The sequence below is a fragment of the Mesorhizobium sp. WSM4813 genome (assembly GCF_055811555.1).
On sequence record NZ_JBVVQU010000045.1, the window covers coordinates 1 to 56204 of the forward strand.

The following is a 56204-nucleotide window of genomic DNA, read 5'->3' on the forward strand; positions in this document are numbered from 1 at the left end:
ACCATGGCAAACAGCTTGACTTCCAAGACAGTCGCTCTGCCCTGCCGGGCATCTCCCCCACGAGGGGGGAGATTGGCAGCGCCGACGGCGCCGCTCCTTTCTGTAACGTCGAGCGTCGCGGACCACCTTCGCACATCACTCCGGCGCGCCGGCGAAAAGCACCACGCCGTCTCCGCCGCCGGCAGGCCAGTCCCTGATGGTGCGGTCGTAGCCGCCGGTCAGCACTGTGCCGTCGGCGGCGAACGCCACCGCGTAGACCGGTCCGGACCGGCTGTCGAACAGGGCGGTCTCGTTGCCGGTTTCCATGTCCCACAGCCGCGCCGTGCCGTCGAGCGATCCGGACAGCAGCCGCTTGCCGTCGGCCGACAGCGCCAGCGCATAAACCGTGCCCGAATGGCCCTCGAGGCGGCGGACTTCGCGGCCGGTGTCGAGATCCCAGAGCTTGATCGTATAGTCGCCGCTGCCGGTGATCAGATGGCGCCCGTCGGCCATGAACACCACGCCATAGGGGCCGCGCTCATGCCCATGCCAGCTGCGCAGCTGCTTGCCGGTGCCGATGTCCCATAGCTTTAGCGTGCCCTCGATACTGCCGCTGATCGCGCGTGTGCCGTCGGGCGAGACGGCGACCCCGCTGATCGACCAGTCGTGCCCCGGCATCACATGCAGCACCGAGCCTTTCTCGATATCCCAGACGATGACCCTGCCGGTGTCGTGCCCGCTGACGGCGCGTTTGCCGTCCGGGCTGATCGCGAGCTTGTTAACGCCGCCGTTTTGGCCTGACGAGAACACATGCAGCACAGCGCCATCGGAGAGCTGGCGCAGCACGATCTCGCCATCGTCGCCCGCCGTCAGCGCCCGCGCTCCATCGGGCAGGAAAAGCGCTGTCCGCACCATGTCCTTGTGGTTGCCGAGGGTGCGGATCAGGCGCTTGCCGTCGATATCCCAGAGCTTGATCGTGCGATCGGTGCTGGCGCTCAGGATCGAGTGACCGTCGGGCGCCACCGCCAGCCAGACGACCGGCTCGCGGTGGCCATCAGGCTGCGTCGGCTGCGGCGGCGGAGCCTGCGGCAGCGGCGCGACGGTCTTCGGTGGCGCAGCCGGGACTGGAGTAGGGTCCGGCGGTGAACCAGAGGGGGCAAGCGCGACCTCGGCTGGCGAGGCAGGAGCCAGCGGCTGTGCCGGTTCCGGTTCCGGAGCCGGTGCGCTGGTGACGTCTTGGCCTTGCGGCGCGCTCGGCACGGCTTGCTCGGCGATCACGCTTTTGCCGGCGTCCTGTGGCTGCCGCGACCAGGGGCCGAGCTGGTCGGCCACCAGAGCGAGCACGGCGAGGAACGGAACGACGGCAAAGAGCCGCCGCAGGCGTGGTCGTCCGCCGGGTTGCGTTTCGGCGCCCCTGCCGAACAGCGGCACCTTCGGAGCGAGCGTCGACCGGCCCGGCAACAGGCCGGCCCAGAACAGCAGGGCTGCAAGAGCTGAGACAACGCCCGCCGCTGCGAAAAAAGCCAGGCTCACGGACGCGAAGCCTTCGCCGGCGCCCTCGCCGCCCAGCGCGAAATACACACGTGTGAAGCAGAGCATGCCGATCGCCAGCAGCAGCATTGCGAGCAGCCTGTCGACAAACCTGTTCATGGGCTCCCCTCGGGCCACTATCCGCTTCGCCCGCAATGATGCCGGTCAGCGCCGGGCTTGTCGATGTCCTTCTGATAGGAGCCAATCTCCCCACAGGGAGATTGACTCTCCGCCCTCACCGCAATTCCACCCACACCGGCGCATGGTCGCTGGCGCCGGTCTCGCCGCGGACGTCGCGGTCGATGCCTGCCGCGGCCAGCCGGCGCGCCAGCTTCTTCGAGAGCAATATATGATCGAGCCGCAGGCCGGCGTCGCGCTGCCAGCGGTTGCGGCGATAATCCCAGAATGTGTAGAGCGTCTCCTTCGGATGCTTCTTGCGCAGCGCATCGGTCCAGCCCTGTTCGAGCAGTGCTGCGAAGGCGGCCCGGCTTTCCGGCTGCACCAGCGCATTGTCGTCATAGGAGCGGGTCGGATAGATGTCGCGCGGCTCGGGCACGATGTTGTAGTCGCCGGCCAGCACCACCGGCAGCCCGGTGTCGAACAGTTCCGCCGCATGCGCGTTCAGGCGTTGGTGCCAGGCAAGTTTGTACTGGAATTTCGGACCGGGCTGCGGGTTGCCGTTCGGCGCATAGAGACAAGCGATGACGATGCCGCTGACCGCGGCCTCGATGTAGCGGGCCTGGTTGTCGCTGTCGTCGCCGGGCAGCGCCTCACGGATCAGAACGGGTTCTGAACCCCGCCCGAGTATGGCGACGCCGTTCCAGGTCGGCTGTCCCACCCACACCGCGCCATAGCCGGCCGCGGCGAGTGCTGTACGCGGAAACTGCGTCTCCCTCGCCTTCAGTTCCTGCAGGCAGACGATATCGGGCTTGGCGATGGTCAGCCAAGCCAGCAGGTTCTGCAGCCGGCTGTTGATGTTGTTGACGTTGAAGGTGGCGATCTTCATCGGACAGAAGTCAGAGCCTGTCCACCCACGCCTTCACCGCATCAGTCATCGTCTTCAGATGATCGGCGGCAGAGAAACCGGAGATGCTCTTGCGCGGCTTGAGATCGTGGTCGCCGTCTTCCAGCCAGAGGATTTCGATGCGGTCGGACAGTGCGTAGGCCGCGACCTCTTCCCTGGTTCCGAATTCGTCGCGTGTGCCCTGGAAGATCAATGTTGGCGTCTTGAGCTCGGCGAGGTGTTTTGTCCGAAGCTGCGTCGGTTTCCCCGGCGGATGGAAGGGATAGCCCAGACAAAGCAGCCCTGAAATCTCACCCTTCGAAAACATCTCGTCTGCGATCATCGAGGCGACGCGCCCGCCCATCGACTTGCCGCCGATGATAAGCGGCCCCTTCACGCCCTTCGCCCGGAGGTCAGCGATCGCCTTGATGTACTCGGGATTCACCGTCTCGGCCCGCGGCGGCGGCTTGCGGTGGCCGTAGCGGCGGGCCGCCATGTAGTGGAATTCGAAGCGCGCAACGCGAAAGCCGGCCTCGGCCAGCGCCTTTGCCGTGGCGGTCATCGAGGCCGAGTCCATCGGCGCCCCGGCTCCATGGGCGAGCAGAATGGTGATGGGGGCGGTGTCGGGGCCGTCGAAGAGGAAAGCGGTCATTGGGCGGCCCATTTTAGGAGGCCGCGTTCCGTCCCACCCCCCTCTGTCCTGCCCTCTTTGCCACCACTTGGCATCTCCCCCGCAAGCGGGGAGATCGGCAGTTCGGGCGCCCCGTTCACTCTTGCAACGTTTGAGAATGACGAATGCGGCTGAGCGCTTAATCTCCACCCTTGAGGGGGAGATGTCCGGCAGGACAGAGGGGGGTGTTCAAGCGCAGACATTGAACTACCTCACCCCGCCGACATCCGCGCCAGCTGCAAATCGACGAACTGAATACCCTTGGTCGCCATGCGCGCCCATTCGGAATTGGCGTCGAGTTCGAGGTAGCGCGCCCAGTGGCGGCGCGCCTCGGCAAGATTGCCGGCGTCGAACTCCAGCCGTGCCAGGTTGAACACCGCGTCGGCATAATTGGGATCGAGCGCGATCGCCCTTTGCAAATGTCGTCGTGCCGAGGCATCGCGGCCCTGCTCGCTCATCAGCCCGGCCAGGTTGAACCAGGCCTCGACAAAGCCGGGGTCACACTTGATGGCGCGGGCATAGTCGTGCGCCGCCTCGACCGCGCGGCCGGAGGCGCGCAGGCAGTTGGCGCGGTTGAAGGCGGCAATCGCATCGCTCGGATCGATAGCGAGGCAGCGCTGGTAGAGTGCCGCAGCCCGCTCGTGGTCTTCAGCCTCTTCCGCGGCTTCAGCGTCGGCGAACAGTTCTTCCAGCGTGTCGTCATCCGGCGACCCCAGGTCGAACAGCAATTGCCCGTCGAGTTCGCTCTGGCCGCCTTCGAGGTAGATCTGATCCGCGCGCCCATGCTGCGAGCCGACATTGAGCGACTTGGCGGTGAGCGAGGCGACCGGGCCGGAGCGGTGCACGGAGCGCGCAATTGCGCCCCACGAGGCGCCGCCGGCGACCAGCCCGGCATATTTGCGGGCCAAGATCAGGTCGCGAAACGAATAGGGCTCGCAATCATGCTCGAAAGCATCGAAAAGACTCAGAAGGTCGAGATCGGCGGCGGCCAACTGCGATTGATCGAGAAGCGACTGCCGCGACAGGGTCGAAGCCTCCGGCGCCTTCATCAGCCCCAGCAGGCGCAGAAATCCGTTCTCGCTGATCAGCTTTCGGCCGGCCGCGCGCTCGGCCGCGATACGGCGTTCGATCTCGGCATCCCCAGCCTTGGCCAGATACAAGCGGCCGAACACGACATGGGTGGTGCGCCTGTTGACGCCGCGCCGCAACTGGCCCTGCTGGCGCTCAACCTCGCGCGCGGCCAGCCGAAATGGAAACGCCGCCAGCGCCCCGACGATGCCGAAGCCGATGCCGGCGAGCGCTGTCACCCTTTGCTCTTGCCGACGGCCTTGAGAAGGTTGGCCTTGAGCGGATTTTCCTTGGCCGCTGCGGCCCCACCCTTGACAGAACTGCCCTTGGCCGCCGGTTTCGCCCCTTCATCGGCTTTGCTCTTGCTCTTGGCCGGCGGCTTGGCCGACTGCGACAGGCTGGCCTTCAGCGCATCCATCAGGTTGATCACATTGCCGCGCTCGGGAGCGGCTGCGATGATCGGCTTGTGGCCCTTGAGCTTCTCGCGGATCATCGCCATCAGCGCAATCTCGTAGCGATCCTCATAGTTCTTCGGATCGAAGGTGGTTTCCTTCTGCTTGATCAACGCCTCGGCAAGCTCGAGCATTTCCGGGTCAGGATTGCCGGCCGGAATGTTGCCGAAATATTCAGCCGTGCCACGCACTTCGTTCGGGTTTCTCAAGGTACAGACGAACATGCCGTTCTCGCGCGCGCCGATCGTCACTACCCGTTCACGGCTGGACAGCACCAGGCGGGCGATCGCCAGCTTGCCGGACTTGCGCATCGCTTCGCGCAGCACCGCGAAGGTTTCCTCCGCCATCGCGCCGTCCGGCGCCAAGTAGTACGGCGCGTCCTGATAGATGACGTCGACCGAATGCTCGTCGACAAAGGCCTCGATGTTCATCGTGTGGTTGGATTCGATCTTCACCGCCTCGAGGTCAGCATCGTCGATGATGATGTACTGCTTATCCTCGTATTCGTAGCCTTTGACCAAGTCCGAGCGCTCGACCAGCCCGAGCTCGGGATCGACCGGCTTCATGTTGATGCGGTTGTGGGTGTCCTTGTGCAGCTGATTGAAGCTGATCCGCTCGCTGGCGCTCGTCGCCGGATACAGCCGGACCGGACAGCTGACGAGACTGAGCTTGAGGTAACCTTTCCAACTTGCCCTGGGCGCCATGAAACTCTCCTACGCGGCCGTGCACTGTCGAACTGTTCGCAGCGCTTCGTCCGAAGGACGAACGACGCTGCGCAAAACCTACATGACCCTCACAATACCGGCAAATCCCTAGCGAAATCTTCCATGTCGGCCCAGGGATCGCCGGAGGTGGCCAGAAGGCCCGGCAGCGAAGAATAATTCAAATCTTCCGGAGCGTCGATGGATTCCAGATCGGACCAGCTCACCGGCGTCGAGGCCGGCAGGTTGGTGCGGGCGCGCAGCGAGTAAGGTGCGGCCGAGGTGTGGCCGCGCGCATTGCGGTGGTAATCGATGAAGATGCGCCGCTTGCGGTTGTCCTTGCCCATGGTGGTGGTGAACGTGTCGGGCGCGGTGGCGGCCAACGCCGAGGAGATGGCGCTGGTCGCCTGGTGCAGTTTCTTCCAGTTCTGTTTTTGCGTCACCGGCACTGATATGTGGATGCCCTTGCCGCCTGAGGTTTTGGCGAACGGCACCAGCCTCATCGCCTCCAGCTCGCCGCGGATATGCACCGCCGCTTCGACCACCTCGCGCCAGGCAATGCCCTCGCCGGGATCGAGGTCGAAGACGATCAAGTCGGGCTTGTCAAGCCGCGTGCGATCGGTGCCCCAGGTGTGGAACTCGACGACGCCGAACTGCGCCAGCGCCAGGTAGCCCTTGGCATCTTCGACCGACAGATAGGATTTGGTCTCGCCCTCGGAATTGGTCGCCTCGAAGGTCGCCACCGATGAAGGCATGCCGGTGAAGGCATGGCGCTGGAAGAAACAGTCCTGCGGCTTGCCGGTCGGGCAGCGCACCAGCGACACCGGGCGGCCGAGAATGTGCGGCAACATGAAATCGCCAACCAGCGCGTAGTAGACGGCGATATCAAGCTTGGTCGGTCCGGTCTTGCCGAACAGCCGCCGCGTCGGGTTGGTCACCCAGATCGTGGCGAGGTCGGCCTCGGCGATCAGCCGCTTGCGCTTGGCCGAAACCGGCGTCGACAGGCCGACATCCCTGCGCCCGCGGAACACCGCATGGCGCAGGGCATTGTCCGCCGTCCGGTTGGCATAATGGATATGGGCCGACAGCAGCGGCCGCACCCAGTTCATCTCGCGCATGATCTCTCGCGGAACCCCTTCGGGCGCAGACGCGCCGGCGCGCAACGGCTCCAGCCGGGCCAGCAACTCGGCGGCGGTGGCGGCATCGAAGCCGGTGCCGACCTTGCCGCGATAGTGCAATTCGCCGTCCTCGAATTCACCGAGGCCAAGCGCCGCCAGCCCTTCCGCCGCATCGGAGATGGTGTAGCCGGCGATGACGAAGTCGCCGGTTTTCAGCGCCTTCATCTTGGTCCAGGTCTTGGTGCGGCCGCTCTGGTAGATCGCCGTGACCCGTTTGGAGACGATGCCTTCGAGGCCCATCTCGGAGGCCTGGTCATAAAGCGCCTGGCCGTCGCCTTCGACATGGTCGCTGAGCTGGATGGCGGAGTTGGCGCCCAAGCCGGACAGCAGTTGCGACAGCAGCGCCTTGCGCCGGCCGAGCGGCACTTTTCTCAAGTCCCAGCCGTCGAGATGCAAGACATCGAAGGCGTAGAAGTGGAGCTTGTTGCCGGCGCCTTGCGCCAGTGCGTCCTGCAGCAACGCAAAGCGGCTAATGCCCTTCGCGTCGAGCGCGACGACCTCGCCGTCGATGATTGCATCGCGGCAGGACAGCTTGGCAAAGGCGAGCGGCAGGTCGCCATAGCGTTTCGTCCAGTCGAGACCGGCGCGTGTGATCAGCCGCACCTCGCCCTCAGCCAGATGCGCCATGGTGCGATAGCCGTCGAACTTGATTTCGTGCAGCCAGGTTTCGCTCGTTTTTTCCGCGGGGCCTTTGCCGCCCGGCGGCTTCGAAACCTGCGTCGCCAGCTGCGGCCCGATCCGGGAAGGCGGCGGCGCCTTGACGGCGCCCGGCAAAGCGCCGGGCTTCAGCACGACCGGTTTCGCAGGTTTGGGAACTGGCTTCGGCGCTTCGACCAGTTCCTCGATGCGGCGGCCGGATTTGACGCTTTCCGGCCGGACTTCCAGTATATCGAGCTTGGCGTCGGCGGCGAGATCGCGCTCCTTGAACAGCAGCCAGTTCTTCTTCTCGTCGTCGCCGGGCTTGGCCTTTAGCCTGGTCAGCATCCAGCCGCCATTCAGCTTCTCGCCGGCGAGGCGGAATTTGAAGGAACCGGTGCGCAAGCTCTTTTCGACGTCGTCCATCGGCGCCCACACGCCTGTGTCCCAGACGATCATCGGCCCGCCGCCATATTCGCCCGCGGGAATGACGCCCTCGAAGTCGATATATTCAAGCGGATGGTCCTCGGTCTCAACCGCCAGCCGCTTGTCGGCCGGGTTGAGCGACGGGCCGCGAGGCACCGCCCAGCTCTTCAGCACGTCGCCGACTTGCAGGCGTAAATCATAGTGGTCTGATGTGGCATGGTGTTTGTGCAAGACGAAGCGATTGCCTTCTCCGGCAACCAGCCCGCCAACGGGTTCCGGCGTCTTGCTGAATTCGCGCTTGGCGCGATAGGCCTTGAGTTTCGGCGTCATGTCCGCATGCCGGGCCGGATGCGGCGGCTGCGCAAAAACAAGGACTTGACCCGCATCGCTTGAATCATTTTGTCAGCATGCGGCAGGCCGATGTCGTGCCTCACACAGCTCAATCGTCGGTGGCCGGCGTTAGTTCGAGCTCGGCCGGCGACAGACCCTGCTGGAGCTGGCTCAGTCGGAATTCGTCGACCCAATAGGCCTCGCCGTCAACGAGGACACGCGCTTTGTAGGCGCCGGCGGAAAAGCTCTGAGCGGTGATATAGACCTTGTGGCGGTCGAGCGCCTTGCGCACCGCGGCACGCTTGGAATTCTGGCTTATGACGGAACTGGCCATGGACTGCTCATACACACGCCGCCGCAGGAGAAGGCGGCTGGCATAAGGATGGCCGAGACCGGGTGTTCTGTCAATTTCCGGGCATGAACCAAGCTACCTTTCACCCAGTCAGCCGGCGCGTCAGCTTTCGACTGCGCCTGTCGTCGAAATCCGGCACCTCGCGCTCAGCCCCGGTGCCGGTCGCCTGACACTCATCGTCGCCATCGCCGTCCCATGGTGTAATCCATCCGGCTTAATTGCCTCCCGCTTCTCCCGCGCCTAGCGTGTCTGCAATCGGACGGGTGGTGCAATGGCGTCTGGATCAACAAGCCGCAAATCCGAGCGCATGGGCTCGCTGGATTTGTTGCGGCTGGTCGCGGCTTTGGCTGTTCTATTCTTCCACTATTTCTTCCACGGATCACACCTGCCGCCACTGCTGGTGCACGGCTACCCTGAAGCCGGCTCCCTCGCCATCTACGGCTATATGGGCGTCAATCTATTTTTTCTGATCAGCGGTTTCGTCATCGCCTGGTCGGCCGAAGGCAGGAACTGGACGGAATTCGCCGCGGCAAGGTTCGCGCGGCTTTATCCTGGCTTCCTTGTCTGCATGACCGCCAGCTTCGTCGTGCAGACGTTGGCGGCCAATCCGACCCTTCCATATGACCCAAGCACGTGGGCCGCCAATCTCTTTATCGTCGCCCCGGCCTTCAACAGATCCTTCGTGGACGGTGTCTACTGGTCGATCGTACTTGAGATCGTCTTCTATGGCTGGGTCGCGATCGCTCTGTTTTTCGGCGTCTTCTCGCGCTGGAAGCTGCAGCTCGTGGCGGCATGGCTGCTGATGTCCGTCCTCAACGAGTCGGTCGTCCACAGCACAGCCCTGCAGATGGTGTTCATCACGCAATACGCGCCGTATTTCGCCGGCGGCATCATCGCCCAGCACATCGTCGCCAAAGGTTCGTCCACCGAGGCGCTGCTGCTGTTTGCCGCGGCGTTCCTGCTGTCATGCAAGGAAGTGACCGCCGGCGCCGATTGGATGCAGGCTCATTTCGGATTCTCTCCGCCGCTTTCAAATCTGCTTGCCGCCAATGTCGTCGTCTATGCCCTGTTCGGCGGCGCTCTCCTGTTGCGTCACCGCATCGCACCGACGCCACTGGTGCTTATTTTGGGCGGGCTCACCTACCCACTCTACCTCCTGCATCAGGAGATCGGCACGCTCTGGCTCAACGCGCTGTCACCGGCGGTCGGCCGGTGGGTCGCCCTTGCAATTGTGCTGACGGCGTTGCTGTCGGCGTCCTTCGTGGTTTCGTTCTTCATCGAAAAGCCAATACGCAAGCCTTTGATATCGTTGCTGCTTCCCCGGTTGAACATGATGGCAAGCAAACTCAGGCTTGATCGGCCGGCATAGATCGGGCGAGCCGCACCGATTCCTGCATTCGCTCCCGCGCTGCATCACTTGCAGGCTGACGTCGATTGCCACCGTTTTCAAGCGCCTCCTTGAAATCGAAGGCGGCGGTGAGGTCGTCAGCCGACGCAAAGAAGACCCGGCCTTCGACGACGTAGGTCCGCGCCCTACCGTCCTGAGACAGCGTGGATGTGACCCGGAAGATTGGCCGGCCGGCATAGCTTCGAAGAGCGGCAGGAACGGGTCATCTTCCTCTTAACCTCACGCGATCGTGCGGCCGGCTCGGAGCCCGAGCGACTGTGGAAACTGAGCGGGAGCTCTATATGGTCCTGACGTAATAGTCCCGACGCTCGCGAACCCTGACATTATCCGGAGATCTCATCCATGACCTTGAGCACACGCAAGCTGGGCAGCCAGGGGCTGCAGGTTTCGGTGATCGGCCTCGGCTGCATGGGCATGAGCCAGTCCTACGGCCCGGCCGACGAGGCGGAATCGATTGCCACGCTGCACCGCGCCATCGAGCTCGGCTGCACCTTCCTCGACACGGCGGAGGTTTATGGCCCGCACACCAATGAGGAACTGCTCGGCCGCGCGCTGAAGGGCCGGCGCGACGAGGTGACGATCGCCACCAAATTCGGCTTCCGTATCGAAAACGGCAAGCAAATCGGCACCGACCGCAACAGCCGGCCCGAGCATATCCGTGAGGCGGTGGACGGCTCGCTCAGCCGGCTCGCCACCGACCATATCGACCTGCTCTACCAGCATCGCGTCGACCCGGCGGTGCCGATCGAGGATGTGGCGGGTGCTGTTGGCAAATTAATCACTGAAGGCAAGGTGCGCTTCTTTGGCCTGTCGGAGGCCGGCGCCACCAACATCCGCCGCGCGCATGCCGTGCACCCGGTCTCGGCGGTGCAGAGCGAATATTCGCTGTGGGAACGCAATCTGGAGCCGGAGATCATCCCGCTGCTCAGCGAGCTCGGCATTGGCCTGGTGCCGTTCGCGCCGCTTGGCCGCGGCTTTCTCACCGGTGACGTCAAGCGCGCCGAAGACTATCCGGAAGGTGACTTCCGGCGCGGCGACCCGCGCTACCAGGGTGCCAACTACGACATCAATGTGCAGGCCGCCGGGATTGTCCGTGACATCGCGGCGGCCAAGGGCGTCAAGCCAGGCCAGATCGCACTGGCTTGGCTGCTGCACAAGGGCAGCGATTTCGGGCTCGACATCGTGCCGATCCCCGGCACTAAGCGCAGAAAGTACCTCGAGGAGAATGTCGCCGCCGCCGCGATCAAGCTCGACGCTGCCGCACTGCAGGCGCTCGACGACGCGCTGGCGCCGGGCAAGGTCGCCGGCGAGCGCTACAACGAACGCGTCATGGTGACGATCGACCGTTAGTCTGCAGCAGCTTCGCTAGCTTGGACCGCTGCGGCTCCGTTCGATTTCAGCACAATATCAGCATCCGTTCAGGACGCGGATGCCGTGTCGCGGCGATGCTCTCGGGAGACAAACCCGATGAGCGGCCATGACAATCGCCCTGACAGAAGACCTCCTCGCCAGGATCGATCGCAAGATCGAAGACGGCGACCCGGCGCCTGGACTGCAATCTGGCGGATCGCGACTATGCCGAGATTCGCAAGCAACTGCTTGCGGGACGCCCGCGTGACGTTTGAGTTTTCGCCTATGGCTCCCTGCTGTGGAACCCATGCTTCGAATTCGTCGAGGAGCGACCGGCAACCGTCCATGGCTGGCATCGGCGATTTTCGCTATGGCTGACCGCTGGCGCGGCACGCGCGAGCGGCCCGGGCTGATGCTTGCGCTCGACCGCGGCGGCAGCTGCCGCGGTGTCGTCTATCGCCTCCCCGACCTTGACATTGACGCGGCAATCGAGCTGCGCCGGGAGATGAGCGCCAATCCGCCAACCAATGTTCCGCGCTGGGTCTCGGTTCGAGGTGCAGGTGGGAATTTGCGAGCCATCGCCTTCGTCGCCGACCGGAGTGGCCCCTGGTGCTGCTGGACCAGGCGATTCAACTCAATCCGATGCATCCCGCCTGGTATTATTATGACCGGGGTGAGGCCCTGCTTGTCGTTGGCCGCTACCCGGAAGCGGTGGCGTCTTTTTCCGCCTTCCGCGAAAGAGTGCCTGGCAATGGTCGCGGCTGGCGGCTTGTCACGCGCTTGACGGCAATATCGACAAGGCAAGGGCCGGCCCCAGGGAGGCCGTAGTCTAAACCCCGGCCTGACCGTGCAGGGTATCATGGCGGACCTTCACATGATGCGCTCGCAAGATCGGGAGCGGATACGGTCCGGTCTCGAGTTGGCCGGATGGGATGACGCGCAAATGCCGGATGTGCAAATGCCGACAACGCCATGAGCAGCACCCGGCCCTGGGCACATGACGCGGCCCCCGAGTCGAATACGCCCGTTCTTGCGCAAACCTCCGGCCTTGGCTAGCATCCGTCCGCAGGCACCGAGCGGAGGAGAACGTCGCGGTGGACCGGCTGGAGCGCCGTTGCGTCCCTTGGGCGCTCAAAGGACACTCCATTTCTAGATCGACGCATGAACCTGCCAGAGACCCATTCCGGTTTCGGAGTCATGCGCTCATATGGAGGAGACTAAATTGATGAACAGACGTGAATTCCTGCTGTCGTCCGTGGCGATGGGCACATTGGCTCTGGCCGCTCCGCAACCGGCTTTCGCCCAGGATAAGGTGACCATCCTGGGTTCGGTGCCGAGCCTCGGCTTTCCGTTCTTCGTTCACATGCTGAACCAGATCAAGGCGGAGGCGCAGGCGCAAGGCGTCAACCTTGTCGAAAGCGACGGCCAGAATTCGGCGCCCAAGCAGACCGCCGATATCGAGGCGGCACTGGTGCAGAAGGTCGACGCTATCGTCATCTCGCCACTCGACGTCAACGCTCTGGCCCCGGCCATAGAGCAGGCGGTCCAGGCCGGCATTCCCGTCGTCACCATCGACCGCCGCGTCGACGGCGTCGAAGGTATCCTCGCCCATGTCGGCGCCGACAATGTCAAGGGCGGCGAGGCCGAGGCGCAGGCCATGGTGGCGGCGTTCCCGAACGGCGCCAAGATCTTCCATCTGCAGGGTCAGCCAGGTGCTGGGCCCGCGATCGACCGCAACAAGGGCGTGCACAACGTTCTCGATCCGCTGAAGGACAAATATCAGATCATCTTCGAGCAGACCGCCAACTTCGCCCGCGCCGAGGCGCTGTCCGTCACCGAGGCCGGCCTTGCCGCCAACGGCAAGCCCGACGCGATCATCTGCGCCAATGACGACATGGCGCTTGGCGCGGTCGAGGCCTGCGCGGCGCGCAACTTCACCGACGTCAAGATCTACGGCTTCGATGCGCTCCCCGAAGCGCTGGTCGCCGTGCGCGAGGGCAAGCTGGCCGGCACCGTCGAACAATTCCCCGGCGAGCAGTCGCGCACCGCGGTGCAGATCGCCGTCGCCTATGCCAAGGACAAGACCGAACCGAAGGAAAAGCTCGTGCTGCTGACGCCGATCGTCATCGGCAAGGACAATCTCGACAAGGCGGAAAGGCTGGGCGAGACGAAGTAGCGCGCAGCAGCAAAAGTAGCGTTCTGTCGCGCCCCCCTCTGCCCTGCCGGGCATCTCCCCCACTTGGGGGGAGATCGGCAGCTTCGCCGATAGCGCCTTTTTTGCAACGCAGGAGATTGGCGAAAGTCAAGGTGACATCCAATCTCCCCCCTTGTGGGGGAGATGTCCGGCAGGACAGAGGGGGGCGCTGTCCCGCCGGCCTGCGTGTGAATCGGAATTCAGGGAGAAACCTTTGCCCACAACTGAAGCCGTCTCGCCAGCGCCCGCCCTCCTCGCCGTCGAGGGCGTGACCAAGCGCTTTGCCGGTGTGACTGCGCTCAGCGACGTCTCGCTCGAGGTTCGGCCCGGCGAAATCCTCGGCCTGCTGGGTGAGAACGGCGCCGGCAAGTCGACGCTGCTCAAGATCCTGTCCGGCGTGATGCCGCCCACCAGCGGGCGCATCGTCTTCGACGGCGTCGAATTCAATCCGCACAATCCGCAGGATGCCAAGCGCCTCGGCATCGTCACCATCTACCAGGAACTGAGCCTGATCCCCACACTGACGGTGGCGGAGAACATCTTCATCGGCCGCGCGCCGCTCGGGCCGCTCGGGCTTGTCAGCTGGCGGCGCATGGAAGACGACTCCCGCGGCATCATCGCCCGCGTCGGTCTGGATCTCGACCCGGCGACGCCGGTGTCGGCACTGTCGGTGGCCGAGCAGCAGTTGGTCGAGATCGCCCGCGCGCTGTCGCTGAAGAGCCGCCTTATCATCATGGACGAGCCGACCTCGGCGCTGACCGAAACCGAAGTGCAAAAGCTGATGTCGATCATGGACCGGCTGCGCAAGGACGGCGTCGCCATCATGTTCGTCACCCACCGGCTGGAAGAGGCCTCTGCCATCTGCGACCGCATGACGGTGCTGCGCGACGGCAGGCTGGCCGGCCATCTCGATCGCGAGGGCGGGCCAATCAAGCTGCCGAAAATCATCGAGAAGATGGTCGGCCGCGCCGCATCCGAGCTTTATGCCAGGCCGACACTGCGCGACGTCGCCGGCGACGTCAGGCTTTCCGTGCGCGGCCTGCGCACGGTGCGCGATCCGCAGGCGCCGCACGCCATCGTGCTCGAAGGCGTCGACCTCGACCTCAAGGCGGGCGAGATTCTCGGTGTCGCCGGCCTCGTCGGCTCCGGCCGCACCGAGCTTGCCCGCGCCATCTTCGGCGCCGACCGCATTGCCGCAGGCACCATCACGCTCGACGGCAAGCCGATCGCGCCTGAAACACCCGCCGACGCCATCGCGCTCGGCATCGGCCTGGTGCCGGAAGATCGCAAGCATCAGGCGATCTTCGCCGCGCTCGGCATCCTGACCAACTTTTCCGTCGCCGCGCTCGGCCGCTACTCCAACGGTCTCGGCTTCATGGCCGAGCGCCGCGAGCGCGAAGCGCTGGCGAGCTACAGGAAGACGCTGTCGATCCGCATGGCCTCGCCCGAGCAGCCCATCGAGGGGCTGTCCGGCGGCAACCAGCAGAAGGTCATCCTCGCCCGCTGGCTGGCGCGCGACCCCAAGGTGCTGATCGTCGATGAACCGACACGCGGCGTCGATGTCGGCGCCAAGGCCGAGGTGCACCAGATCCTGGTGCAGCTTGCGGCGCGCGGCATCGCCATCATGATGATCTCTTCGGAATTGCCCGAAGTGCTTGCGGTGTCGGACAGGATCGTCACCATGCGGCGCGGCCGCATCACCGGCGAGATGCCCGGCATCGAGGCGACCGAGGAAAAACTGATGGAACTGATGGCGCTCGATCAAACGCAGGAAGCGACGCAATGACCAGCACGACCGAACAGACCCAGCGTAGCGGCATCAATGTCGCGCGCCTGCTGATGAGCTTCGGCCCGCTGATGTTCCTGGCGCTGCTGATCGTCGTTTTCACCGTCCTGAAGCCGAGCTTCATCGACCCCATCAACATCTTCAACATCATGCGGCAGATCTCGATCACCGGGCTGATCGCGCTCGGCATGACCTTCGTCATCCTCACTGCCGGCATCGACCTGTCGGTCGGTTCGCTGCTGGCCTTTTGCGGCATGGTCGCGGCGGTGGTGGCCAAGGGCGGCACCGCCAACACGCTGTCGCTGTCAACGTCCGGCACGCAAGGCTATGGCTGGTTCGCAGCGCTTCTGGCCGCCGTCGTCGTCGGGGCCATGGCCGGCGGCGTCCAGGGCTTTGCCATCACCAGGCTGAAGGTGCCGCCCTTCGTCGTCACGCTCGGCGGCCTCACCGTCTTTCGCGGCCTGACGCTGACGATCTCGAACGGCGGCCCGATCTCCGGCTTCGACGCCTCGATGCGCTGGTTCGGCACCGGGTTGATCGGCCCGGTGCCGGTGCCGGCGATCATCTTCGCGGCCGCCGCGATCCTCTGCCACATCGTGCTGCGCTACACGCGCTACGGCCGCGCGGTTTACGCCGTCGGCGGCAATGCAGAGGCGGCGCGGCTGTCGGGCCTGCGCGTCGACCGCATTTTAATCTCGGTTTATGTCATCGTCGGCTTCTTCGCCGGCCTTGCCGCCTTCGTGCTGTCGGCGAGGCTCAATTCCTCGGAAGCCGTCGCCGGCATCGGCTACGAGCTGACGGTGATCTCGGCGGTCGTCATCGGCGGCACCTCGCTGTTCGGCGGCATCGGCTCGGTCGGCGGCACAGTAGTGGGCGCAGCACTGATCGGCGTGCTGCAGAACGGGCTGCAGTTCAACAACGTCTCGTCCTACACGCAAAGCATCGTCATCGGCCTGATCCTGATCCTCGCCGTGGCCTTCGACCGCTGGCTGAAATCGCGGGTGAGGCGGTGAGGGTTGGGGCAGTACAGACCTAGATCGGCGGAGGTCGGCGGGACAGTACCCCCCTCTGTCCTCCCGGACATCTCCCCCTCAAGGGGGGAGATTGGCTGTCACCGCGGCTTTCGCCAATCTCCGGATGAAGAGCGCCGTCGGCGAAGCTGTCAATCTCCCCCCTAGAGGGGGAGATGTCCGGCAGGACAGAGGGGGGTCCTCGACCGTAGGACGGAGAGATCAAAGGCAGTGAACCACTATCCCGTACCTCCCCGTAACCGCAGCAACGCGCGCAAGATGCGCAAAGCCATGACGGACGCCGAGCTGAAGCTCTGGAATGAGATCAGGGCGCACCGTCTCATGGGATTGTCGTTTCGGCGACAGATGCCGATAGCCGGCTACATTGTCGATTTTGCCTGTCCGGACAAAAAGCTGATCGTCGAACTCGACGGCTCCCAGCGCGCTCAGGCCGAAGCCTCGGCATCGGATGCTTACAGAAGTTCGAGGCTTGAAGCGATTGGCTGGACCATCCTGCGTTTCTGGAACGACGACGTCATTCGCGACATCGACAATGTCTGCCAGCACATCGTGATCGTAGCCGGCCTGGCAGGCGCGGACACGTGTTGAGTGTTTGTCTCGCGGACCTGTATCGCGCAAAGCTGGCAAGACAGTTCCCCTCTGCCCTGCCCCTCTTTGCCGCGTTCACGCTGGTGCGTTCACACGCTGCGAATGCGTCGCCCAATCCGCGACCGTTCCACCCGCAACCGTAGAGCTCGTCTGCGGCGCGAGAAGATCGTTGCGGCGGGCAAACGCCACGAAGGTCGCCCGCGCCGTCTCGGAGTCGATCTCTCCCTCCATCGCGGCTCGGCAGGCTTTGGCGGCGATGTCATGAGCGGCCGTCCGGCTCGCCGACGGCCAGTCGGCAAGCAGCGCATAGGCCTCAGCCGCGCTTTCTATCTTGGTCGGGCTACCGCGGCCTGTGAGGATGGTGACCGGCTTTGCAAAAGAAGAACGATCCATGACACTCTCCTTTGGAAGCTCAACTCGCTCCTTTCGGGGCTCAACTGTCCGGCCGCTGCGATCCTCAAGAGCGGCCTGCGGGATGACAGCTATCAGCGAATGCAACGCGGCCGGCTGCGGCGGCATGCCCGGCCGTGACAGCAGCCGGTGCACCTTGGCCAGCGTCTCCAGCCAGGCAATTACGACAAGGGGCGGATGTTCACGCCCGTAAAGCCAGGCCTTTGCCTTAGCGACCGGATAGCCCGCCTCTTCGGCGAAATCGGTTTCCGACCACCGCAGCAGGCGCAGGCACTCACGCATCCGCGCTGCAATCATTTACGCTCCTTCTTGCCGGCTCCTAATCGCTAAGCCGACAGGAACATCAGCGTGTAGGCCGCCTTGCGACGGTCCCAGCCGGCCGATTCGACCGCGTCCAGCAATCCGTCGACAAGCGGCGCCAGCGCCGTCTTGCACTCCGTTTCATAGTTGAAATCGGTCCTGGGAAGGGTCGGCGCGGCGATCTTTCCAAAACTGTTCATCATGTCCATGGCAACACCTGCATCTGTTCCGAGCAAGGCCGTGCCCGCCGTCGCGTCGGCGGGCACGGTCGTTTGTCCTCAGAAGCCTGGCGTCAGTAATCCATGCCGGCACCAGCGGGCATTGCCGGGCCGGTCGCTTCCTTCTTCGGCTTCTCGGCCACCATCGCCTCGGTGGTCACCAGCAGGCCGGCCACCGACGCCGCGTCCTGGAGAGCGGCGCGCACCACCTTGGCCGGGTCGATCACGCCCTGCGCGTAGAGGTCCCCGAATTCGTTGGTCTGGGCGTTCCAGCCATAGCCGAATTCGGTCTTTTCGCGCAGCTTGCCGACGATGATCGAACCCTCGGCGCCGGCATTCTCGGCGATCTGGCGCACCGGCTGCTCGATGGCCCGACGCACGATCTCGACGCCGGTCTTCTGGTCGGGATTGTCGACGGGGACATTGTCGAGCGCCTTCGCCGCCCTGAGCAGCGCCACGCCGCCGCCAGGCAGTATGCCTTCCTCGACCGCAGCGCGGGTGGCGTGCATGGCGTCGTCGACGCGGTCCTTGCGCTCCTTGACCTCGACCTCGGTTGAGCCACCGACGCGAATGACGGCGACGCCGCCGGCGAGCTTGGCCAGCCGCTCCTGCAGCTTCTCGCGGTCATAGTCGGAGGTGGTCTCCTCGATCTGCGCCTTGATCTGGCTGATGCGCGCCTGGATCTCGTCCTTGCGGCCGGCGCCGTCGACGATGGTGGTGTTCTCCTTCTCGATCAGCACCTTCTTGGCGCGGCCGAGCATCTCCAGCGTGACGTTCTCGAGCTTGATGCCGAGATCCTCGCTGATTGCTGTACCGCCGGTCAGGATGGCAATGTCTTCCAGCATCGCCTTGCGGCGGTCACCGAAGCCCGGCGCCTTGACGGCTGCAACCTTCAGGCCGCCGCGCAACTTGTTGACGACTAGCGTCGCCAGCGCCTCACCTTCGACGTCCTCGGCGATGATCAGCAGCGGCTTGCCCGATTGCACGGCGGCTTCGAGCACGGGAAGCATGGCCTGCAGGTTAGAGAGCTTCTTCTCGTGGATCAGCACATAGGGCTCTTCGAGCTCGACGCGCATCTTGTCCTGGTTGGTGATGAAATAAGGCGAGAGATAGCCGCGGTCGAACTGCATGCCTTCGACCACCTCCAACTCGGTCTCGGCGGTCTTGGCTTCCTCGACCGTGATGACGCCCTCATTGCCGACCTTTTCCATCGCCTCGGCGAGGAAGCGGCCGATCTCGGCATCGCCATTGGCCGAGATGGCGCCGACCTGGGCAATCTCGTCGTTCCTGGTCACCTTGCGGGCATTGGCTTTGAGTTCGGCGACGATGGCGTCGACCGCTTTGTCGATGCCGCGCTTCAGGTCCATCGGGTTCATGCCGGCGGCAACCGCCTTGGCGCCTTCCTGGACGATCGACTGAGCCAGAACGGTCGCGGTCGTGGTGCCGTCGCCGGCGACGTCGCTTGTCTTCGACGCCACCTCGCGCACCATCTGCGCGCCCATGTTCTCGAACTTGTCCTCAAGCTCGATTTCCTTGGCGACGGTGACGCCGTCCTTGGTGATGCGCGGGGCGCCGAATGACTTGTCGAGGACCACGTTTCGGCCCTTGGGACCGAGCGTCACCTTCACCGCGTCGGCGAGGATGTTGACGCCGCGCAACATCTTCTCGCGGGCTTCGGTATGGAATTTCACATCCTTGGCAGCCATTGGATAACTCCTTCAAATAGGCAGCTTTTCGTTGACTGATTGCTTGTCCGGGCCCCGCTCAGGCGGCCTTCTGCATTTTGTCGGTCAATTCGATCACGCCCAGCACGTCGCTTTCCTTCATGATGAGCAGGTCCTCGCCGTTGAGCTTGATCTCGGTGCCCGACCATTTACCGAACAGGATACGGTCGCCGACCTTGACGTCGAGCGGCTGCAACTGGCCGCTATCGTCGCGCGCCCCGGGACCGGCGGCGATGACCTCGCCTTCCTGCGGCTTTTCCTTGGCGGTGTCGGGAATGATGATGCCGCCCGCGGTCTTCTCGTCGACCTCGATGCGGCGGACCAGGATACGGTCATGCAATGGACGGAACGCCATGTCGTTCTCCTCATAGGACAAACAGATTTTCTTGGACCTCCCTTCGCAGCCGACCGGTACAACGGCCGACGCGACGGTGCGCGACCCCTGTTCAGGCATCGCTCGCGCATATCGAATTAGTTTGGCGTTCGTGGCTTTCAAGAGGACGTCGAAAAAATTTTAGCACTCGCCGTGGTCGAGTGCCAACGCACTGTAATGATGGCCCTATTCCAGGAATTGACACGTCGGATGCGGCTTGAAATCGCGGCGCAACCTTTCGACATCGTTGTCGATCCCGGCACCGCCTGCCGGCGGCCGGAACCGAAGAGGAAGCGGCGGCGTTTTTGCATGCACAGGATGGGCGCCGATCGTTCGAAAAGGAGACGTGCATGGTCAGCAACGAGTTCCAGCTCCAGATGCAGGGCTTTGGCCTGACGACGGCAGAGATCCATTATCGTCTTCCCGACTATCGCGACCTGCTGCAGCTCTTCATCTGGCAGGAATACGACATCGCTCCGGATTTCCCGACGCTGAAGCATTTCCTCGACTATTGGGAACGTGAGATCGAAGGCCCGCTGCATTCCGTGCGCGTCGCCCATCATCGTCTGATCCAACCCTCCGAATGGCGGGCGGTGGACGGTGTTATTACGCTGCAGTGAGACAGGGGTACGCGTCGCTCGGAGCGCGGCCGTTCAGGTGGGTTTACGTCCCTTGACAAGCAGTCCGGCCGTGCGAGCCGCCTTGACGAAGGCGGTGCGGGCCTCGCGGGCAGTGCACCAGCCGTCAAGCGCGTCGCGGCAGGCGCGATAGGCTGCGCGCCAGCTCCGGCCGCGCGCCCGGTCCGGCCATTGCTGCATGCATTCGATGGCTTCCCAGCTGCTGGCGACCTTGCGCTCCCCGACGGATTGGAGCTTGAGCGTGATCGGCTCAGAAAATGGGACGTCGTTCATCACTTCCTCCTTCTTTCTGTTTTTTAGAGCAAGATCCTCGAATAACCCAGGAGGGCTGCCCGATCGGCGCCGATGGACGAGATGGTTCGTCTGCCTGCGCGCTTCAAGACCTCCCCGTCTCCAGCCCTGCTTGCCCCAAACCCCGCCCCTGCCCAGACACAACAGCCGGCTATATGTCGTCGTCCGGCGGTTCGAGAAGCCCGATCAGCGTCGCCACCCTTGCCGACGGCAGGGGGCGGCCCTCGTTCACCAGCGCTTCATCGGCGCCGACCCAGGCAAGGGCCTCGCGCAACTCCTCGATCGTCGCGCCGGTCGAGGCGATGTCGGCGACAACGGCGTCGTCGACCGGGCCCAGCACCGAAATGATGTCGTCGCGTGTCATGGTCATGATATCCTCCATGCGTGCCGGCGCGACCCACAAATGAAGGTTGAAACCGGCATTCCCAGCTACAATCTGGCAACAAAAAATCTGGCAGCGGGACAAAATCTGGGTCTTGATTTCGGGCTGACAATAACCAAATCGAAATTGCCGGTTGCCGAATGGGGCCGGCAAAACCCAGGGAGCGCCAAGCTCTTTGGCGTCCCTCGTACTATATTGCTCAATGGAGGATGTAGCTATGAGAACCGCGTTCGACTTTTCCCCGCTCTACCGGTCGAGCATCGGTTTCGACCGTATCTTCAACTTGCTGGAAAACGCGCCTCAGGCAGTCGAAACCTGGCCGCCTTATGACATCGAGCGAAGCGACGAGAACACCTATCGCGTGAGGATCGCTGTCGCCGGCTTTTCCGAAGACGATCTGGACATCAGCCACGAGCCGAACCTTCTAATCGTCTCGGGCGAGCGCAAGGAGCAGGACGAGGTGGAATATCTCCATCGTGGCCTTCCGGTGCGACCGTTCACACGGCGCTTCGAGCTTGCCGATCACATGACGGTCACCGGCGCCTCGCTCAACAACGGCCTGCTGACGATCGACCTCGTGCGCAAAGTGCCCGAGGAAATGAAGCCGCGTCGCATCACGATCGCCAAGGACGACGGCGCGCGGAAGGCCGGGCAGGTCGAGAAGCCGAAGCAGGCCGCCTGAGCAAAGGCGATCTCTGGCGTTCGCCTTTGGCACAACCAGCTGAGAAAGGAGAACATCAATGGCTATTCGTGATCTCATTCCCTGGGCCCGGGAGAACAGCCCGGTTCCCAGCTTCTATCGTGACGATGACCGAGACCCGTTCATGGCGTTGCATCGCGAGATGAACCGCCTGATCGACGACGCGTTCCGCGGTTTCGAAACGCGCATGCCGTCGTTCAGCGGACTTTCGTCGGCGCGCGGCAGCTGGCCGAGCGTCGAAATCTCCGATGGCGAGAAGGAGATCCGCGTGACCGCGGAAATTCCCGGCATGGACGAGAAGGACATCGAGGTGATGCTCGATGACGGCGTGCTGACGCTGCGTGGCGAGAAGCGCTCCGAGACCGAGGACAAGGACAGGCAGTTCTCCGAGCGGTTCTACGGCCGCTTCGAGCGCCGCATCCCGCTTGGCTACGAGGTCGAGCAGGACAAGGTGAACGCCGCCTTCCACAACGGCGTGCTCACCGTGACGTTGCCGAAGACCGAGCGCGCGCAGGCGAAGGCCAAGCGCATCGCGATCAGTGGCAGCGCCGCCAGCCCCGGCAAGAGCAAGCACTGACAACATCGGCAGCCGGACGCGCAAGCCGCGCCCGGCTGCGTCGGATACCTTAGAGCAACAAGCCCTATCAGCATCAACTTCCTGCGGCAGGCTTTGCCTTAACGTTCTCCAGGGCGGTCAATAGATAGTCCGGCATCGTCGCCTGAAGGTCTGTTGTGGCGGCGCGGACCGCCGCCATCGGTCCTTCGCCGCCGCTTCGTCGAAGGGCGAAGCCTGCTCTGCCGCCGCCCGATTGGCCCGCGCCATGCGCAGTTCGCGCAGTGCCGCCAAGGAGCGCGGACGATTTGCGAGGCGGATGCTGCGAAATTCCTTCCTCACCTCGGGCGAAAACCGTGTTGCTGTCCGGGCCGGTGAAACTGGGGCCGAGCGCCACGGAAACGACCGAGACGCAGGAAGGACCCTGCCCATACGCGCGCCGGCGAAAAGTTCTCACCGGCAGCCGGTTCGGTGCTTGTCTAATGCATGTCGCGCAAAAGTGTGCAGCGGTTTTGCGATAACGACATGCATAAAAACAACAACGCTAAAGCGCGTCGCATGAGGCCGGTCAAACGCGACGCGCTTTAGTCAAGCAAACTCACTATTTGCAGGATCAGGACCAACAGCACAAAGCCAAGGACACACGCAAAGACCGCGACCAAAAAGACGGTGCGCTGCTGTCTGCCCACGGCTTTCTCCCTGAAAGCGTACCCCCATCCACCAATACGAACGTTTGTCTCAAAAGTTTGCTTGAGGCCGGCGGAGAGGGAGCAAACATGACTCAGGCAAAAGAATCTCCTGACAAGGTGTTCGTTTGCGAGGGCGGTTACATCATTCATCCGGACGATGCAGAAAAATTAGTAATTTCTAATAATTGTTCCTGAGCAGCGGAACCTCCGGGTTCCTGCTGCGGATTGGGTTGCAACCCGATCGAGCCCGCGCTCTCCGCCAGAGGCGCGGGCTTCATTTGTTCAGCCGATGCGCCAGACGGCGCGGAGGCCGCATATTGAATATCTACGGGAGCATTTAGTAGCAGAAGTGGCTACCGTGGCATCCAGGCAACGGAGCCCGTCATCCGAAAGGGTGGCGGGCTTTCCTTTCCATTGTCGAACTGCTGAAGCACGCCTACAGAACGGGAGTCAATTCCAGCACCACGAAAGCGGTGACACCCAGCACGACGAGGGCATAGGCCGCATAGAGAACAAGCAGCAAAACCTCAAAGTCGCGGAAAGAGGTCGTGGTGGTCCTGATCTGTTGAGGCTCTGTTTTCTCGATAAGGTCGGTTTGGGGTGGCTCTGCTGTCGCGACGACGTAGACAATCCGGTCGTGCTCGGCTGCCTGCAATATCCGTTCCGCGATATCGAGAGCTATCACTGGATCATCGGCCAGCTGATCTCCAGCTATTCGGTATTCAGTAACAGTCTGGACCTCACGTTTTCCCATGCACGATAATAGCGTCATTTAAATTAGGTTCCACTAAAGTACAGAGGTTTGCGGCCCGGTCGTCATGTGACCAGGCGTGAACAATCCTGGGCCGCGATCCCCTGTCCCGCGTCCTCCAATTAAATGGCGCAGGCCTTCTATCGCCTATGACGGGCGCCATTGCTGGTAGGTCACGATGCTAAAGTCGCATGTAGACCCCGAAACAGGAGCCAGAGAGGGCATTCCCCGCGTGGGCAACGCATCTTGCGCGTGCCGCTGGCGGGGGGCGCGCCCCTTCTCCGCCCCCCTTCTCAGTGCCCCGTTTCAGATCGCCTCGCGCTCCGTTCCGGAGTGGCGACCAGCAAGGCCGCGGCGGCGTTGGCGGCGGCGAGGGCGGCCTCGACCTGATGTCCGCGGGCAAGGCCCGCCGCGAACGCGCCAACGAACTCGTCACCGGCGCCATGGGTGCTGACGACCTTCACCGGAATGGCCGCCAGCGCGAAGGCCTGACCGTTGCGGTCGCAATAGGCAACGCCTTCTCCGCCGGCGGTGACGATCGCAGCCGGGTAGAAATCGACCAGCATGCGTGCCGCCTCGGCAGCACCCTTGAGCGTGTCGACGACCGGAATGCCGGCCAGAAATTCCGCCTCGATGGCGTTGACGATGACGATGTCGGTTAGTGCGATCAATTCGTCGGACAGTTTTCGGGCGGGTGCGGCATTGAGCACAACGCGGCCGCCATGCGCCTTCACCGCCCGCGCCGCGGCGGTGTTGGCGGCTTCCGGTACCTCGTTCTGCAGCAGCAGCACCGACGTTTGCGCAACCATATCGGAGGCCGTCGCGATGTCCGCTTCGCCCAAGGTGAGATTGCTGCCTGAGACGATCACCGCGCCATAGTCGCCGCCGTCGTCGAAGATCGCCACGCTCATGCCCGAGCCGGCGCCAGGCGCGACCCGCACGAAGCGGCTGTCGACGCCGCAACGGCCGAGATTATCGAGAAGCGCGCGGCCGAAATCGTCATCGCCGACGGCGCCGATCATTACCGAGCGCACACCGGCCCGCGCGGCCGACACCGCCTGATTGCCGCCCTTGCCGCCGCATTTCGGCTGCCAGGCATGGCCGGTCACGGTTTCGCCCTTGCGCGGGCGATCGAGTGCTTCGACCATGATGTCGTAATGCATGCTGCCGAACACGGTGACCAGCGGCGAGGAAGCCGTCATGTTCGCCTGTCCCGGCGTTTCGACGTCACCGCCGACATGGTGCGGCCGAGATTGCGCTCCGCCGCCTGGTAATCCCGCTGCGCCACCGCCACGAACAGCGCGTCGAGAATGTTGAGCTGGGCGATGCGTGCCGCCGCGTTCTCCCCCATCAAGGGCGAACCCTGCGCGGTCGAGCACAGCACGATGTCGGCGACGGCGGCCAGCGGGGAGTTGTCGTAATTGGTGATCGCCAGCGTCCGCGCCCCGCTCTTGCGGGCGAGATGGATGGCATCGATGACGGCGCTGGTGTTGCCGGAATGCGAGAAGCCGACGGCGATGTCGTCGGCGCCAAGCAGCGATGCCGACATCAGCATCATGTGCGAATCGTCGTAGACGGATGCGCGGATGCCGATGCGCAGGAATTTGTGCGAGACGTCGCGCGCGATCTGCGCCGAACCGCCGACGCCATAGAAATCGCGGTTCCTGGCGCGATAGAGAAGATCGGCGGCACGGTCGAAATCGTCCATGTCGAGGATCGCCAGCGTTTCCTCCAGCGCCTGGATGGAGGTGCGGAACACTTTTTGGACGATCTCGGCCGAACTGTCGTCGACCGACACTTCCTGATGCATTTCGGCGGTCGGCAGGCGGCTGTATTCATAGACCGCGGTGCGAAAGTCGCGATAGCCGGAAAAGCCCAGCTTCTTGGCGATCTTGACCACCATCGCCTCCGACACACCGGCTTCTTCGGCAATCTGCTTGAGCGGAATGGTCTCGTCGAAGCCACGCCGCCCGAAGACGGTTTCCACCACCTTCGCCTCGAGCGGCGTCAGATGCGGCATCATCATGCGGATCCGCGGTCCTACTGCTTTCAGATCCAGGCTGGTCAAAGTCATCCACGTCCCCTCGTCACGCGATCGATAAGCATCGCGGCGAGGATTATAAGACCAGTTGCCAGGAGCTGATAGAAGGACTGGACATTCATCAGCGTCAGGCCATTGCGCATGGTGCCGAGGATGACGGCGCCCAGAATGGTGCCGACCACGCTGCCCTTGCCGCCCATCAGCGAGGCGCCGCCGATGGCCGCCGCGGCGATGGCATCGAGCTCCCAAAGATTGCCGAGGATGGGCTCGGCGGCACCCAGCCGGCCAATCAGGATCTGCGCGGCAAGGGCCGCCAGCAGGCCCGAGATCATGTAGGCGGCGATCTTGGTGCGGGCGATCGGCACGCCGGCTATGTAGGCGGCCTCCTCATTGCCGCCGACAGCGAGCAGATATTCGCCGAACGGCGTTTTCTTCAGGATGATCCAGGCGATCAGCGCGACCACGGCCACGATGATGACCGCCAATGGCAATCCGAACAGCGAGCCGTTGAAGATGGCGCGGAACCCGGCAGGCAGGCCGAGCACCGGATTGCCGCCGGTATAGATCAGCGCGAGCGCCCGGTAGGTGCTGAGCGTTCCCAGCGTGACGATGAAAGGCTGCAGCCCGACATAGGCGACCAGCACGCCGTTGAGCAGGCCGCAGACGAGGCCGATGGCGAAGCCGGCGGCGATGGCCAGCGGAAACGGCACGCCGGCAACCAGCATCGAGGCCGAGATGACGGCCGAAAGGGCTGCCGTCGGTCCGACGGATAGATCGATGCCGCCCGAGATGATCACCAGCGTCATACCCAACGCCAGGCACGCGTTGATGCTCGACTGCTGCAGGATGTTGATCAAATTGCGCTCGGCGAAGAAGCCGGGGACCAGCGCGCCGAAGACGGCGAGGATCACGACCAGGCCGATCAGCGTGCCGGCATCGCGCAGGGAAAACCGGTGCAGGAATTCAGCCCCGGGGCGCGCTGCTGTGTGTTCGGTTACGTCAGTCATCCGCTGGTCCTGTCCGTTATGCACCGGCCCGATGGCATTGCGACTTGCCGGCCTGAGTCTCCGATTGGGGTATGGCGTGCGCCGCGATCGCCTGTTCGTTGAGATCGGCTCGGTGGAGTTCGGCGGCGACCGTGCCGTCGCGCATGACCAGCACGCGGTCGGCGAGCCGGATCACCTCGGGAAGCTCGGACGACACGACGATTACCGAATGACCTTCGGCGGCGAGTTCCTCGATCAAATGATAGATCTCCGCCTTGGCGCCGACATCGATGCCGCGCGTCGGCTCGTCGAACAAAAGGATGCGCGTTCCCGCCGCCAGCCAGCGGCCGATGATCGCCTTCTGCTGGTTGCCGCCGCTGAACAGCCGGATCGGCCGGTCGAGCAGGAACGGCCTGAGATTGACCCGCTTCATCTTCTCGGCCGCGACCCGTTTCAGCCTGGTGTGATCGATGATGCCGCGCGGCGCGAACACGCCCATGGACGCCAGCGCCATATTGCTAGAGATCGACCGCAACGGCACGATGCCTTCGCGTTTGCGCTCCTCCGGCAGTAGGCCGATGCCGGCCGCGATGGCGTCGCGCGGACCGGAAAGTTTTATGGCCTTGCCGTCGATCTCGATTGTGCCTGATGAAGCGCGGTCGGCGCCGGCCAGCAGCCGCAGCAGTTCGGTGCGGCCGGACCCGACCAGGCCGGCAATGCCCAACACCTCGCCGCGATGCAGCTCGAACGAGACGTCATGGACCTTGGTTATCGAGGCGAGGCCACGCACGCTCAGCCTGACCTCGCTGGAGGCGTGCGAGCGGTGCTGTTCCTGGGCAAGCTCGCGGCCGACCATCATCGAAACGACGGCCTTTTCCGACACCTGCGCGAGATCAACGGATCCGACCACGACGCCATCGCGCATGATGGTGGCACGCTGGCAGATGCCGAACACCTCATCCAATTTGTGCGAGACATAGACGACCGCGACACCGTCGCGCGCCAATCCGGCAACGACTTCGGCCAGGCGCTCGAACTCGCTCGGCGTCAGACTCGATGTCGGTTCGTCCATTGCCACGATGCGCGCCCGGTCGAGCAACGCCCGGGCGATCTCGACGATCTGCCGCTGCGCGACCTTCAGGCTGCCGAGCGGGGCTGCCGGATCGATGGTAGGGTCGATGGCGGCGAGGGCTTCCGCAGCGCGGCGTTCCTGCTCGCGCCGTGCGACGAAGATGCCGCCGCGCGTCAGCGAATGGCCGAGGAACATGTTCTGGGCGACGCTGAGGTGCGGCACCTGCTGCAATTCCTGGTGGATCATGGCGACGCCCGCCGCGCGCGCGGCGACCGGATTGTTCAGCGTCACCGGACTGCCGTCGATCAGCACGCTTCCGGCCGTCGGCCTGTAGACCCCCGACAGGATGCGCAGCAGCGTCGATTTGCCGGCGCCGTTTTCACCGAGCAGGCCATGGATTTCGCCGCCGCCGACCGAAAAGGAGACATCGCTCAGCGCCCGCACGGCAGGAAACACCTTGGAAATGCCTTCGAATTGCAGCCGCGGGACAGACATTGGTTCTATTCTCCAGGCAGAGGGCGCCAGCCGAAGGGCCGGCGCCCGCCTTGTGTCCTCAGTTGCCCGCGGCCGCGTCCTCGAGCAGCGCCTTGCGCACGGCGTCGCCGGCGCCGGAATAACGGTCGGCATTGTCCTTGGTGATCAGCGCCTGCGGCGTGGCGACGACGCGCGGCAGCTTCTGCCCGGCCACGAGTCGCAGCGCCGATTCCAGCGCCACTTCGCCGGTCAGCACCGGGAAACTATCGACGGTTCCGGTCAGCTCGCCGGCGCGGATCGAAGCGTAGGCGTCGGAGATGCCGTCGGTGCCGAAGACGGCGACCTTGTCCTGCAGGCCGGCGGCCTTGACCGCCTCGACGATGCCCAGCGCCATGCCGTCATTGTTGGCATAAAAGCCGATCAGGTCCGGGTGCTGCTGCAGGATGTTGGTGGCTGCGTCGTAGGAGGTCTGGCGGTCCCAGTTGCCCGGCACGCTGGCGACGACCTCGAACTTGCCGCCTTCGGTGATCGTGGTCTTGAAGCCGTCGGTGCGCTGCACGGCGGCATAAACGCCGGCCTGGCCTTCGACGATGGCGACCTTGCCGCCATCCGGCCGGTTCTTGATGAACCATTTGGCGACGCGCACGCCATTGTCGCGCTGGACATTGCCGACATAATGCTCGGCCTGCGGGATGACTGCATCATTGACGTTGACCACCGGCACGTTGGCGGCCTTGGCCTGTTCCATGATCGGCTGCAGGTTGGAGTCGGTCTGCGGCGAGACGAGAAGCACGTTGTAGCCCTGTGTGACCAGGCCTTCGGCGATGGTGAGTTGGCCGAGTTGGTCGCCCTCGCTCTGCGCCGCCTGATAGACGACCGGAACGGCGACGCGGTCGCCAAACGACTTGTAGCCCTCACCCAGCGAGCGCCAGTATTCGTTGGTCAGCGTCTTGGAGACCGCGCCCGCCTTGGTGCCCTCGGGCAGCTTGGGGAACGCACCGAACTTGGCCTCGAGCTGCGACCAGTCGATACGATCCTTCTCGGTGTCGGAATTGAGTGGCGCGAGGTCTGCGGAAAAGGCCGAGCCGATGGACAGCGCCATCAGGGCAGCGACAGTGGTGGCAAGCAGAAATTTCATGGTCTTTCCTCCCTTGTTGAAAACGGCGCCGGCCTCAGCTGTCCGGCCCGAGCATGGCTTCCTGGACGATGGCCTGCGACGCGACCGCGTCCTGACGGTCGACGGCGGTGGACAGGCGGTTGTCCTTTTCCAGCCGCTCGACGACGCGCAGCATCCGCTTGACGGTGGCGATGTTGACTTCGCATTCGTGGACCGGATCGAGCCCGGTCATGTCCGGGAACGTGTCGAAGTAGATGGCGCCGGCGTAGCCGTCGCGGCGGATCTGGTGGAGCAACTCGATCGTCTGCAGCGTATGCACCGCGCCGACCATCAGGCCGTCGTCGCGCTTGGCGTAGCCATCGTTGAGATGCACGCCCAAGAGCTTGCTGTGGCGCGCGACGAGTGCTGCGGCAAGGGCCGGCTGCTCGTCGGCATAGAGCACATGGGCGAAATCAATCGTCACGCCGAGATTGGGCAGTCCGATCTCGCGGATCGCCAGCAATGTCGTCGCCGCGTCAGGCATCAGGCTGTAGGAGCGCGGCTCGTTGGGCTTGTATTCCAGGCTGATCTGGCAGTCGGCATCATGCGCCGCAACTTCACGAATTCCATCGATCTCGTGTTGCCAGAGCGCAGTATAATCGGCCTGGAAGGCATAGTCGAAGCCATCCTGCCCGAGCCACAGCGTCATCAGATTGGCGCCCGCTCCTCGCGCGGCGTCGATGCCGGCTTTGGTCAGGTCGATGGCTTCGCGGCGAACTGCGGGATCAGGATTGGTGAAGGCGCCGAGCTTGAAGGCCGGATTGGAGTAGTAGCGCATGGCAAAACCATTGATGGAAAGCCCGAGATCGCCAAGTTTTCGCGCCATTTCTGCCGGTTTTTTATCAACATGGTCGGGAAAGTTGAGGTCGAGGTCAGTCAGCCCCGCAACTTTCGCCGCACGCGTCGCCATCTGCAGCATGGACGGCTTGCCGGCAAGATCCGGCCATTCGGCCTGGGGCCGCGAGGCAAAGGAATTGAGGCGAGTGGCGAAACGATTGGCTGTCATGGAGGACCCTTTGGTGGACATAACTTCACATATATACAAAAATTTGTAAAGTCCTTATTTGAAAGATGCGCCATGCAGCTGCGACCTAACGTAGGCGCTGTTTCGATCCGGCATGATGGCGGCTGCCAATAAACTGGTTTCGGCCCGCGTCCACGCAGCTTTAAGCGGAGTTGTTACCGCTTTCGCGAAATCGATAACAACGTACCGCAGCGGATTCCCCGCACATGCCAGGCGCTCTATCCCGAGCTTGCACAGCGGTCGCGTGATGCTTCGTCCGGCGCCGCCGATCGTAACCATGTCCGCCCTTGCATCTCACGCGCCAATTGACCATCCTCGCCGACGTTAGTTGCACCGCGGCCGGGGGGTTCGCACATGCCGACGCTCTATGCGCTCAAACCAGCCTTCCAGGCGAAGCTGCGGCCGCTTGCCGACCGGCTGGCCGGGGCCGGCGTCACCGCCAACCAGATCACGCTGCTGGCCGCAGCCCTGTCGGTCGCCACCGGCGTTGTGGTCGCGGCCCTTGCCGGCCACCGCACGGTCTTCCTGCTGATGCCGGTGGTGCTGTTTGCGCGTATGGCACTCAACGCCATCGACGGCATGCTTGCGCGGGAGCATGGTCAGGCCTCGAAGCTCGGCATGTACCTCAACGAACTCTGCGACGTCGTCTCGGACCTCGCTTTGATCCTGGCCTTTGCCGCCATCTTTCCAGCCTGGGGCGTCGTCGCCTTTGCCATCACGGCAGTGCTTGTGGAATTCGCCGGTGTGCTTGGCATCGTGGCGGGCACGGGGCGCAATTATGCCGGGCCGTTCGGCAAGAGCGATCGGGCGCTGGCGCTCGGCATCATCGGCTTCCTCATCGCCTGCGGCCTATGGGTGGAAGCGATCACGCCGTTTGTGTTTCCGGCAATGGCTACAGTCTCGCTGGTGACCGCCATCAACCGGATACGCAGCGGGCTTAAAGGGAGCGGCGACTGAAATTCGGGTTCGCATCCGCCAGGGGAACAAAATGCTTCATGAACCAACGATTGCCGCTTCCGCAAGTGAGCAGCGGGTGGCGCAGGAGCGCACCTTCCGCACCCATGACGGCACCGATATCTTCTACCGTTATTGGCCGGCTGCCAGGCAACCCGCCAAGGGCGCGGTTCTGCTGTTCCACCGCGGCCACGAGCATGGCGGCCGCATGGCGCATTTGGTCGATGAACTCGCCATGCCCGACCATGCCTTCTACGCCTGGGACGCACGCGGCAATGGCCGCTCGGCCGGCGAGCGCGGCTATGCGCCGTCCTTTGCAGCACTTGTGCGCGACATCGACTGTTTCGTGCGCGAGATCGGCCGAGACGGGTTCGGCCAGCGCGACATCGCGCTGATCGCGCAATCCTTCGGCGCCGTGCTCACCGCCGCCTGGGTGCATGATTATGCACCGCAAATTCGCGCTTTGGTGCTGGCCTCGCCGGCCTTCTCGGTCAAGCTCTACGTGCCCTTCGCCAAGCAAGGCATTGCGCTGTGGCAGAAGATCAAGGGCCGCTTCTTCGTCAACTCCTACGTCAAGGCCAAGTTCCTGACGCATGACCCCGAGCGCATCACCTCCTTCGAGGCCGATCCGCTGATCACGCGGCCGATCGCCTCCAACATCCTGGTCGAGCTCTACGACCACGCCGCGCGCATCGTCGCCGACGCCCGCGCCATCACCGTGCCCACGCAGTTGCTGATCTCCGGCAGCGACTGGGTGGTGCGGCATGGACCGCAGAACGAATTCTTCGTCAATCTCGCCAGCCCGGCCAAGGAGCGGCATGTGCTGCCCGGCTTCTTCCACGACACGCTGGGCGAGCGCGACCGCCGCAAGGCACTCGACCTGATCAAGCCGTTCCTCGAAACGCAGTTCACGACGCCGGAGAAGCCGGTCGACCTGACCGCGGCCGACCGCGCCGGCTACACACGCGACGAGGCCGACCGGCTGGCCTCGCCGCTCGCTTTGCTGTCGCCGAAAGGCCTCTACTGGGCAATGAGCCGCGCCTCGATCCGCATGGGCGCCTGGCTGTCGTCAGGCATGAAGACGGGGATTGTCACCGGCTTCGATTCTGGCTCGACGCTCGACTATGTCTATGAGAACGAGGCGCGAGGCACCGGTCCGCTCGGCCGAATGATCGATCGCACCTTTCTCGACGCCATCGGCTGGCGCGGCATCCGCCAGCGCAAGCTGCATCTGGAAGAGCTGATCGGCCGCGCCACTCAGACGCTGAAGGCCGCCGGCCGCCCGGTCCATATCGTCGATATCGCTGCCGGGCACGGCCGCTACGTGCTCGACGCCGTCGCCAAATGCACCGAGCCGCCGGCAAGCGTGCGGCTGCAGGACTTCTCCGACCTCAACGTTTCGCTCGGCTGCAAGCTGATCGCCGAGCGGCACTTGCCGACCAGCATTTCGTTCCACCAGGCCGACGCTTTCGACGCCCAAATGCTTGCCGGGCTCGATCCGGCGCCGGACCTCGCCATCGTCTCCGGGCTTTACGAATTGTTTGCCGCCAACGCCATGATCGCCCGCTCACTCGGCGGGCTGGCCAAGGCGATGCAGCCCGGCAGCCTGCTTCTCTACACCAACCAGCCCTGGCATCCGCAGCTCGAAATGATCGCGCGCAGCCTGACCTCGCATCGCGGCGGCCAGGCCTGGGTGATGCGCCGGCGTACGCAATGCGAGATGGACCAGCTGGTGGCGGCGGCCGGCTTCGAGAAGCTCGACCAGCGCATCGACCAGTGGGGCATCTTCACCGTCTCGATCGCGCGGCGCGTCTGAGCATGGTCTTGCCTGCCGTTGCCGCTGCCCCTGCCCTTTCTGCCTCCGCGCGCGAGCCGTACGCCGGCATCGTGCTGCGTTCGGCGTTGTGGCTGGCGTTTCTGGCGCCGTTCTTCTACGCGACCTACGGCTTCGCCAACTGGCTGGCATCGCAGCGCTCCGATGTCGGCAGCATCGTCTTTGCCTGGGAGCGCGGCATCCCGTTCATCGCCTGGACGATCGTGCCCTATTGGTCGATCAACCTATTCTACGGCCTGTCGCTGCTGTTGAACGATACGAAGCGCGGCGTCGACCGTCTTGCCGGCCGCTATCTCACGGCGCAAATCATCGCCGTCGCCTGCTTTATCCTGTTCCCTTTGACGGCGACCTTCATGCGGCCGCAAACATCAGGCCTGCCAGGCTTCATGTTCGCGGTGCTCGGCGGCTTCGACAAGCCGTTCAACCAGGCGCCGTCGCTGCACATCGCGCTGCTTGTCATCATCTGGGATCATTGGCGCTGTCGGCTCAAAGGCATGGCCGCCATCGTCTGGCACGCCTGGTGTTTCCTGATCGGCGCCTCGGTGCTGACGACGTGGCAGCACCATGTCATCGATATCCCGACCGGCGCTTTGCTCGGCTTTTTTGCCCTGTGGCTGTTCCCGCGCAACGGCGAATTGCCGTTCGCCGGCTTTCGGCTGACTGCCGATGCCAGGGCCAGGCGGCTGGCGCTGCTTTACGCGCTTTGCGCAGCGCTGGCGCTGGCCGGGGCCATTGCCGGCGCCTTCGTCTCGGCGCTGTGGCTCATCCTGCTGTGGCCGGCGCTGGCGCTTGCCATCGTCGCCTTTGCCTATGCCGGGGCCGGTGCCAAAGTGTTCCAGAAAGCCGCCGACGGCAGCGTCTCGCTGGCCAGCCGTGTTTTGCTGCTGCCTTACCGGCTTGGCGCCAGGATCAATGTGTGGGCGTGGACGCGCAAGCTGCCGCCGCATGTCGCGATCGCCGACGGCGTCTTCCTCGGCCGCTTTCCCACCGCCGCCGAGGCCGACGCCTTCGGCACGGTGATCGACCTTGCCGGCGAGTTGGAAAGCCCGCGCGGCGTCACCTGCCGCTGGACGGCTGTCGCCATGGTCGATCTTTTGCCGCCCTCGCAAGCGGCGCAAGCGCAAGCGGTGGCGGCGATCGAGGCGGCCCGCGGCCACGGCACCGTGCTGGTCTGCTGCGCGCTCGGCTTCCAGCGCAGCGCCGGCGTCGTCGCCGAATGGTTGGTCGCCACCGGCCGCTCGCCAACGCCGGCGCAGGCGCACCAGCGGCTAGCGGCATCGGGCCGTCCGGTGCATCTTCGGATCGCGGCGGACGAGCCGGCATGAGTACCCATCGAGACAAAGCCGAAGCATTCGCCGCCGGGCTGATGACGCAGGCGGTGTGGCCGCTGCTGCTGGTGCTGGCCACGTTGGTGGCCGCGCCGGTCATCGCCGTGGCAGCGCAGCCGCAGACGACGACGCTGGCGGTGGCGGTCTGGCTGGTCGCGGCAGCGAGCGGCGTGGTCACCCTTGCCGTCTCGGCCCTGCTTGTCTTTGACGCGCTGCTGTTCTGGCTGATGGCGAGCCACATCAGCGAGGCCGCCGGCGGTGCCTCGGTCGACGACGTGCTGGCGCGCATGCGCGTCAAACCGGCCGCCGCCGGCATCCGCTCGCTCGACCGGCGCATCGCGGGCACACAGCGCCTGCTGATGAAGCAGCGCATCGCGCTCGGCCTGTTCGTGGCGGCATCCGCTGTCGCCTTGTCTTTCTGAGCCGGACGATGAGCAAGCTCGGCACAAGGACCTTCACCCTGCTGCAGACCGTGACCTCGGTCGGCCTGTCGGCGCTGGCCTGGGCGGTGACCGGGGTGCGGCCGATCTGGAACGGCAGCCAGCCGTCGGACCGGCAGCGCATCTACTTCGCCAACCATGCCAGCCACGGCGATTTCATCCTGCTGTCGGCCTGCCTCAGCGAGAAGGAGCGCGCCCGCACCCATGCCGTCGCTGCAGCCGACTATTGGGGGAAATCGCGGCTGCGCCGTTTCATCGCGCAGGACATGCTGTCCTCCGTACTCATCCACCGGCAGTGGACGGACGAGGCGCAGAATCCGATCTCGATCATGCTGTCGGTGCTCGACGAGGGCCATTCGCTGATCATCTTTCCCGAAGGCACGCGCAACATGACCGACGAGCCGCTGCTGCCGTTCCGCTCCGGCCTCTACAATCTGTCGATGGCGCGGCCCGACGTCGAACTCATTCCCTGCTGGATCGAGAACATGTCGCGGGTGCTGCCCAAGGGCCAGTTCGTGCCGGTGCCGCTGCTCTGCCGTGTCGTCTTCGGCGCGCCGATCGCCATTGCGCCCGGCGAGGAACGCCGCGCCTTTCTCGACCGCGCCCGCCAAACACTGCTTGCGCTGAACCCCCGCCCGCCAACGCATGATGCGGAAAAGTGCAATCCAGTTTTCCGGAATACATCATGCGACCAAAAGAGCTTAGAGCATCGTACAGGATCCGACATCCGGCACGACGCTCTAAGAGGCGACTAGAACAACATGCCAATGCACGAAACCCTCATTCTGGTTGTCGGCCTCGCTGCGGTGCTGACCACGGCAAGCCTAGTTGCCGGCATCCTGTCGTGCCGCGCGCCAAAGCCGCTGTCCTCGACGCTGGTCAACCTCAACCAGCGCATCAACGCCTGGTGGGTGATGGTCGTGGCGATCACCGTCGCCTTCTTCTTCGGCCGCTCAGGCATGACCATCCTGTTCGCGCTGATCTCGTTTGCCGCCTTGCGCGAATTCGTGACGCTGACGCACAGCCGCCGCAGCGACCATTGGGTGCTGCTCGGCATGTTCGGCATCATCATCCCATTCCAGTACTGGCTGGTGTGGACCGCCTGGTACGGCCTCTTCACCATCTTCATCCCGATCTACTGCTTCCTGCTGATGCCGGCGATCACCGCTCTGCACGGCGACACCGAGCGCTTTCTTGAGCGCGTCTCGGCGCAGCAATGGGCCGTGATGATCTCGGTCTACTGCGTCAGCCACGTGCCGGCGCTGCTGACGCTCGAGGTGCCCGGCTTCGAAGGCCGCAATCTGCTGCTGATCGCTTTCCTGATCATCACCGTGCAAGGCAGCGACGTGCTGCAATACATCTTCGGCAAGCTGTTCGGCAGGCACCTGATGTCACCGAAGGTTTCGCCGTCCAAGACCTGGGAGGGTCTGGTCGGCGGGCTGGCGACGTCGAGCCTGCTTGGCGCGCTGCTGTCGTTCCTGACGCCGTTTTCGCCGCTCCAGGCAGCGGGCGTCGCCTTCATCGCCTGCCTGATGGGCTTTCTGGGCGGACTCGTCGCCTCCGCCATCAAGCGCGACCAGGGGGTGAAGGACTGGGGCCATCTGATCGAGGGCCATGGCGGCATGATGGACCGCGCCGACAGCCTGGTCTTCGCCGCCCCGGTTTTCTTCCACACCGTGCGCTATTTCTGGACGTGAGAACGAGCAACGGTCGGCGCTTGGCAGCGACCTTCAGCGCAACCGGCGGATCGCTCAACAACGCTACCCCTTCGAGTCTTGCCGCAGGTCGTGAGAGATGTTTCCCGCGGCCCTGCTTGGACCAACAGGACCGCCGATGAAACAGTTATGGCGCAGCCAGAACGCCTCGGCGGATGGCAAGCGCAACATCGGCGGAGAACGGCGGCACATCAAGCTTCAGCCAGCCGTCCGCATTCGCTTGCCATTCCGCCGTTTGCCTGCCGGCCGCGGTATCCCAGGCGACGACGCGATAGGTGCCGCGAGCCAACCCGGGCAGCTCCAAGGCGGCCGGAACCGGCGCAGCGCCGGCGCGAAGCATACCGTTCCGCCCGATCGTGTCGCGGCGAACCAGCCAAACCACTGCCTGGGAATCGTCACCGCAGGCAACAGCCGCGGCGTCGGGACCGCAAACCCGCACCTTGTTGCCGAGATGGGCACGCCGGAACGAAACCCAGTCGATCAGAGGGAGGAAATCGGCCAGCGAACGCTGCGCCCGCCGCATGCCGGGGGTGAGCACGTGCGGGGTGCGGTTTGGCCACCGCATGCCGCCACCCGCGCCCCCCGCTGCCAGGTGAGCCCATTGCAAATGGCGGAAATATTCATCATCGAAAGGTTCCGGAAGCGTGATCTTCTTGTCCTTGAACGAGTGGATCGGGCCGTGCTCGGAATCGAGAAAAGGGCGGCCGTCATGGATTTCGCCGAGCGCCTCTCCGACGATCCGCGCCATTCCGAGCGCCGGCGCCACCGTGTCACTGGGGTCATCGATCGTGCCCTCCTCGTAGAGATGAAGGGAGGCGAAGTCGAGGTCTGGGTGGCGGAAGATCGGCCCGGGCAGCGGCATGTGGGGCCGCCAGCGAAGCTCAGGTCCGAACAGCGAGACGGTCTGCGGGTGAGAGCGGCCGTAAAGTGACGTTTCCAGCCGGCGCACAAAATCGCTGAGATCATGGATGAAGGCGCCAAAGCCATCCGCGCTGCCCTGAGCCTGCTCGGGATGGATCTCGTTCCAGAGGTCCCATGCGAAGAAGGCTCCGCTGCCGCTCCATCTGCGAACCACGAATTCCAGCCTTGCCTTGATCGCGCGGCGCGTCTCGGCGCAGACCAGGAATCGCGACGGGTGGTCCAGCACGCCTCCGTTGTTGCGGTTGTAGGGGTGGTGGCGCCAGTGGAGCCACTGCCAGAACGTATCAAAGGGGGTGAGCAGGATTCTTAAGCCCTGTTTTTCGCAAAGACGAAAGAGGTCGTCCCACAATTGCACCATCGCCGGCACGAAGCGGCCCTGCGGCTTCTCGAAGTAGCGGTGGCGAACCTGGGCATATTCCAGCATCAGCCTGAGGCAGGTGACGCCGCTTTCCCTCAGCCAACGAAGATGATTTTCTACGCTGGCCATATCGGCGCGCCGGAACAGGCCATTGAGTTCGGGCCAGCTTACCGCATCATTCTGCCCGATCGGCGTCCATGCCTCGCCGTCCTCGGTGGCGAAATAGGAACCGGCTGACTTGATCCAAGGCGGGCCGGCAGCCGATCTCGGCGCAGAGTCCTCCACTTCCCCGACCAGCGGTATCGCCAATCTAATATCGTTCAAAGGCATGCCCCGAATTTCGTCCCCGGAGCGGTATAACTGCCGCGGTGGCAAAATGTTTCGCCGGGCTTGGCAGGCCAATGAACTCTCATATATTGCGGTGCAAGGATGCGCTGCCCCTAGTCGGAGCGAAGCAACATCTCCTTTTCCAAGCGACGGCCTCGAAGGCCTGACGCACCTCCGGTGGGGTCACCCGTCCCAAACCCATCTATGCAGGAACTGGATGGCTTTCTTCCGCTCACGCCCTTCTTGGGCAGTCATGAGTGCTAAGGCTCCCTCGACGTGGTTGACCCCAGGTAATCCAGATCGGTCGATCCTGACGAAGAACGGACCAGGATGCGACCGTGGTCCGTAGTTTGCCGCGCTCTTGCGGCAGAGCCGGCCTTGCGATCATCGTTACGTTATGGACTATCGCAGGACCGCGGGTGAAATACTCATGGCGCCGCCACGATGCTCGTGCTGGTCGTCCCCGTTAGGCGACCCGTGAAGGAACTTGCTGATCCAGGTCGCACCTGGCCAGTCCGAAACGCCAGCGGTGGTTCGTTGCCTCGCGCCTGCTCTGGTAGAACAAGGTCAGTTTCCCGCCCTCGATCATCACCGTAGAATGGCCGTTCTCCCCAGGCTCACCAGGGTCAAGCACGGGGCCGACCGACACGTAGGGACCCTGGACGTCGTCGGCGATGGCGAAGAATACGCGCTGACGACTTCCGCGCGGACCGTCGGGAAGGAAGCAGGTGGCGTTGAGAAGCACGCGACCGTCGGGCAATTCGACCAGTTGGGCGCCCTCGATCCCCCATTCGTAGTCCGGATGCTCGCGCGCATTGTGATGGGGAACATCGAGATGGTCCAATATCTTACCGAGGCGTTTCCACGGCCCGAACCAGGAATCGGATTGGCTGCGCGCCAGATAGACGTCAGGCTGCGGCACCCTGGTGAATTTAGGCATGCCTGAATAGACGATGTAGCGCTTGCCGTCGATAATCGCCGGATGGGGATCGTAGATACCGTCCTCATCGGTGTCCGGCAGGGACAATATCGCCGGTTTCAGCACCACCCAGTTGAAGCCATCATTGGAAACCGCATGTTCGCAACGTCCGCCTGACTTCATGAATTCGGTCTGGATAAACATATGGAAAACGCCGCATTCATGAATGACGCCGGGCGCCGCTATGCCCGATCCGGTTACCGCCAAGTCGAGCGCCTCATGCTCGGTCCACGGCCCATAAAGGTCCGGAGCCGTGGCGTGTAGTATTTTCCAGCTCTCGGTCTTGACGGTGCCGCTGGAGCCGAAGACGTGCCAAAGCGCGCCGTCGAACACCGGACAAGGATCCTTCAGATCATCCACGGACTGCGGGTGAAACAACGGAAAGACGTTGGTTTCAAAGTCGAATTTCATTTCTTGGCTCTCTCGCGGCGTTGTTCGACGGCGGTCGCGGGCCCGTGCGCCACTCGGCCGAATCGATTCACAGACCGTTAACTTATAGCTCTCCCGATTAACGCTTGTTGAACGATCAAACGTTCTCAACCGTTCTGTGGCAATGCGCCACATTTGTTGAGACACGCGTGGGACCCTGCCGACAATCGAAGCGCAAGCGTGGGCCGGATGGGTTGGGCATCGTGGCTGGCCCGCTCCGCTTACCCGTCGATTGCGGCGCCACTCCTTAGACAAGCACGCAGTTCAACTCTGTGGAACAACTTACCTAAATGAAAGTTAGATGTATGCTTGCGGGCCTCAGATCGGGCGCGCCTCGATTAACATATGTTAATCCGAGATATTATAGACTATAACAAAGGGATTATTTATATGGAAATGGCGGGCGGCAAGAAAACATCACCAAACACTCCCGTAAAATCGTCCATCCTACTTTGCTTTTCTCACCTAAGGTGGAATTTCGTACATCAACGCCCACAACACATTCTGACGCTCGCTGCAAAACAGCAACAGCTAATTTACTTTGAGGAACCGGTCTTCGAGGAAAGACCCTACCCCTCTATGCGGGTGAAAGATGAGTCGCCGATGATCCGAATCGTAACCCCGGTTCTTCCGGTCGGCATTTCCGCAATAAAGGCGGACGCGGTCCAGCGCAGGTTCGTCGACCAGATCGTCACCTCAGCGCCGCATGACCGGCTGACTGTATGGTACTACACGCCGATGGCGCTGCGTTTCAGCGATCATCTCCGCTACGACGTGTGCGTCTACGACTGCATGGATGAACTCTCCGCCTTTAAGAACGCACCGCCAGAGTTGACGCAGATGGAAAAAGCGCTGTTCCGCCGCGCTGATGTCGTGTTCACGGGCGGGCAGAGTCTGTACGAGGCCAAACGAAGCCTCCACAAGTCGATTTTTCCCTTCCCCAGCAGCATCGACGTTGCGCATTTCCAAAAGGCAAGAGAGCCCGGCGATGACCCTGTAGACCAGGCAGACATACCTCACCCGAGAGTGGGCTTCTTCGGCGTGATCGACGAACGGCTCGACGTTGAAATGATCGCACAGGCGGCTGCGGCAATGCCCGAAGTGCATTTCATCATGCTCGGCCCGGTGGTCAAGATCGACCCGCTAAGCCTGCCGCGCGCAAGCAACTTACATTGGCTGGGTGCCAAGTCCTACGCCGACCTGCCTCGCTATCTCAGGCACTGGAGCGCCGGCTGGATGCCCTTCGCGCTCAATGAGGCGACACGCTATATCAGCCCGACCAAAACGCCTGAGTTCCTGGCCGCCGGACTGCCGGTGGTCTCCACGGCGATTGTGGACGTCGTGCGCACCTATGGCGCCGAAGGCCTGGTCGACATTGTTGATGCCGAAGACATCGAAGCCAAGCTTCGGTCCCTTCTGTCACGTCCCCGGAATTTCCTGTTGAAGGAAGTCGATGCCTACCTCGCCAACATGTCCTGGGAACGAACGTGGGATGCAATGGCTGCCCATATTCAGCGCGCCTATGCAATGAAAAGCATTGTGCCTTTGCGGCGGGGAGCCTGACCATGTTCGATTGGTTGATTGTCGGCGCCGGCTTCGCTGGCAGCGTGCTCGCCGAACGCATCGCATCGCAACGGCATGAAAGCGTCCTGCTCATCGACCGGCGAAATCACATCGGCGGCAACGCTTATGACTGTTACGACGAAGCTGGAATTCTGGTCCACCGCTATGGGCCGCATATATTCCACACCAACGCCCGATCGATCATCGACTATCTCTCGCAATTCACCGAATGGAGGCCTTACGAACATCGCGTACTGTCTTCGGTCGACGGAAAACTGCTGCCGATACCGATCAACCTCGACACGATCAATCGCCTGTACGATCTTGAATTGACGCCCGAGCAGTTGGAGGAGTTCTTCGCATCCCGGCGAGAAACGGTCGAGGAAGTCCGGACCGCCGAAGATGTCGTTGTGAGCACCGTTGGCAGGGAGCTCTACGAAAAATTCTTTCGCGGCTATACAAGGAAGCAGTGGGGTGTCGATCCGGCCCAACTAAGCAAGTCCGTGACTGCGCGGGTCCCTACGCGGATCAACCGCGATGATCGCTACTTTGGCGACACCTTCCAGAATATGCCGGCTGGCGGGTATACACGCATGTTCCAGCGCATGCTGGACAACCCAAAAATCAAGATCATGCTGCAGACCGATTATCGCGAAATTCGCGACAAGATCCCCTTTCAGCGGATGATCTACACCGGGCCGGTCGATGAATACTTCGACTGGAGCCTTGGTCGTCTGCCTTATCGGTCACTGCGGTTCGAGCACGTGACGCTTGATTGCGAGCAGTTTCAGCCGGTCGCCGTTGTCAATTATCCGCAGACGGAAAACTATACCCGCATCACAGAGTACAAGCATCTGACCGGCCAGCAGAGCCCCAAAACCAGCCTGACCTACGAATATCCAACTGATATCGGCGACCCCTACTACCCGGTGCCGCGGGCGGAAAACGAGGCGCTGTACAAACGCTATGAAGCACTGGCAGCGGCGTGCCCCGACGTGTGGTTCGTCGGGCGCCTGGCCACGTACCGCTACTACAATATGGATCAGGTCGTCGGTCAGTCTCTGGCGACGTTCGCGCGCATTCAACAGAGCCTGCCGGCAAATGGGACCGTGCAGGTGCTTACGCAGCGGACGGTGCTCGGCCAACATTCGGAGCAGTTCCCCACCTACTGACGTGGCCCGCCCCTTCGTCGACCGCTACGAAACACCTGCCGCGAACACTCTGCGCTGGCGTTCCAATTCATCGGCAACCGGTTGGCGAAGACTGCGCGAACCGTCCGCATGAATTGTCGAGAACAAGCCGACTTCCGCGTGGCGCGAATTGTCCCAGCCGGGATACGCGGTCACCGGGTACAGGCATATGCCCTGAATCGGCGCACCGAGGCGCATTGCCTCACGGACCTCATCGCAAACATAGTGAAGCCATGCCGGCCGGCCTGAACCTTCAGCGCCCGTCTCGGCGATAAACATAGGCTTCCCGTAACGCTCAGCGACCTCGACCAACATTTCCGAAAGTGCCCGATATTCGTGGTGACCCATCGGTATCGTTGGCCCCCGAAAGTACCATTGGTTGTGCGGATAAAAGTTAAGTCCGATGACGTCGACACAGTCCTCGCTGCCGCCCAATTCGGGCTCGGCACGGCCCGTCAGCATGTCATAGGCTTCAAACTGGCCCTGACAAACATTTTCCGCGCGCCGCTGCTCGACACGACTACGGTCACGGGGAGCAACATGGATTAGCGGTTCAGCCCATATGAAACGGCAATCAGGTTCGGCATCGCGCATCGCCTTGACGCCCGCAATCGCTGCCCTGACAAGCTGTCGCTTGAACCATCCCCGCTTCTTCGGTCCCACGCGTGGGAAATAGCCAACCTCTATCGCCCATGCGAAAAATGAGATCTCATTGATCGGGCACACCAGGGGAGCTACTCCTGTGACGGAGCGATGGACCCGGACAGCTTCAGCGGCAAAGCGGACATAGGCTTCTATAAAGTCTGGGGCGCCCTGGTCTACGTGGTCTGGTGAGCCATAGTGGAAGATATCCCAGACGACCTGCACCCCCGCCGCATGGGCTGCGTCGATCATTGATATCCAACCCGACCAGTCGAAAACCCCTGGCGCTGTTTCAATCAGGTGCCAGCGCAAGCCGTCGCGGATCGTGCGAAGCCCCAGGGCAGCACAGCTGCGATAATCGCCGAGAGCGTGTTTGTCATGTGCGGTTGCGCGGATCAAATCGAGGCGCACTCCGTCGCCGCGCCGATGCGAGGAACATTCGAAGCCGGCCATAAAGAAGCTGGCAAACTCGGACGGACATTTGCCCGGCGGACGCGCCGGCTCGTTGCTCATACGTGGGGTCCGTCGGCCAAGGCTTGCGCCAGCGCTCCCGTTAGGCGATCGGCCATTGCTAGGCTATCGACCATTGCCAGTTTCGACCCCCACCGCAATTTCATTCGGGCCGCCATCATGTCGCCTCTGAGTGGTACGGGGTGCAAGCGTCGAATGTTGACCGAGCGAGCGCAAGCGGAGCCGGAGGCGCATTGCGTACCGAACTTGCTTGCGGCCGTGAGGTTCCCCTTCGGTTGAAATATTTCTGGTTGGGCGGGCGACCCGGACGCCAAGTCGGCGGCAGAGGCCAGGAATGCGCCAAACATGATAATGCGCCAGACATGATTATGAACCCACGCCCTCGCCGCCCTGTTCCGCCCTCATTTTGCAGCGGCAAGCGGCGCTTTCTTGGCAGGGCGTGGCCGGCGGCGCAGGCGGCGCTTGGCAGCGACCTTCAGGGCAACCGGCGGATCGCTCGACAACGCGCCCAGAACGGCTTCGACCATGCCGTACGCCACAAAATCGGCGTTGATGTCATTGGCCAATTCGACGGCTGTCTTTTTGTCGTGGCCGTCCTCCGACCAGAACACGATGCCTACCCGCAGCGCCGACTTGGCACGTTTCAGCCGACGAACCAGGAAACGGGCGTGCTTGACGGAGTCGCGGTTCAGGAATCCGACCACAACGGTGTCGACGGCGTCGAGCTCGAGCCGGCGAATGCTTGCTGGATCCATATCGGCAAAGCTCGCCTTCGAGACCGTCGCCCCTTGGACTTCGAGCACCTGCGCCAGCATGGCGGCGGCCGAATCGTCGAGTTCGCCGCGTCCGCCTGCACACAGCACTGAAATGTCCGTGCCATCCGGCAGCTCGGTGTCATCCTCGCTTTCCCGTTGAGCCTGCTTGTCCTCGTCGGCTGTGGCAGGCTCGGCTGCGGCTGAGTCATCGTCCTCCGCTTCCTCCCGTGCGCTGTCCTCAAGGTTCCTCACCAACATCTGCGCACTGGCCGCCACCTGGCGTCTTTGCTCATCGCCCATGACACCGCGTACGCGATCCTGTTCGCCGAGCAGAAGTGCGGGAATGGCGATCTTGTCATAGAATTCGAACAGATATTTTTCCTCCAGGAACTCCTCGGCGTGATCAGTGGCTTCTTCCGGGTCGCCGGCCAGCAGGCGCTGATAGAGTCGGGCATGTAGCTCGAGCACCGGTTCGTTGCCGAACAGGACGTCGAGGAATTCGAACTGCGGCACATGCCTGCCGAGCACGACGAGACAGACCGTGAGCGGCGTCGACAGAACCAGGCCCAGCGGACCCCAGAGCCAGGTCCAGAAGATAGCCGCGACGATGATGGCCAATGGTGACAGCCCGGTGCGCGAGCCGTACAGCCAAGGTTCGACGACGTTGCCGGTTATCATTTCCATGGCCACGAACAGCCCGGCGGTCCACAGTACGAGCGACCAGCCGGGCGCCACGGCAAGCGCCAGGAACAGAGGCAGCAGCGCACCAATGATGGGGCCGATATAGGGAACAAAGCGCAGCGCCAGCGCCAGCAATCCCCACAGCAGTGCATTGGGTATGCCCAGCACCCAAAGCCCTGCTGTAATCGGTACGGCATAAAGGATATTGACGACCAGTTGCATGAGAAGATAGCGGCCGACCCGCTTGCCGGCATCCTGGAGCGCCTCGGTTGTTCGATGAAGGTCGCCATAGCCGACGAGGCGTATGAAACGATCGCGCAGATCCTCGCGCTCGAGCAGCATGAATATGACGACGACGATGATCAGACCGGCCGATGCCAGCGGGCTGATCAGCGGGCCGATCAGGTTCTGGAGAACCTGGAGCGGCCTTTCGCGCGCGATGATCTCGACAGGCACCGGCTCGCGCTCTGGCTCACCTGCGGTAGGCGGTGAGGTTTCCTGCCGGTCGAGTTCCTGACCAATGCGTTCGATCACGCCACTCAGCCTGGCGATGATGCCTCCGCCGACACCGGTCTCCTTCAGGGATCGGACCTTGGTCAGGATATTCGACTGGTAAAGCGGGATATTCTGCGCCAGTTCGCTCACCTGCGTTGCGACAATGAAGGAGAACAGCGCGAGGACCGTGAATGCACTCAGCACGCTGGCGATGACGGCCGGGAGACGGGGAAGGCCGACTCGCTTGAGTGCCGAAACCATGGGCGCGAGCGCAAAGGTAAGCAGCAGAGCGATTGCGATCGGCAGGAAAACCTCGCGCCCGAAATACAGGGCCGCAACCGCCGCCACGACCGTCGCGACGGTGGGCAGTGACATGCGCGGGAGGGTTCTGGCAGAGGAGACAACGCCCATCACCCCGGGCCCGGCGGGGTGCATGCCGTTTCGACGATTGGCCGCCACTTGATACCTCCGCCCTGCCACAGCCATGATCAGGCATATTGAGCCGGCGTGCAACTTTCGCTTCTTCGCGCCGGCGAGTTCGAAGACGCGATCGGCAATGGCGGCGCTTTGCGGCCCAACTGGACGGCCGGACGGGCGCTTTGGTCGCCGGACAAAACAACTGACGTGGTGATCGGTTCCGCACAGGCAGAAGATGAGGTCAGGCTTAATCCGAATGACGCAGCCAATGACGGTCGAACACGTCGAGGATGCCCCGGAACTCGGCCGGCGGGATCTGGCTGGCACCGCCGTCCTTGCTGTCTGCCACGAGGAATTGCGCCAGCTGCCGATCGACCGCTTCCGGCTGCTCGATGGTCAGCCCGAGTGATGCCAAATCCCTAGCGATCGACCCGTCGGGCGGCAGATATCCGCCCCATGCCTCGGGCGCCGGATTGCGCAAGCGGATCATCAGGATCCTGGTCAGGGACGGCTGCGGCTCCGGGCCGATGATGGTGGTGCCGCACAGATAGCCGCCAAGCACGCTTCCGGGCCGCGAGTGCGGAAACAGGCACAGGAAGAATTGGGCTTCGCCGCTGGTTTCCTTCAGATGCGCATAAAGGCCGCGTTTTGCCGACGTCATCAGTCCACCGAGCAGCAGCTGCCCGGTCGGCAATACCTCGCGATAGGCGGCAGTCAGGCCGTGCGCCCCCGGCCCGGTCTCTATCGAAAGACTGCCCCTGATCAACTGGCCGCGATAATAGGGCGACAAGGCGCGCGAATAACATGCATAGGTTCCGGCAAGGGCCAATCCAAGGCTTCGCTCTTCATGCCCGGACGCCGTCTCGAACTGCGCGCCGACGCGGCGTTCCAGTTCGGCCCTCTCGATGCCGTGGCGGGCGCAGATTGCCGCCGTGAAGCCTGGCAGGTCGCTCTCTGCGATCCAGGCGCCGGGCTGCTCCAGCTTGAGAAGCTTCGACCAATCGTCGTAGACGCTGAGCTCGCGTGGCTGGGCGCGGCCCTGCAGCCATTTGTCAGCACGGCCGAGATCGAACGCCGTCTTCGGGTTAACGCCTCGGAACGCCGCCGCCAAATCCTTGCGAGCGACGGTTCCCAGCAGGGCCGCAGTCAACCGTAACTTCTGCGCGATGTGCTGTGCCATCCCCGCCCTGCCCCTTTATGCCACCGCGAGGCATAACATGTGCCAGCACTTGCTCCCACCGCATTCATTGCGAGGCGGACCTCTCCTAAAGTCCATATTCCAGGAAATCCGTAGAATTCCACGCCACTCCACGCGCCTGCCCTTTTCGCCCCGCCGGGCGGCGCTAAGGTCGCGCAGGGCAAGGGCAAATCATATCAAACTCACGCTATCTAGGCTTGAATACCAACACCCTTCCTCAGTCATTTGAACGATGGCGAAGCCGAGCCCTCGCAACCGGCACAAACCAGCGTAGATGCCGCCCCAACAAGGAAGGAATATTCGATGTCCCGGACTGCTTCTCCCAAAATCCCCTTCACCGCGGTTGCGGCAGGATCCGCCGCACTGCTGCTGCTGACCTTCGGGCCGGATGGACCGTCGCGTGCTGCTGCCGGCTCGCGCGCGGCAGCGACATATGGCAAGGCGGCTCCTGCGTCGCCGGCCATCGAGCCGACGCGCATCGAAGTCGACGGCAGCGCGCACGTGATACGCTTTTACATCGACGGCAAGCAGGTCGCCCTGCTCGACGCGACCGGCTTCAGGGATTGAACCCATGGCCTGCGCGGCTGCGTAAGCCTAACTCGCGCCGGTTCCTTGCAGCCGCGCTTTTCCACAAGCCATATTCCAGGAATTCCGGAGAATTCCACGCCCTTCCACACAGCGGCGGTGTTCGGGCGGGCCGCTGGGGTTAACGTAACGTTAACCATAAGAGGGACGCCGTCATGAAACTTGCCCTGTCTGCACTTCTCGCCGTGCTCGCACTTTCGCAAACTGTGGAGGCTAAAACGAAAGCCGTTGCCACCGATGCGAAAGCGGCCACAGCCGAGAAAACCCGGCCGCCGCTCGACAATAAGTCCACCGGCGGGATCAACGTCTCGTCCGGTGCGATGGCAGCGCCGGCTGACAAAAATGCGTCCAGTCCGTATCCGCCGGCGATCTATTTCGATTTCTAGAGTTTCATCCATCCCCTAATGGATGGGGCTCTTCTTTTTATTCGACCGCTCCAAGCTTGCGGTGCTCTGGAGGCTCTGGGATCGACAGGCCCCGCGATCGACAAGCTTGGCGGCGGCGCGCCAGGCTGTGTTCCGTTCGCCTCCGGCCTCAGCCGACCCTGACGACGAAATGCTTCGTCACCGGCTCGATGATCTTCCACGTTCCCTTGAAATCGGCCTCGACCACGAAGGCATCGCCGGGACCGACTTCGACGGGCGCGCCGCCATCGGGCGTGATGACGATACGGCCTGATATCATGTGCACGAATTCATAGTCGCTGTAGGTTGCATGGTAGGTGCCGGGGGTGGCCTGCCAGGTTCCCGACATGACCTTGCCGTCCGCTGTGGTGTGCTGGACGGCGGTCTTCATGGTTGGGTTACCGTCGACGACGACCCAGCCTGCGAGATCGCCCGCCTCGGCGTTTTCGACCGCGTCGAATTTGAGGATGGTCTTCTCTGTCATGGTCGGACTCCGTCTGGGGCTGTGCCGGCATTCGCTGCCGGTCAATAGCCGAAGCACCTGACATGAGCAACGCGGGTGCCCGGCACGCTTGACCTGGCCGCCATCCGCCGGATAGTCCGTGGATCGGCCCCAAGAAAGAACCGGCATGACAGACGCGATCGTAAGAGACAGCAACGGCACCCAGCTGAACGAGGGCGATTCCGTCACCCTGATCAAGGATTTGAAGGTCAAGGGCACCTCGGAGACGATCAAGCGAGGCACGCTGGTGAAGAACATTCGCCTCACCGGCCATCCCGGCGAGATCGAGTGCAATACCAAGCAGGTGAAGGGCCTGGTGCTGAAAACCGAGTTCCTGAAAAAGGCGTGATCGCCCGGCCTGGCTCATGATTTGCGCGAGCTCCCCGAGCTGCAATCGAAGCCTGCGGGAACCGGCGCTTTTGAATTGCGCAGGCGGATGGCAGACTCGGCATCGCCGCGGTGCGCAACCGACGCTACGGGGCCACTCCTTGAAAGCCGTCGAAAGTACGATATATCAATGACTAAGCGTGCGCTGCACGCGACGTAGTGCTTTGGTCAAGCTTCATCTGTGGAGGTTGTCATGGCAAACGATCTGATGGAAGGAAAGAAGCCCCAGGATTGGATCAATCTGGTCCTTGCGGCATGCCTGTTCATCTCACCCTGGGTCATCGGCTTCGCTACTGAAACCGCTCCTGCGTGGAACGCCTGGATTGCCGCAGTCGTGCTCGGCGCCCTGGCTCTCGCGGCGCTTTCGGTATTCGCCGAATGGGAAGAGTGGGTGAACCTTGTCGTCGGGCTCTGGCTGATCGTCTCACCCTGGCTGCTCGGCTTCATGGCGAACGCCAACGCAATGGCGACCCATGTTGTCCTCGGCGTGCTGGTGATTGCGGCATCGGCCTGGGCGGTCTGGGACTCCCGTCATCATCCGCCAGCGCATGCGTGATCGGTGACGATAAACGGGGAGGAGCCCGGCGCGCGAGCGGCGGGCTCTTCTAAAGCCTGAGATGGGTACGCAGGCCCGCTAGCCGGGCCAATTGTTTTCCTTGTGCTCAAACCCGCCGCGCCGGGCGCTGATGGCAGCGCCGCGCGGCGCTTGCTGACATGGACGCCGACGAGCACACGCCGCACTCCGTGAACTTCCACTTATGTTGCACCGCGTTAGATTTGTTGCATTGCAATATCGACGCATCGCGTCGAGTCTTCACAACGGGTGGCTTTTCAACGACCACACGAGGTTTTGCGTGTCGGCATCATTTCGGCCTGACATCGAGGGGCTGCGCGCGCTGGCGGTGGCGGGCGTCATCGCCTTCCATTTTGGTCTCTCCGGCCTGCCCGGCGGCTTTGCCGGCGTCGACATCTTCTTCGTCATCTCGGGCTATCTGATCACCCGGCACCTGGTTACGGAAATAACCGAAACCGGGCGGCTGAACCTCTGGCGCTTCTACGCCCGGCGCGCCCGGCGCCTGTTGCCGGCGGCGCTGTTCGTCATCCTCGCCACGCTATTCGCGGGTTATTTCATCCTGTCGCCGGAGGAGCAGGCGCTCTATTCGAAAGGCGCCATGTTCGCCTCCGCCTACATGATCAACCTCTGGCTGATCCGCTGGTCGTTCGACTATTTCGCCGCCGACGCCACCAACAACCCGTTCATCCACTTCTGGTCGCTCTCGGTCGAGGAACAGTTCTACCTGACATGGCCGGCGCTGCTGCTTGTCGCCGCATGGCTGCGCCCCGGCAAGCGTACCGCTATCGTCGTCATTGGCGTCGCAGGTCTAGCCTCCTTCGCCGTCTGCGCCTGGCTCACCACCGTGGCGCAGCCTTGGGCCTTCTATTTCTCGCCGCTCAGGGCCTGGGAATTCGCCGCCGGCGGCCTCGCGACCATGGCGCCGGCAAAGATCTGGCGCGACCGGCCGCTGCTGGCCACACTCCAGGCATGCCTCGGCTTGGCGCTGATCGCCTGGGCCTATCTGATGTTGGACGAAGACTCGCCCTTTCCCGGGGTGAATGCGCTATGGCCGGTTGCCGGCACCGTGCTGCTGCTGCTCAGCGGCAGCGGCGGCCGCAACCTGCCGAGCGCCGTGCTGGCGCTGGCGCCCCTACAGTGGCTCGGCAGGCTTTCCTATTCGCTCTATCTCTGGCACTGGCCGGTCATCGTCTATGCCGCGATGATGGTCCCCAACCTGTCCATCCTCGACCGCTTTGCCTGCGCGGCGTTGACGCTGGTTTTGTCGATGTTCACCTATCATTTGATCGAGAACCCGATCCGCCGCAGCGGCTGGCTGATGGCCGGAGCAGCGCGGGCGCTGGTGCCCGCCGTGGCGCTGACCGGCGCCGGCGTGGTCGCGGCCTATGGCAATGCGCGCTTTGCCGAGCACAATCTCAGCCCCGAACAGCACATCATCGCCGACAGCGCCGCCCAGCTCTCCACCGTGCGCGCGAGCGACGGCGGCTGCGTGCTCGATTTCGAAACCGTCAAGCCGAAACCCTGCATGTTTGGCCGCAAGGATGCCCAGCGCTCGGTCGTGCTGTTCGGCGACTCGCATGCCGACCATTGGTCGACGCCGCTGATTAAGGCGGCCGAAAAGAACAACTTCCGGCTTGTCACCTTTCTCAAATCCTCCTGCCGCGCTTCGCGGGTGACGACCTGGAACTGGCGGCTGAAGCGCGACTACACCGAGTGCGATCAATGGCGCGAGCAGTCGGTCAAGGACATCATCGCGCTCCATCCGCAACTGGTGGTGATCTCGGAATTCTCGATCGGCAATGTGATGAAGGAATCGCCCGAGGAATTGAAGCACGCCAATTGGGAGGAGCAGTGGCGGACAGGCCTGACTTGGACGCTCCAAGCGTTCAGCGAGGCCGGTATCAAGGTCGCGGTCATCAGGGACGTCCCTTACAATGCAAGCTATGCCGACAAATGCGTGGCGCGGGCGCTGTGGCGGGGCCAGACGCCCGCGACATGCGACACGCCGAGGATCATGGCGGCAAACGACGACATCGCCACGATCGAGCGCGATATCGTGCGCTCGACACCGAAAGCCAGCTATATCGACATGACCGACCGCTTTTGCGATCAGACCACCTGCCATGTCTTCATCGACGGCAAGCTCGCCTTCCGCGACCGCCACCATTTGGCAACGCCTTTTGCGGAGACGCTGGAACCGGCGGTGGAACGGGCGCTGTTTTCGGATGTGATGGCGCAGAAGTAGGGGCGGCGCAAGACGCGCCTTTCACCCGCTGTCTCAGTGCAAGCCAAACTCGCGCAGCAGTTCTTCGCGATAACGCACGAACCGGCTTTCGCTACGATCGCGGGGGCGCGGCAGTTCAACCTCGACCAGCCGTGCTGTGCCGCCCTTCTCCCTGGGCAGGATCAGCACCCTGTCGGCAAGATAGATCGCTTCTTCCAGATCATGAGTGACCATGACCATCGTGACGTTCTCCTCGCTCCAGATGCGCGCCAGTTCCTCCTGCATGCCAATCTTGGTCATGGCGTCGAGTGCGCCCAGCGGCTCGTCGAGCAGCAGGATTTCAGGCTGCACGGTCAAGGCCCGGGCGATGCCGACCCGCTGCGCCATGCCGCCCGAAAGCTGCCTGGGATAGGCATCGCTGAATTCGGCCAGGCCGACGAGCGCGGTATAGAAGCGGGCCTTGTCCTCGGCCTCCGCCTTGGGCACGCCCCGCACTTCGAGGCCAAAGGCGACGTTGCCGAGTACTGTCAGCCAGGGCAGCAGGCGCGGTTCCTGGAAAATCACCGCGCGTTCGGCGCCGACGCCATGGACCGGCTTGCCGTCGATCGCGACACCGCCGCTGTCGGCGGCCTCCAGCCCGGCAAGAATGCGCAGCAGCGTGGTCTTGCCCGATCCGCTGGCGCCGACGATGACGAGACATTCGCCGGAGCGGATGTCGAGGTTGAGCGCCCTCAGCACGGCAAGCGGGCGCCCGCCGAGGCTGAAGGATTTGGAGAGGTCGCGTATCGTGACCTCGCCGCCGCTTGTGGTGCCCATAGCCCGTCTCCCGGTCAGTTGGTTTTCGTTTCGCCGCGCCGGTAGAGGATATCGGCGGCTTTCAGCCTGCCCTTGGGCAGGCGGCCGTCGCGCTCGAGCACGCTGACCCAGAAGTCGATGTCGCGGTCGTCAGCCTTGGCCCCTTCGCGCAGGCCAAAGCCGGTCCAGTAGCGCGCCAGCTCGCCATTTTCACCGCGTTTATCGAGGATCTCCGCGAGCACCTTGCGCGCCTCGTCCGGGTTCTGGTGCGACCAGTCGGCGGCGCGGGCCGACTGTTCGATGAAATTGCGGGCGCCATCCGGATGCGCCGTGATGAAGTCGCGCCGCAGGACAATGAAGCCGCCGGCCAGTTCGCCCAGCACGTCGGTGTCGTTGAACACGCCGCGCACGCCGCCCTTGTCGACCAGCGCGCCAGCGAACGTCGCCTGCCAATAGCCTAGCGCGGCGATATCGACCTGGCGCGACCGCAAGGTCTGTTCGAGCTGCGGCCCGGGCACCACGACCAGGTTGGCGGCATCCGGCGGCAGGCCGACGCCGTGCAGCGCCTCGCGCACGGTATAGTCGAGATGGGCGCCGAGCGTGTTGACCGCAATGGTCTTGCCGGCGATGTCGGCAATCGATTTGATCGGACTGTCTTCCAGCACGTAGAAGACGCTGCGCACTTGCCTGTTGATGCCGTTGCTTGGATAGGCGGCGACGAAGTCGTTGCCGCCGGAGATCGAATTGCTCACCGCGGCGGTCGCGGCCGAGCCGAGATCGACGCTGCCGGAGGCGAGCGCGAACAGCGATTCCGGGCCGCCGCTGGAGTAGCCGACATTCTCCAGCTTGACGCCGAGGTCGTTGAAATAGCCGAGCTCGTCCGCCAGCTCATGCGGCGAGATGCTGCCGCGGCTGGCGAGGTAGCGCAACGTGACCGGCGCGGCTTGCGCAACGGCGAAGCGGGGCAGGCCGGTGGCGATGATGCCGGCGGCAAAGGGAGCGCCTGCAAGCAGGGAACGGCGAGTGATTGGCATGGTCCGGTCTTTCCTGTTGGAGAGGATGGCGAAAGGGCTGCTCAGTCGAGGGGATTGCTCCAGCGGCAGAGCCGCCGCTGCAGGCTGATCAATGCCTGGTTGGCGATCAGGCCGAGGCCGGCGAGAATGACGATCGCCGCAAACATCAGCGGGATCTGGAAGTTGTATTGCGCGTTCATCACCTGGAAGCCGATGCCCTTGTTGGCGCCGATCATTTCGGAGGCAATCAGCAACAAGAGTGCCGTGGTCGCACTCAGCCTTAAGCCGACGAAGATCGACGGGACGGCCCCCGGAAGCACGACCCGGCGAAACGCGGTGAGCCGCGTGGCGCCATAGACCCGGGCCATTTCGAGCAGTTTCGGATCGACTTGCTTGACGCCGCTGATGGTGTTGAGCAGCAGCGGAAACAGCGTCGCCCAGAAGATGACGAAGACCTTTGAGGCCTCCCCCAGCCCGAGCAGCAGGATGAACACGGGGTAGAGCGCCAGCGCCGAGGTCTGCCGGAAAACCTGCAGGATCGGATCAAGCGCGGTTTCGACGGCACGCACCTGGCCCATGAACAGACCGAGCGGGATGGCAACCGCCACCGCCGCCGCGAAGGCGAGGCCGGCGCGCTGCAGGCTGATGGCGATGTCGCCAAGCAAGGTGCCGCCGGCCAGACCGTTCCACAATGCGGTAACGATCGTGTCGATCGGCGGCAATACCGCCGCGTTGACCCATCCCGCGCTGCTCGAGACCTGCCAGATCGCGAGAAAGCCGATCAGGATGCCGTAGCGGGACAGGAAGCGGACGACCGCCTGGTTGGCCAGGCGCGGGAAATCGGCGCCAAGGCTGGTTCTGCCGCCATGTGCATCGATCGTCACCCGCCGCTCGATGTGTTGCAAACTCATCGTCTTGCCCTTTCCTTCAAGAGAACTATTCGGCGGCCAGCACCTTCGAGCGGGCGGCGGTCCACGGATTTTCCGGCCGCCTGAGCCCGAGATTCTCGCGCAGCGTCCTGCCTTCGTAGGCGGTGCGGAACAGGCCGCGGCGCTGCAGCTCGGGGATCACCAGGTCGACGAAATCGTCCAGCGCGCCAGGCAGCCACGGCGGCAGGATGTTGAAGCCGTCGGCGGCCCCGTTGCCGAACCATTCCTCCAGCTGATCGGCGACCTGCACCGCGCTGCCGATGACCGTGTAGTGGCCGCGGGCCGTCGCCACCCACTGGTAGAGCTGGCGGATGGTGAAGTTGTGCTCGTCCGCGATCTGGCGGATCAGCGCCTGGCGGCTCTTCATGCCTTCGGTTTCCTTGCTCGGCGGCAACGGTCCGTCGAGCGGGTAACCCCTGATGTCGAGCGTCTGGCCGGCCAGCCCGTTGAGCAGGGCCACGCCATCCTCGGGCAGGATCAGATCGTTCAGCTGCTGGTACTTGGCGCGGGCTTCCTCTTCGGTGCGGCCGACGAAGGGTGCTACGCCCGGCATGATCAGCACCTGTCCGGGATCACGGCCGACTGCCGCCACGCGCGCCTTGATGTCGCGATAGAATTCTTGCGCCGAGGCCAGATTCTGATGGGCGGTGAAGATGACCTCAGCCGATTGGGCGGCGAGCTTGCGGCCGTCCTCCGACTGCCCGGCCTGTACCACCACCGGGTGCCCTTGCACCGGACGCGGCACATTGAGCGGACCCTTGATGCTGAAATGCCGGCCCTTGTGGTCGATGTCGTGGAGCTTGTCCTTGTCGTAGAAGCGCCCCGACTTCTTGTCGCGGATGAAGGCATCGTCTTCCCAGCTGTCCCACAGCGCCTTGACCGTCTCGACATGCTCTTGCGCCCGGGCATAGCGCTCGGCGTGGGCAGGCTGCGTCGCGCGATTGAAATTTCGCGCGGTCTCGTCGCCCGCCGAGGTCACGACATTCCAGCCGGCCCGGCCATTCGACAGAAGATCGAGCGAGGCGAACTTGCGGGCGAGCGTATAGGGCTCCTCATAGGTGGTGGAGGCGGTGGCGATGAAGCCCAGATGCGTGGTGAGCGGCGCCAATGCGGCAAACAGCGTCACCGGCTCGAACCCGGCGATCTTGGCATTGCCGCCTTCGCGAGCGCCGAGGCCGACGGTCAGATTGTCGGCGAGGAAATAGGCGTCGAACAGGCCGCGCTCGGCGGTCAGCGCGAGCTGCCTGTGGAACTCGAAATTCGTCGCGCCGTCGGCCGGCGCGTCAGGATGTCGCCAGGCGGCGATATGCTGTCCGCCACCGGGCAGGAAAGCACCAAGCTTGATCTGCCTGGACTTGCTGGGTCTGGTCATTGCGGGTTCCTTCTGAGCTGTGCGGAAAGGGAATCGAGGGTCACTGACCGGTGGTTCAGGCGGCAAGGCCGACGCTGCGCGGCACCGCCCGGCACGCTTCGGCGACCGCTTGCCTGGCGCGAGCATGGATGGCTTCGGACACCAGCACGCCGTTGGCGAAGTCCTTGTCGGAGGCGTAGATCGCGGTCGGCAGGGTCAGCGCCTCGAAGAAGCCGAACAGCGGCCGCAGCTGATGTTCGACCACCCGAGAATGACGA

General features: G+C 63.5%; 54 protein-coding genes and 1 pseudogene (1 of these 55 running past the window's edge). 24 read left to right on the top strand and 31 right to left on the bottom strand.

Translation table 11 applies throughout. The features are described 5' to 3' along the window. Positions 1–135: 135 nt before the first annotated feature. The 7 genes from AC0L25_RS23215 to AC0L25_RS23245 all read right to left on the bottom strand — a co-directional run bounded on the left by AC0L25_RS23215 (position 136) and on the right by AC0L25_RS23245 (position 8307). Positions 136–1629: a WD40 repeat domain-containing protein gene (locus tag AC0L25_RS23215; RefSeq protein ID WP_473597656.1), complete on the bottom strand. Its 1494-nt coding sequence runs from the start codon at positions 1627–1629 to the stop codon at positions 136–138. A 115-nt stretch (positions 1630–1744) separates the two neighbouring features. Beyond that, positions 1745–2515: an exodeoxyribonuclease III gene (locus tag AC0L25_RS23220; protein ID WP_473597657.1), complete on the bottom strand. Its 771-nt coding sequence runs from the start codon at positions 2513–2515 to the stop codon at positions 1745–1747. Between the two features lie 10 nt (positions 2516–2525). Beyond that, a complete protein-coding gene (locus tag AC0L25_RS23225) occupies positions 2526–3164 on the bottom strand; it encodes an alpha/beta hydrolase family protein (RefSeq protein ID WP_473597658.1) in 639 nt (212 codons plus the stop codon). 230 nt (positions 3165–3394) lie between these two features. Then, a complete protein-coding gene (locus AC0L25_RS23230) occupies positions 3395–4489 on the bottom strand; it encodes a tetratricopeptide repeat protein (RefSeq protein ID WP_473597659.1) in 1095 nt (364 codons plus the stop codon). Beyond that, positions 4486–5406 (bottom strand): non-homologous end joining protein Ku, encoded by a 921-nt coding sequence (gene ku, locus AC0L25_RS23235; protein WP_473597660.1) that lies wholly within the window; start codon positions 5404–5406, stop codon positions 4486–4488. The genes AC0L25_RS23230 and ku overlap by 4 nt, the downstream gene beginning before the upstream one ends. Positions 5407–5495: 89 nt before the next feature. Then, positions 5496–7973, bottom strand: a complete 2478-nt coding sequence (gene ligD, locus AC0L25_RS23240; RefSeq protein ID WP_473597661.1) for a DNA ligase D — start codon at positions 7971–7973, stop codon at positions 5496–5498. A gap of 109 nt (positions 7974–8082) precedes the next feature. Then, positions 8083–8307 carry a hypothetical protein gene (locus AC0L25_RS23245; protein ID WP_473597662.1) on the bottom strand — a complete coding sequence of 75 codons (225 nt, stop codon included), beginning with the start codon at positions 8305–8307 and terminating at the stop codon, positions 8083–8085. Positions 8308–8596: 289 nt separating this feature from the next. Here AC0L25_RS23245 and AC0L25_RS23250 point away from each other — a divergent pair, with 289 nt between their 5' ends. The 7 genes and pseudogenes from AC0L25_RS23250 (at position 8597) to AC0L25_RS23280 (ending at position 16682) form a co-directional block, all read left to right on the top strand. Beyond that, positions 8597–9694 (top strand): acyltransferase family protein, encoded by a 1098-nt coding sequence (locus tag AC0L25_RS23250; protein WP_473597663.1) that lies wholly within the window; start codon positions 8597–8599, stop codon positions 9692–9694. A 381-nt stretch (positions 9695–10075) separates the two neighbouring features. Beyond that, entirely contained in the window at positions 10076–11083 is a 1008-nt protein-coding gene (locus AC0L25_RS23255) for an aldo/keto reductase (RefSeq protein WP_473597664.1), read from the top strand. A 296-nt stretch (positions 11084–11379) separates the two neighbouring features. Beyond that, positions 11380–11867, top strand: a pseudogene (locus AC0L25_RS23260) (gamma-glutamylcyclotransferase). 441 nt (positions 11868–12308) lie between these two features. Continuing rightward, the gene (locus tag AC0L25_RS23265) at positions 12309–13259 is read left to right on the top strand and encodes a substrate-binding domain-containing protein (RefSeq protein ID WP_473597665.1); all 951 of its coding nucleotides are present in this window, start codon (positions 12309–12311) and stop codon (positions 13257–13259) included. A gap of 232 nt (positions 13260–13491) precedes the next feature. After that, complete coding sequence (locus AC0L25_RS23270) at positions 13492–15063, top strand: sugar ABC transporter ATP-binding protein (protein WP_473597666.1); 1572 nt, start codon at positions 13492–13494, stop codon at positions 15061–15063. Continuing rightward, the gene (locus AC0L25_RS23275) at positions 15060–16076 is read left to right on the top strand and encodes an ABC transporter permease (RefSeq protein WP_473597667.1); all 1017 of its coding nucleotides are present in this window, start codon (positions 15060–15062) and stop codon (positions 16074–16076) included. The genes AC0L25_RS23270 and AC0L25_RS23275 overlap by 4 nt, the downstream gene beginning before the upstream one ends. A gap of 228 nt (positions 16077–16304) precedes the next feature. Continuing rightward, entirely contained in the window at positions 16305–16682 is a 378-nt protein-coding gene (locus tag AC0L25_RS23280) for an endonuclease domain-containing protein (RefSeq protein WP_473597668.1), read from the top strand. Between the two features lie 75 nt (positions 16683–16757). Here the strand turns inward: AC0L25_RS23280 and AC0L25_RS23285 are convergent, their stop codons facing one another. Genes AC0L25_RS23285 through AC0L25_RS23300 form a run of 4 tightly spaced genes read right to left on the bottom strand, consistent with a single transcriptional unit; the run spans position 16758 to position 19690 of the window. Next, entirely contained in the window at positions 16758–17390 is a 633-nt protein-coding gene (locus tag AC0L25_RS23285; RefSeq protein ID WP_473597669.1) for a DUF982 domain-containing protein, read from the bottom strand. Positions 17391–17419: 29 nt separating this feature from the next. Further along, complete coding sequence (locus AC0L25_RS23290; RefSeq protein WP_473597670.1) at positions 17420–17659, bottom strand: hypothetical protein; 240 nt, start codon at positions 17657–17659, stop codon at positions 17420–17422. 26 nt (positions 17660–17685) lie between these two features. Next, positions 17686–19317, bottom strand: coding sequence for a chaperonin GroEL (gene groL, locus AC0L25_RS23295; RefSeq protein WP_473597671.1), 1632 nt, complete (start codon positions 19315–19317; stop codon positions 17686–17688). A 58-nt stretch (positions 19318–19375) separates the two neighbouring features. Further along, positions 19376–19690 (bottom strand): co-chaperone GroES, encoded by a 315-nt coding sequence (locus tag AC0L25_RS23300; protein ID WP_236377497.1) that lies wholly within the window; start codon positions 19688–19690, stop codon positions 19376–19378. 368 nt (positions 19691–20058) lie between these two features. Here AC0L25_RS23300 and AC0L25_RS23305 point away from each other — a divergent pair, with 368 nt between their 5' ends. Beyond that, positions 20059–20328 carry an usg protein gene (locus AC0L25_RS23305; protein ID WP_473597672.1) on the top strand — a complete coding sequence of 90 codons (270 nt, stop codon included), beginning with the start codon at positions 20059–20061 and terminating at the stop codon, positions 20326–20328. Between the two features lie 33 nt (positions 20329–20361). Here the strand turns inward: AC0L25_RS23305 and AC0L25_RS23310 are convergent, their stop codons facing one another. Both AC0L25_RS23310 and AC0L25_RS23315 read right to left on the bottom strand, forming a co-directional pair. Next, positions 20362–20619 (bottom strand): DUF982 domain-containing protein, encoded by a 258-nt coding sequence (locus AC0L25_RS23310; RefSeq protein WP_473597673.1) that lies wholly within the window; start codon positions 20617–20619, stop codon positions 20362–20364. 169 nt (positions 20620–20788) lie between these two features. Next, positions 20789–21007, bottom strand: a complete 219-nt coding sequence (locus AC0L25_RS23315) for a hypothetical protein (protein ID WP_473597674.1) — start codon at positions 21005–21007, stop codon at positions 20789–20791. 229 nt (positions 21008–21236) lie between these two features. Between AC0L25_RS23315 and AC0L25_RS23320 the strand changes: the two genes are divergently transcribed. From AC0L25_RS23320 to AC0L25_RS23330, 3 genes are all read left to right on the top strand, one after another. Then, entirely contained in the window at positions 21237–21701 is a 465-nt protein-coding gene (locus AC0L25_RS23320; protein WP_473597675.1) for an Hsp20 family protein, read from the top strand. Positions 21702–21759: 58 nt separating this feature from the next. Then, positions 21760–22296, top strand: a complete 537-nt coding sequence (locus AC0L25_RS23325) for an Hsp20/alpha crystallin family protein (RefSeq protein WP_473597676.1) — start codon at positions 21760–21762, stop codon at positions 22294–22296. 581 nt (positions 22297–22877) lie between these two features. After that, entirely contained in the window at positions 22878–23156 is a 279-nt protein-coding gene (locus AC0L25_RS23330) for a hypothetical protein (protein WP_473597677.1), read from the top strand. Positions 23157–23397: 241 nt separating this feature from the next. Here AC0L25_RS23330 and AC0L25_RS23335 read toward each other — a convergent pair whose 3' ends face one another. From AC0L25_RS23335 to AC0L25_RS23365, 7 genes are all read right to left on the bottom strand, one after another. Further along, entirely contained in the window at positions 23398–23733 is a 336-nt protein-coding gene (locus AC0L25_RS23335) for a hypothetical protein (protein WP_473597678.1), read from the bottom strand. A gap of 272 nt (positions 23734–24005) precedes the next feature. Then, positions 24006–24914, bottom strand: a complete 909-nt coding sequence (locus tag AC0L25_RS23340) for a ribokinase (RefSeq protein WP_473597679.1) — start codon at positions 24912–24914, stop codon at positions 24006–24008. Continuing rightward, the gene (locus tag AC0L25_RS23345) at positions 24911–25786 is read right to left on the bottom strand and encodes a MurR/RpiR family transcriptional regulator (protein ID WP_473597680.1); all 876 of its coding nucleotides are present in this window, start codon (positions 25784–25786) and stop codon (positions 24911–24913) included. The genes AC0L25_RS23340 and AC0L25_RS23345 overlap by 4 nt, the downstream gene beginning before the upstream one ends. After that, a complete protein-coding gene (locus tag AC0L25_RS23350; protein ID WP_473597681.1) occupies positions 25783–26760 on the bottom strand; it encodes an ABC transporter permease in 978 nt (325 codons plus the stop codon). The genes AC0L25_RS23345 and AC0L25_RS23350 overlap by 4 nt, the downstream gene beginning before the upstream one ends. Before the next feature lie 16 nt (positions 26761–26776). Next, positions 26777–28306, bottom strand: coding sequence for a sugar ABC transporter ATP-binding protein (locus AC0L25_RS23355; RefSeq protein ID WP_473597682.1), 1530 nt, complete (start codon positions 28304–28306; stop codon positions 26777–26779). Positions 28307–28364: 58 nt separating this feature from the next. Continuing rightward, on the bottom strand, positions 28365–29423 hold the full coding sequence (locus AC0L25_RS23360; RefSeq protein WP_473597683.1) for a sugar ABC transporter substrate-binding protein: 1059 nt from the start codon (positions 29421–29423) through the stop codon (positions 28365–28367). Positions 29424–29457: 34 nt separating this feature from the next. Further along, the gene (locus AC0L25_RS23365) at positions 29458–30447 is read right to left on the bottom strand and encodes a TIM barrel protein (RefSeq protein ID WP_473597684.1); all 990 of its coding nucleotides are present in this window, start codon (positions 30445–30447) and stop codon (positions 29458–29460) included. Positions 30448–30819: 372 nt separating this feature from the next. Here AC0L25_RS23365 and AC0L25_RS23370 point away from each other — a divergent pair, with 372 nt between their 5' ends. From AC0L25_RS23370 to AC0L25_RS23395, 6 genes are read left to right on the top strand one after another with little or no spacing between them, the layout of a single operon-like run. Next, positions 30820–31422, top strand: coding sequence for a CDP-alcohol phosphatidyltransferase family protein (locus AC0L25_RS23370; protein ID WP_473597685.1), 603 nt, complete (start codon positions 30820–30822; stop codon positions 31420–31422). A 31-nt stretch (positions 31423–31453) separates the two neighbouring features. Further along, the gene (locus tag AC0L25_RS23375; protein WP_473597686.1) at positions 31454–33235 is read left to right on the top strand and encodes a bifunctional alpha/beta hydrolase/class I SAM-dependent methyltransferase; all 1782 of its coding nucleotides are present in this window, start codon (positions 31454–31456) and stop codon (positions 33233–33235) included. A 2-nt stretch (positions 33236–33237) separates the two neighbouring features. Further along, positions 33238–34578 (top strand): phosphatase PAP2/dual specificity phosphatase family protein, encoded by a 1341-nt coding sequence (locus AC0L25_RS23380; protein WP_473597687.1) that lies wholly within the window; start codon positions 33238–33240, stop codon positions 34576–34578. Beyond that, positions 34575–35003, top strand: coding sequence for a hypothetical protein (locus AC0L25_RS23385; protein ID WP_473597688.1), 429 nt, complete (start codon positions 34575–34577; stop codon positions 35001–35003). Before AC0L25_RS23380 ends, AC0L25_RS23385 begins: the two co-directional genes overlap by 4 nt. 8 nt (positions 35004–35011) lie before the next feature. After that, a complete protein-coding gene (locus tag AC0L25_RS23390; RefSeq protein WP_473597689.1) occupies positions 35012–35776 on the top strand; it encodes a lysophospholipid acyltransferase family protein in 765 nt (254 codons plus the stop codon). Positions 35777–35788: 12 nt separating this feature from the next. Beyond that, entirely contained in the window at positions 35789–36718 is a 930-nt protein-coding gene (locus AC0L25_RS23395) for a phosphatidate cytidylyltransferase (protein WP_473597709.1), read from the top strand. A 145-nt stretch (positions 36719–36863) separates the two neighbouring features. On the opposite strand, the gene AC0L25_RS23400 is transcribed toward AC0L25_RS23395, so the two are convergent. Beyond that, positions 36864–38345, bottom strand: coding sequence for a glycoside hydrolase 5 family protein (locus AC0L25_RS23400; protein ID WP_473597690.1), 1482 nt, complete (start codon positions 38343–38345; stop codon positions 36864–36866). A 463-nt stretch (positions 38346–38808) separates the two neighbouring features. Continuing rightward, the gene (locus AC0L25_RS23405; RefSeq protein WP_473597691.1) at positions 38809–39732 is read right to left on the bottom strand and encodes a glycoside hydrolase family protein; all 924 of its coding nucleotides are present in this window, start codon (positions 39730–39732) and stop codon (positions 38809–38811) included. 621 nt (positions 39733–40353) lie between these two features. Between AC0L25_RS23405 and AC0L25_RS23410 the strand changes: the two genes are divergently transcribed. Then, the gene (locus AC0L25_RS23410; protein WP_473597692.1) at positions 40354–41313 is read left to right on the top strand and encodes a glycosyltransferase; all 960 of its coding nucleotides are present in this window, start codon (positions 40354–40356) and stop codon (positions 41311–41313) included. A gap of 2 nt (positions 41314–41315) precedes the next feature. After that, positions 41316–42485: a UDP-galactopyranose mutase gene (gene glf / locus AC0L25_RS23415; RefSeq protein WP_473597693.1), complete on the top strand. Its 1170-nt coding sequence runs from the start codon at positions 41316–41318 to the stop codon at positions 42483–42485. Positions 42486–42509: 24 nt separating this feature from the next. On the opposite strand, the gene AC0L25_RS23420 is transcribed toward glf, so the two are convergent. The 3 genes from AC0L25_RS23420 to AC0L25_RS23430 form a co-directional block, all read right to left on the bottom strand. Then, positions 42510–43658 carry a glycoside hydrolase family 1 protein gene (locus AC0L25_RS23420; protein ID WP_473597694.1) on the bottom strand — a complete coding sequence of 383 codons (1149 nt, stop codon included), beginning with the start codon at positions 43656–43658 and terminating at the stop codon, positions 42510–42512. 359 nt (positions 43659–44017) lie between these two features. Further along, positions 44018–46006, bottom strand: a complete 1989-nt coding sequence (locus AC0L25_RS23425) for an AI-2E family transporter (RefSeq protein WP_473597695.1) — start codon at positions 46004–46006, stop codon at positions 44018–44020. Positions 46007–46211: 205 nt separating this feature from the next. Next, the gene (locus AC0L25_RS23430) at positions 46212–47144 is read right to left on the bottom strand and encodes a hypothetical protein (protein WP_473597696.1); all 933 of its coding nucleotides are present in this window, start codon (positions 47142–47144) and stop codon (positions 46212–46214) included. 321 nt (positions 47145–47465) lie between these two features. Between AC0L25_RS23430 and AC0L25_RS23435 the strand changes: the two genes are divergently transcribed. Beyond that, on the top strand, positions 47466–47729 hold the full coding sequence (locus AC0L25_RS23435) for a hypothetical protein (protein ID WP_473597697.1): 264 nt from the start codon (positions 47466–47468) through the stop codon (positions 47727–47729). Positions 47730–47902: 173 nt separating this feature from the next. Beyond that, positions 47903–48133 carry a hypothetical protein gene (locus AC0L25_RS23440; RefSeq protein ID WP_473597698.1) on the top strand — a complete coding sequence of 77 codons (231 nt, stop codon included), beginning with the start codon at positions 47903–47905 and terminating at the stop codon, positions 48131–48133. 148 nt (positions 48134–48281) lie between these two features. On the opposite strand, the gene AC0L25_RS23445 is transcribed toward AC0L25_RS23440, so the two are convergent. Then, positions 48282–48635, bottom strand: coding sequence for a cupin domain-containing protein (locus AC0L25_RS23445; RefSeq protein WP_473597699.1), 354 nt, complete (start codon positions 48633–48635; stop codon positions 48282–48284). Positions 48636–48780: 145 nt separating this feature from the next. On the opposite strand from AC0L25_RS23445, the gene AC0L25_RS23450 reads away from it, so the two are divergent. The 3 genes from AC0L25_RS23450 to AC0L25_RS23460 all read left to right on the top strand — a co-directional run bounded on the left by AC0L25_RS23450 (position 48781) and on the right by AC0L25_RS23460 (position 51859). Beyond that, positions 48781–49002, top strand: coding sequence for an alkylphosphonate utilization protein (locus AC0L25_RS23450; protein ID WP_473597700.1), 222 nt, complete (start codon positions 48781–48783; stop codon positions 49000–49002). A 231-nt stretch (positions 49003–49233) separates the two neighbouring features. Then, complete coding sequence (locus AC0L25_RS23455) at positions 49234–49596, top strand: SPW repeat protein (RefSeq protein ID WP_473597701.1); 363 nt, start codon at positions 49234–49236, stop codon at positions 49594–49596. Between the two features lie 298 nt (positions 49597–49894). After that, on the top strand, positions 49895–51859 hold the full coding sequence (locus AC0L25_RS23460) for an acyltransferase family protein (protein WP_473597702.1): 1965 nt from the start codon (positions 49895–49897) through the stop codon (positions 51857–51859). A gap of 33 nt (positions 51860–51892) precedes the next feature. Here AC0L25_RS23460 and AC0L25_RS23465 read toward each other — a convergent pair whose 3' ends face one another. The 5 genes in view from AC0L25_RS23465 to msuE are tightly spaced (at most 55 nt apart) and all read right to left on the bottom strand, a layout consistent with a single transcriptional unit that may run on beyond the window. Continuing rightward, a complete protein-coding gene (locus AC0L25_RS23465) occupies positions 51893–52654 on the bottom strand; it encodes an ABC transporter ATP-binding protein (protein ID WP_473597703.1) in 762 nt (253 codons plus the stop codon). 14 nt (positions 52655–52668) lie between these two features. Then, positions 52669–53667: an ABC transporter substrate-binding protein gene (locus tag AC0L25_RS23470; protein ID WP_473597704.1), complete on the bottom strand. Its 999-nt coding sequence runs from the start codon at positions 53665–53667 to the stop codon at positions 52669–52671. 41 nt (positions 53668–53708) lie between these two features. Then, positions 53709–54557: an ABC transporter permease gene (locus AC0L25_RS23475; protein WP_473597705.1), complete on the bottom strand. Its 849-nt coding sequence runs from the start codon at positions 54555–54557 to the stop codon at positions 53709–53711. A 25-nt stretch (positions 54558–54582) separates the two neighbouring features. Then, positions 54583–55947, bottom strand: coding sequence for an LLM class flavin-dependent oxidoreductase (locus AC0L25_RS23480; protein WP_473597706.1), 1365 nt, complete (start codon positions 55945–55947; stop codon positions 54583–54585). A gap of 55 nt (positions 55948–56002) precedes the next feature. After that, positions 56003–56204 carry the end of an FMN reductase gene (gene msuE / locus AC0L25_RS23485; protein ID WP_473597707.1) on the bottom strand. 350 nt of this gene lie beyond the right edge of the window, so only the last 202 of its 552 coding nucleotides appear in the window; its start codon lies off the right edge, out of view; it ends in the stop codon at positions 56003–56005.

What these genes read in the sequence shown, in the direction of transcription:
- AC0L25_RS23300 (WP_236377497.1), bottom strand. Translation starts at nt 19,690, where the DNA reads ATGGCGTTCCGTCCATTGCATGACCGTATCCTGGTCCGCCGCATCGAG.
- AC0L25_RS23380 (WP_473597687.1), top strand. Translation starts at nt 33,238, where the DNA reads ATGGTCTTGCCTGCCGTTGCCGCTGCCCCTGCCCTTTCTGCCTCCGCG.
- AC0L25_RS23350 (WP_473597681.1), bottom strand. Translation starts at nt 26,760, where the DNA reads ATGACTGACGTAACCGAACACACAGCAGCGCGCCCCGGGGCTGAATTC.
- AC0L25_RS23435 (WP_473597697.1), top strand. Translation starts at nt 47,466, where the DNA reads ATGTCCCGGACTGCTTCTCCCAAAATCCCCTTCACCGCGGTTGCGGCA.
- AC0L25_RS23355 (WP_473597682.1), bottom strand. Translation starts at nt 28,306, where the DNA reads ATGTCTGTCCCGCGGCTGCAATTCGAAGGCATTTCCAAGGTGTTTCCT.
- AC0L25_RS23265 (WP_473597665.1), top strand. Translation starts at nt 12,309, where the DNA reads ATGAACAGACGTGAATTCCTGCTGTCGTCCGTGGCGATGGGCACATTG.
- AC0L25_RS23395 (WP_473597709.1), top strand. Translation starts at nt 35,789, where the DNA reads ATGCACGAAACCCTCATTCTGGTTGTCGGCCTCGCTGCGGTGCTGACC.
- AC0L25_RS23370 (WP_473597685.1), top strand. Translation starts at nt 30,820, where the DNA reads ATGCCGACGCTCTATGCGCTCAAACCAGCCTTCCAGGCGAAGCTGCGG.
- AC0L25_RS23220 (WP_473597657.1), bottom strand. Translation starts at nt 2,515, where the DNA reads ATGAAGATCGCCACCTTCAACGTCAACAACATCAACAGCCGGCTGCAG.
- AC0L25_RS23320 (WP_473597675.1), top strand. Translation starts at nt 21,237, where the DNA reads ATGAGAACCGCGTTCGACTTTTCCCCGCTCTACCGGTCGAGCATCGGT.
- AC0L25_RS23275 (WP_473597667.1), top strand. Translation starts at nt 15,060, where the DNA reads ATGACCAGCACGACCGAACAGACCCAGCGTAGCGGCATCAATGTCGCG.
- AC0L25_RS23465 (WP_473597703.1), bottom strand. Translation starts at nt 52,654, where the DNA reads ATGGGCACCACAAGCGGCGGCGAGGTCACGATACGCGACCTCTCCAAA.
- AC0L25_RS23335 (WP_473597678.1), bottom strand. Translation starts at nt 23,733, where the DNA reads ATGACGCTATTATCGTGCATGGGAAAACGTGAGGTCCAGACTGTTACT.
- AC0L25_RS23440 (WP_473597698.1), top strand. Translation starts at nt 47,903, where the DNA reads ATGAAACTTGCCCTGTCTGCACTTCTCGCCGTGCTCGCACTTTCGCAA.
- AC0L25_RS23345 (WP_473597680.1), bottom strand. Translation starts at nt 25,786, where the DNA reads ATGACTTTGACCAGCCTGGATCTGAAAGCAGTAGGACCGCGGATCCGC.
- AC0L25_RS23405 (WP_473597691.1), bottom strand. Translation starts at nt 39,732, where the DNA reads ATGAAATTCGACTTTGAAACCAACGTCTTTCCGTTGTTTCACCCGCAG.
- AC0L25_RS23255 (WP_473597664.1), top strand. Translation starts at nt 10,076, where the DNA reads ATGACCTTGAGCACACGCAAGCTGGGCAGCCAGGGGCTGCAGGTTTCG.
- AC0L25_RS23325 (WP_473597676.1), top strand. Translation starts at nt 21,760, where the DNA reads ATGGCTATTCGTGATCTCATTCCCTGGGCCCGGGAGAACAGCCCGGTT.
- AC0L25_RS23450 (WP_473597700.1), top strand. Translation starts at nt 48,781, where the DNA reads ATGACAGACGCGATCGTAAGAGACAGCAACGGCACCCAGCTGAACGAG.
- AC0L25_RS23480 (WP_473597706.1), bottom strand. Translation starts at nt 55,947, where the DNA reads ATGACCAGACCCAGCAAGTCCAGGCAGATCAAGCTTGGTGCTTTCCTG.
- ku (WP_473597660.1), bottom strand. Translation starts at nt 5,406, where the DNA reads ATGGCGCCCAGGGCAAGTTGGAAAGGTTACCTCAAGCTCAGTCTCGTC.
- AC0L25_RS23455 (WP_473597701.1), top strand. Translation starts at nt 49,234, where the DNA reads ATGGCAAACGATCTGATGGAAGGAAAGAAGCCCCAGGATTGGATCAAT.
- AC0L25_RS23245 (WP_473597662.1), bottom strand. Translation starts at nt 8,307, where the DNA reads ATGGCCAGTTCCGTCATAAGCCAGAATTCCAAGCGTGCCGCGGTGCGC.
- AC0L25_RS23375 (WP_473597686.1), top strand. Translation starts at nt 31,454, where the DNA reads ATGCTTCATGAACCAACGATTGCCGCTTCCGCAAGTGAGCAGCGGGTG.
- AC0L25_RS23400 (WP_473597690.1), bottom strand. Translation starts at nt 38,345, where the DNA reads ATGCCTTTGAACGATATTAGATTGGCGATACCGCTGGTCGGGGAAGTG.
- ligD (WP_473597661.1), bottom strand. Translation starts at nt 7,973, where the DNA reads ATGACGCCGAAACTCAAGGCCTATCGCGCCAAGCGCGAATTCAGCAAG.
- AC0L25_RS23420 (WP_473597694.1), bottom strand. Translation starts at nt 43,658, where the DNA reads ATGAGCAACGAGCCGGCGCGTCCGCCGGGCAAATGTCCGTCCGAGTTT.
- glf (WP_473597693.1), top strand. Translation starts at nt 41,316, where the DNA reads ATGTTCGATTGGTTGATTGTCGGCGCCGGCTTCGCTGGCAGCGTGCTC.
- AC0L25_RS23390 (WP_473597689.1), top strand. Translation starts at nt 35,012, where the DNA reads ATGAGCAAGCTCGGCACAAGGACCTTCACCCTGCTGCAGACCGTGACC.
- AC0L25_RS23410 (WP_473597692.1), top strand. Translation starts at nt 40,354, where the DNA reads ATGATCCGAATCGTAACCCCGGTTCTTCCGGTCGGCATTTCCGCAATA.
- AC0L25_RS23360 (WP_473597683.1), bottom strand. Translation starts at nt 29,423, where the DNA reads ATGAAATTTCTGCTTGCCACCACTGTCGCTGCCCTGATGGCGCTGTCC.
- AC0L25_RS23225 (WP_473597658.1), bottom strand. Translation starts at nt 3,164, where the DNA reads ATGACCGCTTTCCTCTTCGACGGCCCCGACACCGCCCCCATCACCATT.
- AC0L25_RS23315 (WP_473597674.1), bottom strand. Translation starts at nt 21,007, where the DNA reads ATGACCATGACACGCGACGACATCATTTCGGTGCTGGGCCCGGTCGAC.
- AC0L25_RS23470 (WP_473597704.1), bottom strand. Translation starts at nt 53,667, where the DNA reads ATGCCAATCACTCGCCGTTCCCTGCTTGCAGGCGCTCCCTTTGCCGCC.
- AC0L25_RS23215 (WP_473597656.1), bottom strand. Translation starts at nt 1,629, where the DNA reads ATGAACAGGTTTGTCGACAGGCTGCTCGCAATGCTGCTGCTGGCGATC.
- AC0L25_RS23445 (WP_473597699.1), bottom strand. Translation starts at nt 48,635, where the DNA reads ATGACAGAGAAGACCATCCTCAAATTCGACGCGGTCGAAAACGCCGAG.
- AC0L25_RS23475 (WP_473597705.1), bottom strand. Translation starts at nt 54,557, where the DNA reads ATGAGTTTGCAACACATCGAGCGGCGGGTGACGATCGATGCACATGGC.
- AC0L25_RS23285 (WP_473597669.1), bottom strand. Translation starts at nt 17,390, where the DNA reads ATGATTGCAGCGCGGATGCGTGAGTGCCTGCGCCTGCTGCGGTGGTCG.
- AC0L25_RS23340 (WP_473597679.1), bottom strand. Translation starts at nt 24,914, where the DNA reads ATGACGGCTTCCTCGCCGCTGGTCACCGTGTTCGGCAGCATGCATTAC.
- AC0L25_RS23365 (WP_473597684.1), bottom strand. Translation starts at nt 30,447, where the DNA reads ATGACAGCCAATCGTTTCGCCACTCGCCTCAATTCCTTTGCCTCGCGG.
- AC0L25_RS23310 (WP_473597673.1), bottom strand. Translation starts at nt 20,619, where the DNA reads ATGAACGACGTCCCATTTTCTGAGCCGATCACGCTCAAGCTCCAATCC.
- AC0L25_RS23385 (WP_473597688.1), top strand. Translation starts at nt 34,575, where the DNA reads ATGAGTACCCATCGAGACAAAGCCGAAGCATTCGCCGCCGGGCTGATG.
- AC0L25_RS23250 (WP_473597663.1), top strand. Translation starts at nt 8,597, where the DNA reads ATGGCGTCTGGATCAACAAGCCGCAAATCCGAGCGCATGGGCTCGCTG.
- AC0L25_RS23305 (WP_473597672.1), top strand. Translation starts at nt 20,059, where the DNA reads ATGGTCAGCAACGAGTTCCAGCTCCAGATGCAGGGCTTTGGCCTGACG.
- AC0L25_RS23430 (WP_473597696.1), bottom strand. Translation starts at nt 47,144, where the DNA reads ATGGCACAGCACATCGCGCAGAAGTTACGGTTGACTGCGGCCCTGCTG.
- groL (WP_473597671.1), bottom strand. Translation starts at nt 19,317, where the DNA reads ATGGCTGCCAAGGATGTGAAATTCCATACCGAAGCCCGCGAGAAGATG.